The 55,891-nt window shown below is 40.7% G+C and carries 56 protein-coding genes and 1 rRNA gene; 2 read left to right on the top strand and 55 right to left on the bottom strand.

Annotated elements, in window-relative coordinates; translation table 11 throughout:
* Window positions 1-182: 182 nt before the first annotated feature.
* The 45 genes from CR194_RS19875 to metG form a co-directional block, all read right to left on the bottom strand.
* Window positions 183-413: a hypothetical protein gene (locus CR194_RS19875; RefSeq protein ID WP_146035979.1), complete on the bottom strand. Its 231-nt coding sequence runs from the start codon at window positions 411-413 to the stop codon at window positions 183-185.
* A gap of 814 nt (window positions 414-1,227) precedes the next feature.
* Window positions 1,228-2,745, bottom strand: coding sequence for a lysine--tRNA ligase (lysS, locus tag CR194_RS19870; protein ID WP_110612353.1), 1,518 nt, complete (start codon window positions 2,743-2,745; stop codon window positions 1,228-1,230).
* Window positions 2,746-3,006: 261 nt separating this feature from the next.
* Window positions 3,007-3,213: a helix-turn-helix domain-containing protein gene (locus CR194_RS19865; protein WP_110612351.1), complete on the bottom strand. Its 207-nt coding sequence runs from the start codon at window positions 3,211-3,213 to the stop codon at window positions 3,007-3,009.
* Entirely contained in the window at window positions 3,165-3,695 is a 531-nt protein-coding gene (gene folK / locus CR194_RS19860; RefSeq protein ID WP_110612349.1) for a 2-amino-4-hydroxy-6-hydroxymethyldihydropteridine diphosphokinase, read from the bottom strand. The genes CR194_RS19865 and folK overlap by 49 nt, the downstream gene beginning before the upstream one ends.
* 6 nt (window positions 3,696-3,701) lie before the next feature.
* Complete coding sequence (gene folB / locus CR194_RS19855) at window positions 3,702-4,064, bottom strand: dihydroneopterin aldolase (protein ID WP_110612348.1); 363 nt, start codon at window positions 4,062-4,064, stop codon at window positions 3,702-3,704.
* 17 nt (window positions 4,065-4,081) lie between these two features.
* Window positions 4,082-4,933, bottom strand: coding sequence for a dihydropteroate synthase (folP, locus tag CR194_RS19850; protein ID WP_110612345.1), 852 nt, complete (start codon window positions 4,931-4,933; stop codon window positions 4,082-4,084).
* A gap of 30 nt (window positions 4,934-4,963) precedes the next feature.
* Window positions 4,964-5,821, bottom strand: coding sequence for an aminodeoxychorismate lyase (pabC, locus tag CR194_RS19845; RefSeq protein WP_110612343.1), 858 nt, complete (start codon window positions 5,819-5,821; stop codon window positions 4,964-4,966).
* Window positions 5,806-6,402 carry an aminodeoxychorismate/anthranilate synthase component II gene (gene pabA, locus CR194_RS19840; protein ID WP_110612341.1) on the bottom strand — a complete coding sequence of 199 codons (597 nt, stop codon included), beginning with the start codon at window positions 6,400-6,402 and terminating at the stop codon, window positions 5,806-5,808. Before pabA ends, pabC begins: the two co-directional genes overlap by 16 nt.
* Window positions 6,399-7,853 carry an anthranilate synthase component I family protein gene (locus CR194_RS19835; RefSeq protein WP_110612339.1) on the bottom strand — a complete coding sequence of 485 codons (1,455 nt, stop codon included), beginning with the start codon at window positions 7,851-7,853 and terminating at the stop codon, window positions 6,399-6,401. The genes pabA and CR194_RS19835 overlap by 4 nt, the downstream gene beginning before the upstream one ends.
* A 161-nt stretch (window positions 7,854-8,014) precedes the next feature.
* Entirely contained in the window at window positions 8,015-8,947 is a 933-nt protein-coding gene (gene cysK, locus CR194_RS19830) for a cysteine synthase A (protein ID WP_110612337.1), read from the bottom strand.
* A 90-nt stretch (window positions 8,948-9,037) separates the two neighbouring features.
* Window positions 9,038-9,922 carry an Hsp33 family molecular chaperone HslO gene (gene hslO, locus CR194_RS19825; protein ID WP_110612335.1) on the bottom strand — a complete coding sequence of 295 codons (885 nt, stop codon included), beginning with the start codon at window positions 9,920-9,922 and terminating at the stop codon, window positions 9,038-9,040.
* A 144-nt stretch (window positions 9,923-10,066) separates the two neighbouring features.
* Window positions 10,067-10,837, bottom strand: a complete 771-nt coding sequence (locus tag CR194_RS19820; RefSeq protein WP_110612333.1) for a type III pantothenate kinase — start codon at window positions 10,835-10,837, stop codon at window positions 10,067-10,069.
* A 190-nt stretch (window positions 10,838-11,027) separates the two neighbouring features.
* The gene (ftsH, locus tag CR194_RS19815; RefSeq protein WP_110612331.1) at window positions 11,028-13,040 is read right to left on the bottom strand and encodes an ATP-dependent zinc metalloprotease FtsH; all 2,013 of its coding nucleotides are present in this window, start codon (window positions 13,038-13,040) and stop codon (window positions 11,028-11,030) included.
* Between the two features lie 69 nt (window positions 13,041-13,109).
* On the bottom strand, window positions 13,110-13,649 hold the full coding sequence (gene hpt, locus CR194_RS19810; protein WP_110612329.1) for a hypoxanthine phosphoribosyltransferase: 540 nt from the start codon (window positions 13,647-13,649) through the stop codon (window positions 13,110-13,112).
* Window positions 13,650-13,714: 65 nt separating this feature from the next.
* Window positions 13,715-15,109 carry a tRNA lysidine(34) synthetase TilS gene (tilS, locus tag CR194_RS19805; RefSeq protein WP_110612327.1) on the bottom strand — a complete coding sequence of 465 codons (1,395 nt, stop codon included), beginning with the start codon at window positions 15,107-15,109 and terminating at the stop codon, window positions 13,715-13,717.
* Window positions 15,093-15,542 (bottom strand): threonine/serine exporter family protein, encoded by a 450-nt coding sequence (locus CR194_RS19800; protein ID WP_110612325.1) that lies wholly within the window; start codon window positions 15,540-15,542, stop codon window positions 15,093-15,095. Before CR194_RS19800 ends, tilS begins: the two co-directional genes overlap by 17 nt.
* Before the next feature lie 11 nt (window positions 15,543-15,553).
* A complete protein-coding gene (locus tag CR194_RS19795) occupies window positions 15,554-16,312 on the bottom strand; it encodes a threonine/serine exporter family protein (protein ID WP_199228213.1) in 759 nt (252 codons plus the stop codon).
* A gap of 58 nt (window positions 16,313-16,370) precedes the next feature.
* Entirely contained in the window at window positions 16,371-17,351 is a 981-nt protein-coding gene (locus tag CR194_RS19790; protein WP_110612322.1) for a serine/threonine protein kinase, read from the bottom strand.
* Window positions 17,317-18,051 (bottom strand): vWA domain-containing protein, encoded by a 735-nt coding sequence (locus CR194_RS19785; protein WP_110612319.1) that lies wholly within the window; start codon window positions 18,049-18,051, stop codon window positions 17,317-17,319. The genes CR194_RS19790 and CR194_RS19785 overlap by 35 nt, the downstream gene beginning before the upstream one ends.
* Before the next feature lie 95 nt (window positions 18,052-18,146).
* Entirely contained in the window at window positions 18,147-20,624 is a 2,478-nt protein-coding gene (spoIIE, locus tag CR194_RS19780) for a stage II sporulation protein E (RefSeq protein ID WP_110612317.1), read from the bottom strand.
* 318 nt (window positions 20,625-20,942) lie between these two features.
* Entirely contained in the window at window positions 20,943-21,365 is a 423-nt protein-coding gene (locus CR194_RS19770; protein WP_110612313.1) for a S1 domain-containing RNA-binding protein, read from the bottom strand.
* A 75-nt stretch (window positions 21,366-21,440) separates the two neighbouring features.
* Window positions 21,441-21,827, bottom strand: coding sequence for an FtsB family cell division protein (locus CR194_RS19765; RefSeq protein ID WP_110612311.1), 387 nt, complete (start codon window positions 21,825-21,827; stop codon window positions 21,441-21,443).
* Between the two features lie 19 nt (window positions 21,828-21,846).
* The gene (yabQ, locus tag CR194_RS19760) at window positions 21,847-22,428 is read right to left on the bottom strand and encodes a spore cortex biosynthesis protein YabQ (protein ID WP_110612309.1); all 582 of its coding nucleotides are present in this window, start codon (window positions 22,426-22,428) and stop codon (window positions 21,847-21,849) included.
* Complete coding sequence (gene yabP / locus CR194_RS19755) at window positions 22,425-22,712, bottom strand: sporulation protein YabP (RefSeq protein ID WP_408640772.1); 288 nt, start codon at window positions 22,710-22,712, stop codon at window positions 22,425-22,427. Before yabP ends, yabQ begins: the two co-directional genes overlap by 4 nt.
* 89 nt (window positions 22,713-22,801) lie before the next feature.
* The gene (locus CR194_RS19750) at window positions 22,802-23,065 is read right to left on the bottom strand and encodes an RNA-binding S4 domain-containing protein (RefSeq protein ID WP_110612305.1); all 264 of its coding nucleotides are present in this window, start codon (window positions 23,063-23,065) and stop codon (window positions 22,802-22,804) included.
* Window positions 23,052-24,557 (bottom strand): bifunctional methyltransferase/pyrophosphohydrolase YabN, encoded by a 1,506-nt coding sequence (yabN, locus tag CR194_RS19745; protein WP_110612302.1) that lies wholly within the window; start codon window positions 24,555-24,557, stop codon window positions 23,052-23,054. The genes CR194_RS19750 and yabN overlap by 14 nt, the downstream gene beginning before the upstream one ends.
* Entirely contained in the window at window positions 24,550-26,190 is a 1,641-nt protein-coding gene (locus CR194_RS19740; RefSeq protein ID WP_110612301.1) for a putative polysaccharide biosynthesis protein, read from the bottom strand. Before CR194_RS19740 ends, yabN begins: the two co-directional genes overlap by 8 nt.
* A gap of 116 nt (window positions 26,191-26,306) precedes the next feature.
* The gene (gene spoVT / locus CR194_RS19735) at window positions 26,307-26,846 is read right to left on the bottom strand and encodes a stage V sporulation protein T (RefSeq protein WP_110612365.1); all 540 of its coding nucleotides are present in this window, start codon (window positions 26,844-26,846) and stop codon (window positions 26,307-26,309) included.
* 238 nt (window positions 26,847-27,084) lie between these two features.
* Window positions 27,085-30,633 (bottom strand): transcription-repair coupling factor, encoded by a 3,549-nt coding sequence (mfd, locus tag CR194_RS19730; protein WP_110612299.1) that lies wholly within the window; start codon window positions 30,631-30,633, stop codon window positions 27,085-27,087.
* Window positions 30,634-30,939: 306 nt separating this feature from the next.
* The gene (locus CR194_RS19725; protein WP_110612363.1) at window positions 30,940-31,167 is read right to left on the bottom strand and encodes an anti-sigma-F factor Fin family protein; all 228 of its coding nucleotides are present in this window, start codon (window positions 31,165-31,167) and stop codon (window positions 30,940-30,942) included.
* Between the two features lie 101 nt (window positions 31,168-31,268).
* Window positions 31,269-31,829 carry an aminoacyl-tRNA hydrolase gene (gene pth, locus CR194_RS19720; RefSeq protein WP_110612361.1) on the bottom strand — a complete coding sequence of 187 codons (561 nt, stop codon included), beginning with the start codon at window positions 31,827-31,829 and terminating at the stop codon, window positions 31,269-31,271.
* Between the two features lie 213 nt (window positions 31,830-32,042).
* Window positions 32,043-32,708, bottom strand: coding sequence for a 50S ribosomal protein L25/general stress protein Ctc (locus CR194_RS19715; protein WP_110612296.1), 666 nt, complete (start codon window positions 32,706-32,708; stop codon window positions 32,043-32,045).
* A gap of 140 nt (window positions 32,709-32,848) precedes the next feature.
* Window positions 32,849-33,799 (bottom strand): ribose-phosphate diphosphokinase, encoded by a 951-nt coding sequence (locus CR194_RS19710; RefSeq protein ID WP_110612294.1) that lies wholly within the window; start codon window positions 33,797-33,799, stop codon window positions 32,849-32,851.
* 44 nt (window positions 33,800-33,843) lie between these two features.
* The gene (glmU, locus tag CR194_RS19705; RefSeq protein WP_110612293.1) at window positions 33,844-35,205 is read right to left on the bottom strand and encodes a bifunctional UDP-N-acetylglucosamine diphosphorylase/glucosamine-1-phosphate N-acetyltransferase GlmU; all 1,362 of its coding nucleotides are present in this window, start codon (window positions 35,203-35,205) and stop codon (window positions 33,844-33,846) included.
* 219 nt (window positions 35,206-35,424) lie between these two features.
* The gene (gene spoVG, locus CR194_RS19700) at window positions 35,425-35,715 is read right to left on the bottom strand and encodes a septation regulator SpoVG (protein ID WP_110612358.1); all 291 of its coding nucleotides are present in this window, start codon (window positions 35,713-35,715) and stop codon (window positions 35,425-35,427) included.
* Window positions 35,716-36,035: 320 nt separating this feature from the next.
* Window positions 36,036-36,872, bottom strand: coding sequence for a pur operon repressor (gene purR / locus CR194_RS19695; protein ID WP_110612291.1), 837 nt, complete (start codon window positions 36,870-36,872; stop codon window positions 36,036-36,038).
* A 79-nt stretch (window positions 36,873-36,951) separates the two neighbouring features.
* Window positions 36,952-37,812 (bottom strand): 4-(cytidine 5'-diphospho)-2-C-methyl-D-erythritol kinase, encoded by an 861-nt coding sequence (ispE, locus tag CR194_RS19690; RefSeq protein WP_110612289.1) that lies wholly within the window; start codon window positions 37,810-37,812, stop codon window positions 36,952-36,954.
* Between the two features lie 142 nt (window positions 37,813-37,954).
* Complete coding sequence (locus CR194_RS19685; protein WP_110612287.1) at window positions 37,955-38,125, bottom strand: small, acid-soluble spore protein, alpha/beta type; 171 nt, start codon at window positions 38,123-38,125, stop codon at window positions 37,955-37,957.
* A 179-nt stretch (window positions 38,126-38,304) separates the two neighbouring features.
* Window positions 38,305-38,562, bottom strand: a complete 258-nt coding sequence (locus CR194_RS19680; protein ID WP_110612285.1) for a Veg family protein — start codon at window positions 38,560-38,562, stop codon at window positions 38,305-38,307.
* Window positions 38,563-38,732: 170 nt separating this feature from the next.
* Window positions 38,733-39,608: a sporulation peptidase YabG gene (yabG, locus tag CR194_RS19675; RefSeq protein WP_110612283.1), complete on the bottom strand. Its 876-nt coding sequence runs from the start codon at window positions 39,606-39,608 to the stop codon at window positions 38,733-38,735.
* Window positions 39,609-39,657: 49 nt separating this feature from the next.
* Complete coding sequence (gene rsmA, locus CR194_RS19670) at window positions 39,658-40,539, bottom strand: 16S rRNA (adenine(1518)-N(6)/adenine(1519)-N(6))-dimethyltransferase RsmA (protein WP_110612281.1); 882 nt, start codon at window positions 40,537-40,539, stop codon at window positions 39,658-39,660.
* The gene (gene rnmV, locus CR194_RS19665; protein ID WP_110612279.1) at window positions 40,536-41,114 is read right to left on the bottom strand and encodes a ribonuclease M5; all 579 of its coding nucleotides are present in this window, start codon (window positions 41,112-41,114) and stop codon (window positions 40,536-40,538) included. The genes rsmA and rnmV overlap by 4 nt, the downstream gene beginning before the upstream one ends.
* 168 nt (window positions 41,115-41,282) lie before the next feature.
* Window positions 41,283-42,602, bottom strand: coding sequence for a G5 and 3D domain-containing protein (locus tag CR194_RS19660; RefSeq protein ID WP_110612278.1), 1,320 nt, complete (start codon window positions 42,600-42,602; stop codon window positions 41,283-41,285).
* A gap of 219 nt (window positions 42,603-42,821) precedes the next feature.
* Window positions 42,822-43,589 (bottom strand): TatD family hydrolase, encoded by a 768-nt coding sequence (locus tag CR194_RS19655; protein ID WP_110612276.1) that lies wholly within the window; start codon window positions 43,587-43,589, stop codon window positions 42,822-42,824.
* A gap of 74 nt (window positions 43,590-43,663) precedes the next feature.
* On the bottom strand, window positions 43,664-45,670 hold the full coding sequence (metG, locus tag CR194_RS19650) for a methionine--tRNA ligase (protein ID WP_110612274.1): 2,007 nt from the start codon (window positions 45,668-45,670) through the stop codon (window positions 43,664-43,666).
* A 903-nt stretch (window positions 45,671-46,573) separates the two neighbouring features.
* On the opposite strand from metG, the gene CR194_RS19645 reads away from it, so the two are divergent.
* Window positions 46,574-46,861: an AbrB/MazE/SpoVT family DNA-binding domain-containing protein gene (locus tag CR194_RS19645; RefSeq protein WP_110612272.1), complete on the top strand. Its 288-nt coding sequence runs from the start codon at window positions 46,574-46,576 to the stop codon at window positions 46,859-46,861.
* Window positions 46,862-46,992: 131 nt separating this feature from the next.
* Here CR194_RS19645 and rsmI read toward each other — a convergent pair whose 3' ends face one another.
* The 9 genes from rsmI to CR194_RS19600 all read right to left on the bottom strand — a co-directional run bounded on the left by rsmI (window position 46,993) and on the right by CR194_RS19600 (window position 54,268).
* Window positions 46,993-47,883, bottom strand: coding sequence for a 16S rRNA (cytidine(1402)-2'-O)-methyltransferase (rsmI, locus tag CR194_RS19640; RefSeq protein ID WP_110612270.1), 891 nt, complete (start codon window positions 47,881-47,883; stop codon window positions 46,993-46,995).
* Between the two features lie 169 nt (window positions 47,884-48,052).
* The gene (locus CR194_RS19635) at window positions 48,053-48,790 is read right to left on the bottom strand and encodes a tRNA1(Val) (adenine(37)-N6)-methyltransferase (protein ID WP_110612268.1); all 738 of its coding nucleotides are present in this window, start codon (window positions 48,788-48,790) and stop codon (window positions 48,053-48,055) included.
* A 202-nt stretch (window positions 48,791-48,992) separates the two neighbouring features.
* A complete protein-coding gene (yabA, locus tag CR194_RS19630) occupies window positions 48,993-49,322 on the bottom strand; it encodes a DNA replication initiation control protein YabA (protein WP_110612356.1) in 330 nt (109 codons plus the stop codon).
* Between the two features lie 51 nt (window positions 49,323-49,373).
* Window positions 49,374-50,201, bottom strand: coding sequence for a PSP1 domain-containing protein (locus tag CR194_RS19625; protein WP_110612266.1), 828 nt, complete (start codon window positions 50,199-50,201; stop codon window positions 49,374-49,376).
* 1 nt (window position 50,202) lies between these two features.
* Window positions 50,203-51,192 carry a DNA polymerase III subunit delta' gene (holB, locus tag CR194_RS19620; RefSeq protein WP_110612265.1) on the bottom strand — a complete coding sequence of 330 codons (990 nt, stop codon included), beginning with the start codon at window positions 51,190-51,192 and terminating at the stop codon, window positions 50,203-50,205.
* A 69-nt stretch (window positions 51,193-51,261) separates the two neighbouring features.
* On the bottom strand, window positions 51,262-51,591 hold the full coding sequence (locus CR194_RS19615) for a cyclic-di-AMP receptor (protein WP_110612262.1): 330 nt from the start codon (window positions 51,589-51,591) through the stop codon (window positions 51,262-51,264).
* Between the two features lie 95 nt (window positions 51,592-51,686).
* Window positions 51,687-52,325: a dTMP kinase gene (gene tmk, locus CR194_RS19610; protein ID WP_110612260.1), complete on the bottom strand. Its 639-nt coding sequence runs from the start codon at window positions 52,323-52,325 to the stop codon at window positions 51,687-51,689.
* Between the two features lie 3 nt (window positions 52,326-52,328).
* The gene (locus CR194_RS19605; protein ID WP_110612258.1) at window positions 52,329-53,780 is read right to left on the bottom strand and encodes an aminotransferase class I/II-fold pyridoxal phosphate-dependent enzyme; all 1,452 of its coding nucleotides are present in this window, start codon (window positions 53,778-53,780) and stop codon (window positions 52,329-52,331) included.
* A 260-nt stretch (window positions 53,781-54,040) separates the two neighbouring features.
* Complete coding sequence (locus CR194_RS19600; protein WP_110612256.1) at window positions 54,041-54,268, bottom strand: sigma factor G inhibitor Gin; 228 nt, start codon at window positions 54,266-54,268, stop codon at window positions 54,041-54,043.
* 152 nt (window positions 54,269-54,420) lie between these two features.
* Here CR194_RS19600 and CR194_RS19595 point away from each other — a divergent pair, with 152 nt between their 5' ends.
* A complete protein-coding gene (locus tag CR194_RS19595) occupies window positions 54,421-55,017 on the top strand; it encodes a hypothetical protein (RefSeq protein ID WP_110612254.1) in 597 nt (198 codons plus the stop codon).
* Window positions 55,018-55,767: 750 nt separating this feature from the next.
* Here the strand turns inward: CR194_RS19595 and rrf are convergent.
* A 5S ribosomal RNA gene (rrf, locus tag CR194_RS19590) occupies window positions 55,768-55,884 on the bottom strand.
* Window positions 55,885-55,891 lie beyond the last annotated feature (7 nt).

The raw sequence follows: 55,891 nt of genomic DNA, 5'->3' as shown, positions 1-55,891 counted from the left end.
ATTAGGCACGCCGCCAGCGTTCGTCCTGAGCCAGGATCAAACTCTCCGATAAAGTACGATGACTAATCATCAAGTTTGATGTCTCTGACATCAAAAAGTTAAAAATTTGTTTCATTGACGGGATATTTTAAAATATCCCACTTCGCTTGGCTTTTTGTTTAGTTTTCAAAGGTCAACTGATGCTATCGTCCAAGTCCTGAAACCAAAAATACTTTTTTTGATAACACCGCTTGTAACAGCACCGCGTTTGTTTTTGTCGTTTTTGGCGACTCAATAAATATATCACCTTTCTCGTCTTTCGTCAATAACTTTATTGAAAAACTTTTTTCTTGTTTTTCGCTGTCGTTATTAATCGTTTCGGAGCGACGGATAATAATATACCACGATCTACGAATACAATGCAATACTTTCAATAAAAAAATATCACATTTTTTTCTTTGTCCGCCCAAACCCTTAATTATCAAGAAAAACGGAAGACATTTTTTCTATGAATATTCGGATTCTAACCTTAATATATAACTTTTCTATATTGTTAGTGTTGAAACTTCTTTGACCATATAGTTAAAATCCATGCTGCTTTTCCAACATCCCGGTAAACATCAAAAGAGGTTAATTAAGTTTATTTCATGAAGACGTACACGTCTTCATGAAATGTTAGCTATATAAAAGAAGTAATATCTCCTTTATTTAGTTCACTCCCCCATTTTATTCGAGTCTACAAAGTAAAAAAACCTCTCCACTTAAGATAATGAAATACCTTCTTCAATTAGCTTGTATTTTTCTACTATCAACTGATTTATTTTTCGGTTCACCTGCCTTCAACTGAGGCCATGCCAAATAATAAGCTTCTATTTCTATAAAATTTTGACAAGTATTTAACGTGAGGTGGGGTGTCTTAGTCGCAACAGTTTATCCAATCTTTCACTATCTTAGAGCATATCTTTATATCTATTAAGGGTGCTTTACCTTCAAGTACATCCGTGAAGGCAAAGCCAAGCATACTCGTAAGATTTTGCCAGGCGATATCAGTCCAATTCCATTCATTAACCAAAGGCTCTGTTATAAGTGGTGTGTATATTTAGGAATCCGACCGTTCGCGTCCTATGGGTGAAACCTCTTCCTCCTTAAGAGACCACTTGGAGAATAGCGGCTTTTTCAAGCTCAAAAGCATATTTACATAACGAAAATCCTGCACAAAAAATATGTGCAGGATTTGTGAAATAAAATTTAGTTGTCTTCTTGACCTTCACTACGATGGCGCATTTGAGGGAATAACAAAACATCCCGAATGGATGGTGAGTTTGTCAATAACATAACTAGACGATCAATCCCTATACCTAGTCCGCCTGTTGGAGGCATTCCATATTCAAGAGATTCAACGAAATCTTCATCCATCATGTGCGCTTCATCATCACCTTGCTCACGTTCAATGAGTTGCGCTTCAAAGCGTTGGCGCTGATCTATTGGATCATTCAACTCAGTAAAGGCATTGGCATGTTCTCGACCTACGATGAAAAGCTCGAATCGATCTGTAAAGCGAGGGTCTTCATCATTCTTTTTCGCCAATGGAGATATATCTAACGGATGTCCATAGATGAAAGTAGGTTGTATTAACTTCTCTTCAACAAATGTTTCAAAAAACTCGTTAACAACGTGACCAAATTTCATCGTTTGTTTCACATGAACTCCGTGTTTTTCTGCTAATGCTCGGGCATCAGCATCAGACATTTCGGTCCAGAAGTCTACACCTGTGTGCTCTTTGATTGCGTCGACCATATGAACCCTCTTCCATTGAGGTTCTAAATCAACGACTTCTTCACCGTATTGAACACTTGTAGTCCCTAAAACTTCTTTGGCGATGTGAGCCACTAAATTTTCTGTAAGGGCCATGACATCTTTGTAATCGGCATAGGCTTCATATAATTCTATCATTGTAAATTCTGGATTATGTCTTGTTGAGACGCCTTCATTACGGAATACGCGGCCAATCTCATACACCTTCTCTAAACCGCCCACGATTAAGCGTTTCAAGTGAAGTTCGATAGCAATTCGCATATAAAGTGTCATATCTAAAGCGTTATGATGAGTCACGAACGGGCGAGCCGAAGCTCCACCAGGAATAGAGTGCATCATAGGTGTTTCTACTTCTAAGTATCCGTGATCATCTAAATAACGACGCATAGACTGAAGGATTTTACTTCGCAATACAAAAGTATCGCGCACTTCTGGGTTTACAATTAAGTCCAAATAACGCTGACGGTATCGTTGTTCCACGTCCTTTAAGCCATGATACTTATCTGGGAGAGGACGAAGAGACTTTGTCAAAAATTGAAGGTCTTGGGCTTTAACAGAAAGTTCACCTACTTTTGTTTTAAAAACAACACCAGTTAAACCGACAATATCTCCAATGTCGGCACGAGTGAATAAATCATACGTTTCTTCACCCACTTGATCCTTACGAACGTAGATTTGAATTTGCCCGGATAAATCCTGAATATGAGCAAAGCCCGCTTTCCCTTTGCCACGCTTCGTCATCATACGGCCTGCAATTGTAACTGAAATCTCTTTTTCGGCAAGTTCATCTTTCTCTACGCGATCGTAATCAGCTTTGATTTTCTTAGCGTCATGTGATCGTTCAAAACGGGACCCAAAAGGATCAATTCCTAAATCGCGCATGTTATTTAATTTCTCGCGACGCACTTGCAGTTGATCGGTGCCTTCAAATTCTTGAGTCAACTCTACCATCTCCTATTATAAATTTGCTTTCCCATTGCACAACAAAGGTTACTATCTATTAAAAAGTAAGTCTTTTTAAAACGGATCTATATTTAAGAAGAAAACTGCCAGTATGCTACTGGCAGTTTCGGTTTATCACAGAGGTATTATAGGAAAGTTCTCCTTACTTGTCAACTTATTAAGGTTGTGCCGCTTTTCTATCAGCGCCAATCCGACAGGGTTTTTCATCGTGCCGTTTCCTGTTATCAACAACTTCTCTCACCTATTTTATTATTTGATAGATGTTAATTCGTCTAAAGAGACGTCTAAAGCAGAAGTCACTCGCTTTAACAAATCTTCTCCTGGCTTCCGAGTTCCTCGCTCGATTTCTCCTAAGACAGATACAGAGACACCGACACTTCTAGCTAAATCTTCTTGCGTATAGCCTTTTAGTTTTCGAAACGCGCGGATCCTTCTTCCCCAAATGAGTTCTTCCATTTACGAACACCTTCTTTATCGGTTAATTGATCTATATATTCATCAATACTTCGGCCATCATTCAACCGCAGGTGAGGATCTATTTCTTTTAAAGGTATTAGTACGAAACCTCGTTCGAGCATGCGAGGATGCGGGATCCGTAATGATTCCAATAAAATATTTTCGTCGTTAAACAATAGAATGTCAATATCAATTGTCCTCGGACCCCATTTCTCGTTACGTTCGCGTCCACCTTCCTGTTCAATCCTCTGAGTCGTTTCCAACAGTTCGATAGGGGTGAGTGTTGTGTTTACTTTTACGACCATATTTAAAAAAGATGGCTGATCTGTTACACCTACTGGGGCTGTTTCATAAATGGAAGACAAAGAAAGAATAGAAATGGCAGGTTCTTCATCTAACTTCGTAATGGCATCGGCCAAATACTGATCCCTTGCTCCTTGATTGGAGCCTAAAGCAATATAACTAATATGGCGGTTACTCATGTTAAGTCAGTCCCTCTCTCTTCTGATCTCTACAGCTACGTGATCATAATGACCTGGAATAGGAGGATCTGGCTTGGTCACTTTCACAACACATGCTTCAATGACGCTAAACCGATCTAATAATAAATGGGCCAACCGGTCAGTGAGAGTTTCCACTAATTTTACAGGTTCTCCTTCAAGGACTTCTTTTGCTGCTTCATATACTTTCGCATAATTCACTGTTTGTTCCAAGTCGTCGCTTTTTCCTGCTGGTCTTGTATCTAATTCCAGTGTCACATCTGCATAAAATCGCTGACCAAGCCTGTTCTCTTCCGGAAATGCACCGTGGTACCCGTAAAATTTCATCCCTTGCACAAAGACTTTATCCATCTGTTCCATCTCCTCTTCTACATAGGCTGAGTAAGGGGTAACTCCCTCTTGCCGATCATTACATCCATCATCTTAGCCATTCGGCTCATCTCCAACACGTCATGAACTCGCACGATGTCACATCCTTTATCAATGCCGAGACAAACCGTGGCACCTGTCCCTTCCATTCGTTCATCGACAGGGAGCTCTAATGTTTTAGCAATTAAAGATTTTCTAGAGGTACCTAACAATAACGGGTACCCGAGACTAGTGAATTCTTCGAGGTGACGCATCACTTGCACATTATCCTCATAAGACTTAGCAAAGCCTATTCCTGGGTCGAGGATAATTCGCTCATCTTTCACGCCCGCTTTATGACAAAGATCAATGCTTTCTTGTAAATCCTTCTTCATGTCCTCTATTAGGTTATCATACTCTGCCTTTTCCCGATTCTGCATAAGAATAATCGGCACATCGTAATGAGCAGCTACTGATGCCATGTGTGAATCAGCTTTGCAACCCCACACATCGTTTATAATGTTGGCCCCTGCCTGAATCGCTTTTTCGGCTACATTCGCTTTGTACGTATCAATAGAAATAGGGACGTTCACAGCTCCCCTTATTGCTTGAAGGGGCTGAATGACTCGCCTCAGTTCTTCTTCTTCATTCACGGTAGTGGCACCGGGACGAGTAGACTCCCCGCCGATATCGATTATGTGGGCCCCTTGTAATACCATATTTTGCGCCCGTTCCGCAGCCTTGACCGCCCCTTTATAAATCCCACCATCGGAAAAGGAATCCGGCGTCACATTTAAGATTCCCATTATGAATGTTTTTTCTGAAAAATCCAGACGATATTGATCCCATGCCATCAGCATATTCTTCATCATTGATCACCTTTTCTAAGTTGAGTTGAGATGTTAAAGGTCTTTCCTGCTCCATAAGTGATAACAGGCTTGTTCATAGCGTTTGTTCACCCATTGAAAAAATGTACCTTTATTTCCTGGGAAAAGGTGTTCGTCCCACATTTCGAGAGGGACAACCCCTTGAATAGAATTAGTTACGAAAACTTCGTCTGCTAACAACGCCTCTTCCAAGAAAAAACGACCTTCGTGCACCGGAATCCCTTCTGCTTTAGTAAGAGCGAGAAGAAATTGACGAGTAATTCCATTGAGGCAACTACAAGTCAGATCTGGTGTAAACAATTGACCGTCTTTTATCCAAAATAGATTGGAGACGACACCTTCTGAAAGAACATGGTCCTCCGTCAAAAAGATTCCTTCTTTATTCGAATCCTCCCCTAGTTCTCGTTTACCTAACATATTATTTAAATAATGATGTGATTTGAGACGTTCATTTCCTTCTGGGGAGTTTCGTCGAGTCATTAATGTTTGTCCACTTTTCGCTACTGGATTTTTAGTAGGTAAAGGTTTCACATAGACAATGGTATTGGGTTGTTCATATGGAGAAGATGTTAATCCTACGCCCCTCTCACCCGCAGAAACATTCCATCGGAAGTATCCATCTTCCAATCCATTTAAACGAAGAAGTTCTTCAATCACTTTTTTCGTCTCTTCTCTTTTATAAAGTTCAGGTATGATATTTAAGCTAAACGCACTTTCTGATAATCGCTGAAAATGGTCATCCAATAAAAATGGATGACCATGATACGTGCGAAAAGTTTCAAACAGTCCTAATCCATACATAAACCCATGATCAAAAGGAGAAAGCTTCACTTCTTCTTCTTTTAAAAATAAGCCATTTATATAGAGGTACATGTCTTGTCATACTCCTTGTATTGATCCAGGAAATTCCTTAATAGACGTTTCCCCACGTCTGTCATGATCGATTCAGGATGAAACTGGACTCCTTCCACAGGTAACGCTTTATGACGCAGTCCCATGATCTCACCTTGTTCCGTTTCAGCTGAGATCTCAAAACAGTCTGGCAACGTTTCTCGTTTGACAATCAATGAATGATAGCGGGTAGCTACAAATGGATTGATGATATCTTGAAAGATAGATCGGCTATCGTGTAATACTTCAGACGTTTTTCCGTGCATTAAGCGCTCAGCACGAACCACGTCACCACCAAATACTTGCGCGATGGACTGATGTCCTAAACAAACACCGAAAATCGGTATTTTACCTGCAAAAAATTTGATCGCATCCATACTAATCCCGGCTTCATTCGGGCTACAAGGTCCTGGTGAGATCATTAAATAGTCAGGTGACATCTTATCAATCTCTTCAATGGTTATTTGATCATTTCTGCGGATCACTAAATCTTGTCCCATCTCTCCTAAATATTGCACTAAATTGTACGTAAAAGAATCGTAGTTATCAATCATTAAAATCATTCTTCATTCCTCCTCAGCTCTTCTTCGCTCATCTCTTTTGCTTTCCACAAAGCTTTCGCCTTCTTTAATGATTCTTTATATTCTGCTTTCGGGTCTGAGTCAATAACAATTCCAGCCCCTGCCTGCACATGACACATTCCGTCTTTTACAATCATGGTCCTTATCGTAATATTTAGTTCCATATCTCCTTGGAAACCAATCCAGCCTAAAGATCCTGTGTATGCGCCTCTTCTCACTGGTTCTAATTCTTCAATGATTTCCATCGTTCGAATTTTCGGAGCACCAGTAATCGTACCCCCTGGAAATGTGGCCGCTATCACATCAAGAGCATCATAATCAGCAGCTTTTATTCCCTTCACATTTGAAACGATATGCATCACATGGGAATATTTCTCAATGACCATCAGTTCATCTACTTCCACCGATCCATACTGACAAACTCGCCCTAAATCATTACGCTCTAAATCTACAAGCATAATGTGCTCGGCGCGTTCTTTTTCATTATTTAACAATGTATCAGCAAGAGCTTGATCTTCTTGTTCATTTTTCCCTCTTGAACGGGTACCCGCTATAGGTCGCGTACTCACTTCTTCTCCTTGTACTTTTACAAGCAATTCAGGAGACGCGCTCACATACTGTAATTCAGGTGTATGGAAATAACCCATATAAGGAGACGGATTGATCTTTCTTAAACAGTCATAAATATGGATTGGCTCCGTCATAGCTTCACGCGATTCCCGCACTGAGAGGTTAACTTGGAAGACATCTCCATCACGGATATATTGTTTCGTTTTCTCCACGGCCTCTTTAAACACATCTTCCTGGAAAGAACGGGAAAAATGAGAAGGTTTTTTTATTGATACATCAGCCGTGCGATTCTTTTTGTTTGTATCATTAAGTCGAGATTGTTCTCCTTCACGCCATCGATCCATCATATTTTTTAAGACGTCCTCTCCATCACTCGCTTGATCAGGAGGGACTAGGGCGATAAACCAAATCTTCTCTTCTCTATGGTCAATGACATACACCTCATCAAAAGCCAATAAATACACATCATCTGTATTTAAATCATCGTCAGCCTCATTTGGAAGCCTTTCAATCTCTCGAATAAGATCATAGCTCAGTTGACCTATTAAACCTCCTTGAAATTCGGGAAGATCTTTATTTGAATCCACTTTATAAGACGATAACCAAGTTCTTAGTGAAGATAACAAAGGTCCTTCGAAATAATCTGTACTTTCACTTGTTCTCACAATCAACCGCTGATTTTTCCCTTTAATGACAGCCCAAGGCGATAAACCAATGATAGAGTAGCGACCTCCACGGCCACTCTCCAACAAAACATGATGTTCTATTTCTTTTGATAAATGTGAATATGTCTTAAACCAATCGGTGGTGATATCTTGAAGATTCACTTGTTTCCCAATCGGTCTTCGTTTAGTTATTATCATTATTATGCCCACCTCACGCTGCCTAAAACGATTCATTTCTTCCACTTATTATACGGTGCATCGTTCATAGGCGCAACGTTAACAAAATTGCGTGACATTACATATCCTCACCCTAAGTATGTATGAAATAGAAAAAAAGAGCCAATCGGCTCTTTTTTCTATTATTCTTCTTCATCAAATTGATACAGTGGAGTACTTAAATAACGTTCTCCGTTACTTGGAATAACCGCAACCACTTTTTTTCCTTTACCAAGCCGCTTTGCCACATCCAATGCTGCATAAATGGCTGCACCGGAAGAAATACCACCTAATATCCCTTCTTCACGGGCAGCACGGCGAGCGTATTCAAATGACTGTTCTGTAGAGACAGTCATCACTTCATCATATAGGTCTGTATTTAATATTTCTGGAACAAATCCTGCACCAATCCCTTGAATTTTGTGCGGGCCTTTTTTCCCTCCTGATAAAATCGGTGAATCAGAAGGCTCTAGCGCTATTAGCTTCATGTCAGGAAACTTTTGTTTCAACACTTCACCAGCACCGGTAATCGTTCCACCTGTACCGATCCCTGAAACAAAAGCATCTAACTGATCGCCAACTTGTTCTAGCAATTCTTTCCCTGTCGTTTCACGGTGTACTTTAGGGTTCGCCTGATTCTCAAATTGTTGGGGCATAAAATACCCTTTTTCTCTTTGCAGTTCACGGGCTTTTTGAATGGCACCGCCCATTCCATCAGGTCCTGGAGTTAAAACAAGTTCAGCTCCATACGCTCGCAACAAGTTCCGTCTTTCTAAACTCATTGTTTCAGGCATAACAAGTAGAGATCTATACCCTTTTGCAGCAGCAACCATGGCTAAGCCAATTCCTGTATTCCCACTAGTAGGTTCAACGATTGTGTCACCTGGCTTCAACGTTCCTTTTTGTTCCGCATCTTCAATCATTGATAACGCAATCCGATCTTTCACACTGCTACCTGGGTTCATAAATTCCAACTTTAAATATACATCAGCATGTTCATCCGTCACCAGTCTTTGCAGTTTCACTAAGGGAGTCTCACCAATTAATTCAGTAATGGAATTCACAACTTTTGCCATGTTCAATCTCCTCCTTAAAACCAAGTAATTTCATTGGATTAATATAAATTAATCATACCAATTACTGGATCCATCGTCAAGAAAAAATCTTTATGCTTGTAATTTGTCTGATAATAAACTCTCTAGTTCTGCTTTCGAGAACAAGTACGTTTCATTACAAAAATGACACGTCGTTTCTGCTCCCTCATCTTCATCAATCATCGCACGGAGATCTTCTTCCTGAAGTCCAAAGATCGCATTAGCCATACGTTCTTTAGAACAATGACATTGGAAGGACGTTTCTATTGTTTCTAACACCTGATAATTCTCTTTACCAGTAAGTTGCTCAACAATCTGTTCAGGGCTAAATCCATCTTTAATCAGTTTAGAAATAGGAGGGAGAGCATTTAAACGTTGCTCAATGTCATCGATCGTTTCATCTTTCACTCCTGGCATCATTTGCAGGATAAACCCTCCTGCACCTTCTACTTCATCTCCTTTACCGATGACCACACCCAGTCCCACGGATGACGGTGTTTGTTCCGAAGAGGCAAAATAATAAGTAAAGTCTTCTCCCAATTCTCCTGAAACAATAGGAACGCTTCCAGTAAAATAATCCTTCATGCCCAAGTCCTTGACAACAGACAAGGACCCTTCATTACCAACTACTGAGGAGACGTTTAGCTTTCCGTTTTCTTTCCGCTCAGGGTCGAGGTTCGCTCGCGAAACATACCCCCGCGCTGTTCCATCTGCATTGGCATCAACGATAATTGGACATGCCGGACCGTTTCCTTCTATTTTTATTGTTAATTTTTCATCCCCTTTAAGCATAGCTCCCATCATGGTTCCTGCAGATAAAGCACGACCAAGGGCAGCTGTAACCGTTCTCCATGTACCTTGTCTCTCGGCTGCCTCTCGCACCATTTCTGTCGATTGGATTGCATATATCCTTACTGTACCTTCATAAGCGAGTGCTTTAATTAAATAATCCTTCATAATATCCTTACTCCTTTTTTAAATAGATAGCTATTCTGAAAACAGACATTGATTAACTTGTTATAAACATCTTCTTAAAGGAAAGATTAACGACGCTTTAATATAATATCACCCTTCTGGATGTTGAGAGCAGTCTCGTTTTTGTTAACCTCTCTGATTCCTTTCGTAAATGAGCTGTAACCCTTTTAACGTAAGCCACTCATCTACATGGTCAATCATGTTTGTTTCTTGATAAATAATATTCGCCATTTCTCCTGTGGCTACCACCGTCGGGTTAGAATTCATTTCTTTTTTTATCCGCCAGATCATGCCTTCAATCTGGCTGAGAAATCCATATAGGTAGCCTGATTGCATCGCATGAATCGTATTTTTACCTATAACACTTTTCGCTTTCACTGTTTCTATTTTCGGTAGCTTTGATGCATGCTGATAAAGTGCCTCCATGGATATATCCATCCCTGGTGCAATGGCTCCACCAACGTATTCTTTATGTTCGTTAATATAACAAAATGTAGTGGCCGTTCCTAAATCTACAATAATTAAAGGGCTATCATAGTCGTTAATTCCGGCTACAGCATTCACAATTCTGTCCGAACCTACCTCCCGAGGGTTGTCATACTTAATATTTAGTCCTGTTTTAGTCCCAGGTCCAATAAACAGAGGGGTGAATTGAAAGTACTTTTCACAGACATTTTTCATACATTGATCAATTGTAGGAAAGACAGAAGATATGATTCCACCTGAAACTTTTTCCAGGCTTAATCCTTCAAATTGAAATAAATGATGAAGTAACACGCCGTACTCATCGACCGTTTTATGTGGATCTGTTTGAACCGTCCAATCGTATTGCAATTCCCCTTGACCATATACCCCAATCGCTAATTTTGTATTCCCAACGTCCATCACAAGATTCACTTTATTCGCCACCTTTTCTCCCTTTTACCTAAAATGATCTAAGGACTTTAAAGTTTAGAGTAAAAAAAGTGTCCCAGCAAATAGTCAAACACTACCACAACCATATATTAATGAATCATTTTAACTAAAACGATTCTAATATTGATTGCAGAAGTAGTGTACAGACTCATGCGGGACACCCTCAATTTATTTACTCATCTTTTTTTCGATCTTTTTCTTTCTCATCTTCTTTTTCATCTTCTGAACCAGAACTCAAGAAATCTTCCATCGCATCTCGTTCTTCTTGCTTGCTTTGGATGTTCACTTTCACATCTTCATCCTCAGAGTTCCCATCATCCTCACCATTTAATTTCTTTGTGAAATGGTGATCGTCAGGCAGTTTCCCTTCATCAATGAGAGATTTAATTTGTTCAGCATCCAACGTTTCGTGTTCAAGCAATGTCTCTGCCACAAGCTCAAGGCTTGCTTTGTTTTTCAGAAGAATTTGCTTACAGCGTTCGTAAGATTCTTTCAAAATTCGCTGAACTTCCATATCAATTTCGTAAGCAATAGCTTCACTGAAGTTTTGTTCGCTGTTCATGTCTCTACCAAGGAACACTTCACCTTGAGTGTTACCAAACTGAACAGGTCCTAATTTATCGCTCATCCCATATTCCATAACCATTTTACGAGCAATACCCGTAGCACGTTGGAAATCGTTGTGAGCGCCAGTGCTTACTTCATTGAACATGACTTCCTCAGCTACACGTCCACCAAGGAGTCCAACGATCTTGTCCAGAAGTTCAGGCTTCGTCATAAAGTAACGATCTTCCTTAGGAAGCATCATGGCATATCCGCCAGCTTGGCCACGAGGAACTATTGTCACCTTGTGAACCATGTCGGCACTTTCCAATTTCACTCCGACAACGGTATGACCTGCTTCATGGTGAGCTACAATTTGACGCTCTTTTTCTGAAATGACTCGACTCTTCTTAGAAGGTCCTGCAATCGTTCGATCAATCGCTTCTTCTACAGAAGCCATGTCGATTTTCTTTCTATCTGTTCGGGCAGCTACAAGAGCCGCTTCATTCAATAAGTTCTCTAAATCTGCACCTGAGAATCCAGGTGTGCGTTGAGCGATCGCCTTTAAGTTTACATTGTCTTCAAGAGGCTTGTTTTTCGCATGAACTTCAAGAACCGCTTCTCGACCTTTTACATCAGGACGCCCAACCATAATCTGGCGGTCAAAACGACCAGGACGAAGCAATGCGGGGTCTAGTATATCTGCACGGTTTGTAGCAGCAATGAGGATAATTCCTTCATTTACTCCGAAGCCGTCCATCTCAACAAGTAATTGGTTTAACGTTTGCTCACGCTCATCGTGTCCGCCACCTACGCCTGCTCCACGACGGCGACCAACTGCATCTATCTCATCAATAAAGATGATACAAGGCGCATTCTTTTTCGCATTTTCAAACAAATCACGCACTCGGGATGCACCGACACCAACAAACATCTCTACGAAATCCGAACCACTAATAGAGAAGAACGGAACGCCAGCTTCTCCAGCTACAGCTCGAGCAATTAATGTTTTACCGGTACCTGGTGGTCCAACGAGAAGAACCCCTTTAGGAATTCTTGCACCGATTTCCGCGAATTTGCGAGGTTCTTTAAGGAATTCAACAACCTCTACCAATTCTTGCTTCTCTTCATCGGCCCCTGCTACATCTTTGAAACGGGCTTTCTTCTTATCTTCGCTCACGAGCTTCGCTTTACTCTTACCGAAATTCATGACACGACTTCCGCCACCTTGAGCTTGGCTCAATAGGAAGAAGAATAAAATAAAGATAATCACAAATGGAATAATGGCTGTAAAGAAGTTCACCCATCCACTTGGTTCCTCTGCTTGTTCAATAACTAATTCATCAATACCCGCTTCACCTGTAGAGAAGACGACTTGCTCTAAAAACACTTGTAGATCGGGAACATTTACTGTGAAATATTCATCCTCTTCTGCTCCTCTAAGTTGTCCACGAGCGGCATATACATCTAATTTAGGTTGAATCGATAAAGATTCAATATTATCATTTTGCAATTCTTCTCTGAATTCATTTAATGAGATTTCTGTCGTCTCATCTGGGTCAGCCTGAAAAATGCTGACAATCCCTACGATAACTAAGAAAATCAATAAATAAAATATCGTATTACGAAATATCCGATTCATCCTGAACCTCCTCCCACGTCAAATACACTTCAATTATAGTATCATACAAATGTCTCAAATCACAATCAATTAACTTTGATAAATTTCAGGTTTTAAAATACCGACGTACGGGAGGTTCCGATAGCGTTCCATGTAGTCTAATCCGTATCCTACAACAAACTCGTCCGGTACAACAAATCCTGCAATATCCGGGTAAAGATCCACCGTTCTTCCCTCCGGTTTATCTAATAAAGTGACAATTTTAACTGATTTCGCTTTGCGGTATTCGAAAAGCTTGACTAAGTAGCTTAACGTATTCCCACTATCGATAATATCTTCGAGGATCAAGACCTCTCTGCCTTCAACGGAAGTGTTTAAATCTTTTACAATCTTCACTTCGCCTGAGGACACTAATTCGTTGCCATAACTGGAAACATCCATTAAGTCAAACTCGATATGCGTATCAATTTTTTGAATTAAGTCTCCCATGAATGGCAAGGACCCTTTGAGAATTCCTATAACTAACGGGAAGCGTCCTTCATATTCTTCCGTTAATTGCGCTCCTAATTCATCAATTTTCTTTTGAATTTCTTCCTCTGAAATCAAAATTTCCTGAATATCATCTCTCATAATTGTTTCGTAAGCCTCCTAAGAACATATGGTTAGTTTAAAAAGGTACATCTGATTTCTTTCATCTATGTATAGATGTCGTATGTCATCTGCACAACTCGAGTAGACGTTTCTGTTACGGTCGCAACTTTCGAACGTGTTAAAAACGGAACCCATAATATTGTACCATGACTATCGGTGACAATGGGCCAAAGATCACGATCTCTTTTCGGAACTTTATGATCTATAAACACATTTTTAATCTTTTTCGTTCCGTCTCCCCCTAGATAGGACATACGATCTCCTGGTCTCCTTGATCTTACGACAAAAGGGAGCTTCACTTGATCAATATCAATGGAGACACTCCATTTATTACCTTCCCGTTGATTATAAGCGGCCTCAACAACGGACAATGTTCCTAACGGTAAATCCACTTTACTGGGAATGTCCAACTGCTGTTCAGCAATGGTGTCTAATTGATTTTCCTTTTGTGAAGCACGTGTTAAGAAAAAGAGTTTATCGTAGGACTTTTCGACTGTGAGCCCATCAGGTAAGTGAAGGAGCGCAGAGGCGTGATTTTTTGTTAACAGCTCTTGGATGGAAGCAATATGATGACGGTCCATTCGCATCTTTTTTTTCGATAGATAATTTAATATTAGATGAATGGTTCTTCTTTGTAAAGCATTGGGTATTTCCCGAAACAGACGAGCATTTATTGATATTTCTCCTAACTTTCTGCCCTCCATGAGTCTCGAAAGCCAAGTTTCCGCTTCAGTTTGCATCCATTGCTCTTCTTCTGACCAAACTTCAGACTGCCACTGGAAGATTTCATGTGCTTTCGGATTTTCATGTTTAATAAACGGAAGGAGTTCATGGCGAACGCGGTTCCTTTGGTAGTGATCGCTCTCGTTTGAAGGATCTTCCCGAAATGGAACACCATACTCTTGGCAGAAACGAAGTAAGTCTTTCTTTTCAATACATAAAAACGGTCGAACGATATACCCTCCAGCAAAGGGGCGCTTGATCGGCATTCCTTTTCTACCGGAAAGACTTCCGCGAATTTGTCTCATAAGCATGGTTTCGATTTGATCGTCTCCATGGTGTGCCAACACTAGCTTATTGGCTTTCAGTGTTTTCATGAGGGTGGCGAACCACTCGTACCTGCAAAGGCGTGCTGCTTCTTGTGTGGTTAGTTGATCCTGCTTTTGACGGTGGATTACATCCGGTTCATGAAGGTAAAAAGGGAGTTCAATTTCTTCACAATAACTCCTGACAAATTGAGCGTCTTGTTTTGACTCCTCTCCTCTTAGGCCGTGGTCCACGTGAGCAACAGTTAAGGTGAAGTTTGACTCCTGCTGTTTCTGTTGGAAAAACTTCAACATGGCCATACTGTCGACACCTCCTGAAACAGCTAACAGCAAGTGATCTCCCTCTTGAATAAGATCATGTTTATCTAAAAAAGCATCAATGACCTGTTTCATACCGGTTACCTATTCCTTTCCCAAAGGAGAAGATGGATAATGCCAAAACTAGTCCTGCAGCAATGGCTCCTGCCTGCAGCATCGTTTCTACACCGTATTCCAAACCTTGAAGATAGTCTCCATCTACAAATGAAAGCATTGTAAAGTAGGCTCTACTTCCGGGCACTAACGGTAATATGCCCGGAATAGACAAAGTTGTAACCGGAATACGAATTTTTTTTGCTAATAAATGAGCAATCGTTGCCGCAGTCAATGATGCGATAACGGTAGCAAAAACCGTTGAGGTGCCCATGTTAATTCCCGTTTGGAGAACAAACCACGTAATGACCCCGATCCCTCCCCCTAAAAGAAGGGCTCGTTTAGGAACACTGAAAATAACACCAAATCCAATAATCGCACAAAATGTAATAATTAACTCAATGAAAAGGTCCATCGTGAGCCCCCTTATAGAAAAAATGAAATCGATAGCGCGATGCCACTAGCAATAGAAAGAGAGGTTAGCAAAGCCTCAACACCACGGCTCATCCCAGCTAATAAGTCTCCTGACAACAGGTCCCGCACAGCATTAGTCAAAGGTACGCCAGGGACAAGAGGCATGAGTGAACCAATGATTATTTGGTCTAAACTTAAACCTAACCCGATAAAAACAAGAAAGATGGCTACAGATCCTCCAACGAACGCCGCTGCAAGTTCTGCAGCGAAACGTACCTTTAAGTATCGTTCGAACTCTACGAGCGTCACGCTGGCCATGACAGCGGCAATATAGGCAGGCAATAAGTCTTGCAGCCCACCTCCAAATAAGTATGAAAAACCGCTTCCCGCTACCCCTGCTGCTAGATGAATCAACCATATCGGATAATGGATCGGTGCTTTATGAATCTTTTTTAGTCTCGCATCAGCTTCTTCAACGGTCAATTCTCCAGCTGTAAATTCTCTGGATACTTGGTTTACTTCAGTTACTTTATTTAAATCTTGCATTCGGTCATCCACTCGGACCATTTGCATTAAATCTTCTTTTCCTTTTTTTTCTTCGAACGAAAGGAATATACCGGTTGTTGTTGCAAAGCAATGAACATTTGTAAACCCTGCAGCACGCGCCATTCTCTCTAATGTTTCTTCCACGCGATACGTCTCAGCTCCATATGTGAGCATGATTTCACCTGCTAACAGGCAAATATCCATGACTTCATCAGCCGCTTTCATCATCCTCTTCGCCTCCTATCTCTATGGCGATCTTCTATTTGCATACAATGGGAATCATTTATCCCAACAAGTATAGAATATATAGGAAAAGAAGAAAAGAGGAAAAAACCGCAGTCTCTAACGTACCTTTATATTTTCTTTCCATTCTCACGTTTGAAACCCTTTTATGAGCTCTTTTTTTATGAGTTGGCTTCATTCTTACATGCATTTTTTCAGGAGTGGAAACTGTAAGTTTTTTTTTCATCACTTTCATTAAATCTACTTTCATTTGCGACGCATCATCATAACGATGTTCAATTGCTTTAACAATCACATCTCTATATGGAGATAAAGACGGTTGATGCTTTAGTTTATCTAGCAACTCTTTCTTTCCACCATTTATTCTTTGAAATCGCTTAGGATAGCCAACATTCATGATCAGCATCGCCACGGCAAAGAGGTCATACGAAGGTTCTGCTTTTCGATCTCCCAATCCCCAGTAACCACGATCAAAAAATTCTGTATATTCTTTAATCGATCGGCCCATTTTTGTCATTCCGCCGACATCAATCCACCTCAGTGAAGGTGTTTTTTGTGTAACAATTAAATTTTCTGGCTTCAGATCACCAAATACCCAGCCAGATTCATGAAGAGCGGATAGATCAGTCAGTAATTGAATTAAAAAGAGCGCCATCCATTCCTTCCCTCTTTTATTGATGAAAGAAAGAAAAGGCTCCCCATCTATATATTCCATCACATAAAACGACGTTGATCCGTGGGCCCCCTCCAAGTCATCCATATCTACAAAGAAAGGTCCAAGGGAAACCCCTCGGACCTTGGAAATCTGCCTTAGAGCCCTGACTTCCGATGAAACCGACATAGATTCCCGCGCCACTTTCATCGCCACAGGCTGCCCTGTTCTATTTGCTAAATATACTTTTCCTATCGCTCCTTCTCCTAACAATCGAACGATCTGGTATTGATTGCCGTGCCAACGCCCCTTAATCATCTGGCCCGGGCGAAAATTACATGCCTGATTCTTCGAAGTAGGCTGTCTCATCTCCTGTAAACCCTCTCTTCATTCGCTTCGAGTGCACACGAATGGCCTCCATAATTGCGGGTCCTGTAGGTGTGACTCCTGAAGATGATAATTTCTTAAAGGCTCCTTTTAATGAATCCATTTCAGGAGTCCACGATAACAATCTCTCTACTTCCTCTCTTTTCCCGGGAAATGAATAAAGACAGAAATGGTTCTCACCTGAACGAGAGCGAAGACTTAATGACAGATCTAACAGAGCTTCCTGCACACGGGGAATTTTATTCTTCATACTAGCACTCGTATCTACGAGAATAAGAATATCAAGATTCGCTGTTTCTCCTAATTCGTCAACGACTTCCATTAGTTCTTCTCTTTTCTCTGGTTCGAGATCTTCCACTTGGCGATTTGCTCCTAGAATCTGCTGAATCTCTCGATTAACTACCCCGTAGATCGTTTGCGTCATCGCTTTTCTAGTAACCATTTGCACAGTGTGAGACAAGTGTTTTGCATAAACCACATCACTCATTCCACCGCCCGCTTTTGCGATTTGCTCCACTTCCGTCATCCCTCGTTCATCCTCGTCGCCTTCGTCCATAATTCCAATGACATTCACAGAAAATCCTTCTTCTTTCGCCAGCCCAGCCATGGCCACGGGATCTTCTCCTGCGTTCGAACATCCGTCTGTAATTAATAAAATTTGTCTAATTGTCGCTTTATTCATTCTGCTCTCTCCAATCTTGTACTTTAGAAAGTTCGCACTCTCATAAAGGTGTTTCTACTATCTTTTACAAGATTGAGAGGTGTTATACGTTCCCTTTATGCCCAATTTCTTGATGTGGAGGCAATCGTCGCCCATTTTGGTACGAAGTGATCTATTTTCGCAACCAAAACCGTCATATCATCGTGTATTTCTCCGTTGCATTCGCGAATCATTTTTTCCATTAGCAAATCTGCTACTTGTTGTGGATCAGAGGTTTTCATTTCTCTAATCATTCTCTTCAACCAAATATCAGTGTTCTCTACATGTTGGGGAGCCTCGTAGATCCCATCACTCATTAAGATCAATAAGTCCCCTGCTTTTAACTGTTCAGATACCACATCTACATCTACTTCTTGAATCATTCCAATAGGTAAGTTCCCCGCCTCCACGGATATGACTTGTGTTCCCCGCTTAATAAAGCTGGGGGTCGATCCAACTTTTAGAAACTTAGCCATGCCGTCCTGTAAATCAATGATCGCTAAATCAAGTGTAGAAAAAACTTCTTCACTAGACCTAAGAGATAAAACTGAATTAATCGATTTAATGGCAACCGTTTCATCAATACCTGATTTCAATATACGTTTTAGCAAATCGATTGTTTCTTGACTCTCAATATGTGCTCTTCTCCCGTTACCCATGCCATCACTAATTGCCATGGCGTATTTCCCTTCACCCAGTTCCATGGTAGAGAAACTATCACCTGAGACCCACTTTCCTCCTTTCGCCGTATGAGCAACCCCTTGATCAATGAAAAAGGCTTTTGTCGATCCAAATAACACTTTTGCCTCCGTGCTAGAAGGCGATATGGGTTCAGACTGTTTGACGACAATCGCTTCATTTAAAATATTTGACAGTAAAGGCGCTACCACTTTTTCCGCTTCATTGTAGCGGTTAGACGGTAAAATCATTTCTACGTCCACATTGCCAGGGTCCAGTCCATAAATATCCACCAGGTCTACATTGATTCCCACATCATTTAATGCTTCTTTCATTTCTTCTTCTTGCAATTCATGGACTTTCTTTTCCCGCTGAATGTCACGAGCGAAATCACCCATGACTTGAGATACCCCAATAAGTTGATCTGCCACTAAACGTCTGCTTTCCACCAGTTGAGCCCTTATTCGTCTCTCTACTTCCCGCTCCTTTAGCTTTTCTTGAATCATATGAATGACTCTTTCATCTGTAAGACAGTGTTTTTTCCAACCTGATAACAGAGAGCGGTTCTTTACTTCCCCTCTGCTCTCGCATTCTTTCATGATCTGTTCCATATAACCGTAAGTATTCTCAAAATCCCTAGACCAGCATTGTGTTTTTCTTACACACATTTGACACGTATTTTCTGTTACACCACTTAAAAATAGATCCACTTCTCGTTCCTTTTCCGTATCTTCATCTTTTTTATCATGAAACGAAAAGCTGTGAGAGAGACTAAGGAACAATTCAGAAAACTGCTCTACCTTTCCCGCTGTCATATCCCTTATTTTACGCAAATATTTCTGCTGTTCCTGAGCATGCTCGGCTGTTCCAGGTATGTAACTGGCCAGCCTTTCCGTCCATCGTTTCGGTGTAAGGAAGAACAAAGCGATCGCCGCTACACTCTCATATATAGTTAGCGGTAACGAAGATTGGTTATCAGCATACATAGCCATTAATAAACTAGCCACCAACAAACCAGCAGCAACAGATACCTTTTTTCCTTCTTTTAATAGCCCTCCTAGTAACCCAGCAAAGGCAAGTAAACTCATGGAAAACAAATTCGCTACCGTGGCTAACGAAAGAATCAGCCCCATAATCACCCCTACAGTTGCCCCCACCGTCGCTCCTCCTACAAAGGCAAACACCAATACAATGTACCGGGCGATCACGTGCTCAATAGATAACTGATAAATCAACCAGCCGACCGTCCCCGTTAGCAGTGACCCTAGCAAAATCACAAGGCAAACCACTTCTTCATGTTTTAAGCTCATATGTTTACGTCTCTCTAGGAACAAGGGAACACTTTGGAAAAAAATCAAAGTAATTACCGTAGCTAGTGCTCCTTCTACTGTTGCAGTTAGTAGATGATACAAGGAATACTCCCCCGGCAACGAAAGGCTGATAAAACGAGTGATTGCTACCGCTAAAAACACCGTTACTGGTAAAAACATTTCTTTTTTATCCAGTTTTTGCATTACGCTTTGCAATAATAAATAGACGAGTATGGCTATCGTTGTATGTCCGGCGTAAGTAAACGACAAACTGGTGGAACCTGCAATAAGAGCAAAGGCTGCAGGCAATGTCAAACTTCTTTTCCACTTGAAAATAACGGCTAGAAATGGAATCGTAAACGGTAAGAGTTGCAAAAGGATCACTGCTCGTCCTAATAAGAAACCGATCGCAAGCACCATCAACAAACTTTGCCATGCCCCTAACTTTTTCTTCACCTGCACATTTTCCACTTTTGGCTTCCCCCTGAACCACCCCCAAGTGTTTACCACGCCAACAGAAGAAACAGCTTGTCCATTCATTTTCGTCACTCCACTTCGGTCGATCATATTCTCCACCACTCCTGTCCAAAGTTCGTCTTCCTATTAAAACATGATTTATACGAAGAATTTGTCAAAGAAATGGAGTGAACAAAAAAAACTCTTCGACCAATATCTACGGCAAACGTCCGTGAATCAGAATATAATACAGAAAGATGAAAATGCTGGTGTTGAAAGGATAGGAGTGAATATTATTTTGACAATAAAAAGTATCCTTGACCAAATCTTTATTGGCACAAACAAAAAGTCGCCCTTCGGAACATCGTTCATAGACGATGTTCCGAAGGGCGACTCACAATTCAATCTATATAAGTTTTAGCAGTAAGGTTATCCCCGTTTGGAGTTACGTCCCCCACGTTTCGATTCGGTATTCCGTTTCAATGAGGAAAGACGTTCTTCACTATCCTTCAAGAAGCGGTTCATTTTATCTTCGAATGAAATCGGACGTTGATCCCGCTGTTTCGATTTCGGTGACTTTCGCGGCGGCCGTCGATCAGAAGGGGGAGACTTCGGCTGATCTTTCGCTTTACGAATGGAAAGGCCAATTTTACCGTCTTTCTCCACATTCATGACCTTTACAGTCACTTCATCTCCAACACTTAAAAACTCGTTAATCTCTTTCACATAACTGTCCGCAACTTCACTAATATGGACCAGTCCCGTGGCTCCACCTGGCAATTCAACAAAAGCTCCAAAATTCGTTATTCCAGTCACTTTCCCTTGATACTTACTGCCTACTTCAATGGACATGTAAAAAATGCTCCTCCTTCATGGACCTTAAAAAATATCATTTTTTTACATTATACCGATTGCCCAAGATCTCTGTCAATCACTGTTCGTTCCAGATCGTGGAAGTTGAAAAAGGGTTTCACCCGGCTTTGTGAGGAAATAATCTCTTCTAGCCAATTCAGCAATATATTCTGGGTCATGTAGCCATTCTATTTCCTGAGTCATCCTTTGCTCTTCTTGCTGCATGGTTGTCAGTTCATCTTCTAATTGCTGGTTTTGTTGTTGTTGGTTTTGGATTGAAGCATGTTGCTGAAAAAGAGTAACGCCAGCAAATAGCATGAAGATAGCGAGGAAGAATCCAAACACGGTCAATCGGCGAAGTAAACCTTTACGTCGTCTTTTTCTTTGCTCATCTAACAACGCTTGTTTTTCCATGTATTCAGACGATAGTCGCCGAATCTTAGCTTTATTGCCCTGTTCCATTCTTGTCACCTCTCCTCACTTATTTTTTCTTTTTAGAAAGAAAGCGCTGTCGAACACTTTTGATCTGGTTCCTCAACCTTTTTCTATGTTTTATAAAAGGTTGTCCACATTTTATATCGGTATATCTTACCACCATTAATATAGGTCTAAAAACCCATATCAGTAAAGTGGATACAATTTTCCATATTGCTATTGTTAACATCATACCTAAACGACCTAGCAGTTTCAATAATCCTTTTGTTGGATTTATAAGAAATATATAGATACAACGTACAATGAAGTGAATGATATGATGAATGATTCGTAAGCAACTCTCTAATATTCGACGATATGTTGTTTCAAATAAAGCCCGATAAAGGGCATAGCCAAGCATCACTGCCAGCAATAAATAAACTCGAACTTCTCCGTGATTGATGTGGAGTAAGATCCCAAAGTAAATGAGCGCTTGTGCCACCCAAAATAGAAAGTCATTGACGATCCTTGTTTTTCGAAAAGATGTTCTCTTTCCAAGAATCCGTTCGTACGTATCCAAGGAAGTAGCTAACCCAACACCCATCGCTATACTTGCCAGTAAAGAAGTCAATTGAACATCTAAACTCACTTAAATAACTTCCCAAACAAGCCTTTTGATTTCTCGCCATGATGTTGATCTAAGTAAACAAGGTCATCTATTCTACCTTGAATAGATACTTTTCCTTCTTCCACATCTAAGTTTTTCATTTGCAGGTTATGACCACGGATTGATAAAAAACCCATATCAGTTTCCAACAGAAATTCCTCACTATCAAAGCTTTCGACTTGTTTGACTCCTGTCAGATCCAAGTTCTTCCGCGAACCAAGTACAAGTTGATGATCCCGGTTTTTTCCTGTTGATCCTGGTTGCATATATTCGTATGATCGATCCATCCCCATCCTCCTTCATACCCTCTTTACCGTAAATGTATGCAAGGGAAGGGGAAATAGAACAAGCCTTTCTAGTCGTTATTTACGCGTTCCTCTTTCAGAATCGTATAAAACGTCGCTGCATCTTCTTTTTTTGCTTTCTCTTCGATTCGGTCAATTTGCAGTTTAATATGCTTTTGACCAAACATTACGTCTAATTCGTCGCCGATTTTCACATCTGTCCCTGCCTTAGCTTTTTGACCGTTCACCTGGACTCTCCCTTGATCAGCTACCTCTTTTGCCATCGTCCGCCGTTTAATCAAACGGGAAACTTTTAAATATTTATCTAGTCGCATCTCCATTTCCTCCCTTTTCTTCTTGTTGCTTTGCTTTCTCCCATAGAGCATCTAATTGTTCTAAGGATTGTTCATCAAGAACTTCTCCTTGTTTATCAATCTCTTGCTCGATGAAGCGGAACCTTCGTGAAAATTTACCATTTGTTTGTCTTAAGGCTTCTTCCGGATCGATCTTATGGAAACGAGCTAGGTTCACAAATGCAAATAACACATCTCCAAATTCTTCGACAGCCGCTTTATAAGATCCTTCTTTTATCTCATGTACCCATTCCGCCAACTCTTCTTCAAGTTTCTTCCACATGGGTGCTTCTTCTCCCCAATCAAAACCAACTTTCGCAGCTTTCTTTTGGAGCTTGTAAGCTTTAAGTAAATTAGGCAGTGATGCTGGAATACCATCTAATATAGAAAAATTCCCTTCGTCATTTCTACCTGCGTCTATTTTTTCTTGCTTTTTAATGTCTTCCCAATTAGAGAGGACCTCTTCTGTACTATCGGCGGTCGTATCGCCAAATACGTGAGGGTGTCTGCGAACCATTTTTTCTGTGATCCGCTCGATCACATCTTCCATGTTAAAGTATCCGTTATCTTCGCCGATTTGAGCATGAAGAAGGACTTGTAACAACACATCGCCTAATTCTTCAACGAGATGTTCGTCATCCTCTTCATCAATCGCTTCTAATAACTCGTATGTTTCTTCAACCAAATACCTCTTTAGTGATTCATGCGTTTGTTTCTTGTCCCACGGACATCCATTGGGGCCACGAAGCACTTTGATGACTTGGCGTAGTTTGGTAAAGTCCCGATATAATATAGTTTCTTGCTTCACTGGTGGAAGATACACGGCAGTTAAATTACTTAACGAAGTGACTCGATCAAGATCATAGAGAGGAATATGAACGATTGACTGTTGTTTACTTCCAGCTGCGGTTACTACAGCTACTTCATAGTCAGCAGGTAAACGTTCCATTAACATCAACTTCACTTTTGAAGCGCTTAGCTGATCGTACACTTGACCGATAATCACATGTTGAGTAAGAACCAGTTCTTCTGGCTTCACTGTTAAACCGTCCACAAGTTGAAACCCTTCAATAGGATCTATTTCTAGCGCACCGAACATCGCATCTAAAAAGCTCTGACCGCCTTCCAGTTCAATGTTCACCTCTCCTTTTAGTTTAAGTAAGCTTTGCACAGTAGCTTCTGCTACCATCGGATGCCCTGGAACCACATAAATAATAGACTGTTTACTATCTACTTGGCGAAGCAGTTCAGTGACAATTTGCTCATATACATCTTCGAATTTGTCATGAGCTTCGTATACATGGTCGAAACTATGAAAGACCACTCCTTCTTTCTTTAATTCTTCGATCACCGGGTGACCTTCTGTCCGCACGAAGATTTCCTGACCACCATTTAGTAACGCTCGATAGACGCCCAAAGGCATCTGCGCCAAATCCCCTGCACCTAAACCGAGGATACGGATCGTTTTATTCATGATCATTGCCTCCTTGAATATCTGATTCTTTTTTTTCATAAGGGAATAGCCGTCCAATCTTCGGCAAACTCTCCCATTCTTCTTGTTCAAATAAACGCAGCTTATAAATAAACCAAATAAACATGACAGCACCTATACAAGCGCCTGACAAGGAAATGAACGTATCACTCCCTCTTCCTCCAGTAACTATGAAGCCAATCCCATACTGATATACGAATACAATAAGGGTCATCCCGCCTATGCTTGCAATCCACCTCCACCAAAAACGAAAGGGCTCAAGCTTCCATAGAGAGAACCGAACGAGTATGACAAGCGAAAGAACCGCCATGACAACAAATGGAACAGATGAACTAATTGCCGCACCATATATATTTATCTCTGGAATGAAGAGCACATTCAATAGCCCTTTCAACATCAAACCTCCAGCTAAAACGAGTACAGAAACGAGTGCTTTGTCAATGGCGTATAGTAGGGCCGCACACGTCATAAATATAGCGCCGAACAAAACAATGAGGGCCATCACTTGCAAAGATAACGTTCCTTGTCTATCCATAAACATCATAGAATTTAAATAGGGCATGATGGCGATCATCCCTGCGGTTGCCGCCCCGCCAAACACGATACACATTTTTATCGATCGGGCGATTTCAGTTTGCACTTCAATCATTCGCTTTTCCTTGTAAGCCCGTGTAATATGGGGTATCGCCGCATAAGAAAACACGGTAGTGACGACTGCACCGAATTGAATGAGTGGCCACCCTCTATCATAAACCCCTTTAGCAGCGGCAGCTTCTCTCACGGTCCAGTCGTTGAATTCTAAGAGTCTAAGTATAGTGAATGAATCGACCAATTGAAAGATCACCAGGGCCATAGCACTGACCGATACGAATGTGCCTGTTATAAATAACGCCCTAAGGTCTTCTTTCCAGCTAGTGGGAAGCGTCCAATGAATACAAAAGCCAGAGACCGGATGCTTGGTGTGATTCTTCTTCCAAACGAAACCGAGAAGCGTTATTGCAGCCAGTCCCCCCAGCAATGCCCCGATCCCAGCAGAAGTTCCAGCTGCATAAGGATTTTGGCTCTGCATCGCCACCCATGCAACGCCTAGAATAACGACCACTCTGATCGTTTGTTCGACAACCTGGGAAAGGGCTGTGGGGGTAGCCATTCCCAATCCTTGATAAATTCCTCTGCTCATAGCTAAGAAAGGAATGAGAAAAAAAGGTACCCCCATCCACCGAATCGCAGCTGTCAATTGTGGATCGCCCATCAATGTAGCAATAGTCTCCGCAGCACCAATAACAAGAATACCGAGCGTCCCTTGCACCACCAGTAAACATATAAAAATAAATAATAGCCTTTGAGATAGCGTCTTCCTATAAGACAGACCGATTTTCGAATCATGTCCTGCCACTAATTTAGCAATTACCAGAGGAAAACCGTAAGTCCCTAAAACAAACACCACTCCATAGATAGGATAAACTTGTTGGTAGACATAAAAACCTGTATCACCAGTAATATTTTGATAAGGTATTTTGTATAAGGCACTTAGGCCTTTTACAACAAGGGCAGCTAACGATAAATATAATGCCCCCTTCACCCAAGATTGCTTTTTCACTTGACCATCATCCATGGAAAGAAGACCTCGCTATTCCTAATAATTCCTTGTCATTATAGCACATAAACAAGAGAATATTGAAAGCGGCACTTGCATCATATGCAAGTGCCGCTTTCAGCTAACCGATTGATTTATTGCTCCATTTGTCTAGCTAAGAACCCTGCTGCGGTCTCAGATAGTTTCTGTTCCACTTCTCCAATCTTTCCGCTCCCTTTACTCACTAACACCACTGCACCAATAGGGTCCCCGTTAGCAATAATCGGTGCTATACAATACCCGTCAAGGGATTCATTCATATCCCCTTGAATCACATAATCTCCTGGTGAAGATTGCACGTCGGTGCTTCGACCATCCATCGATTTTTCAATTAAATCACTAATTGGTTTATTATGGTAGTCCTTCTTTGATCCGCCCGCTACTGCGATATACGTATCTCTATCTGCAATAAGGACAATATGATTCAAACTATCATATAACGCTTCAGCATACTCTTTTGCAAAATCACCAAGCTCCGAAATAGGTGAGTATTTCTTTAAAATGACTTCCCCGTCCCGGTCTACAAATATTTCTAGTGGATCGCCTTCACGAATCCGGAGTGTTCTTCTTATTTCTTTTGGGATAACTACACGACCTAAATCATCAATACGACGAACGATGCCCGTTGCTTTCATCACATACATTGCCTCGCTTTCTTTGGTGTAATCTCAAGATGCCTTCATGTAAGCTTTGAATGAATCAGAAACTTGTCCTTATTATCCGATAAATAAAAAGAACTATTCACCAATTTAAGAATAAAATTGTTAAATTACCTTGTTCACACAAAAACAGCACCTATTATGAAGATCATAGGTGCTGGTATAAGTTCTAATATGGTCGTTTTTTCTAGAATATGACATACATCAATGACATTTATGCGTTGGCTACTTCATCTTTTTGAACTTCATCCAGTTTCGACAGGACTTGTTCTAAAATTTTCATGTATTTACTGTCATCAATGGATTTCGTTTTCAAGTGAATCACAATTTGACTTCCAGCCATGGATAAGTGTAATTTAGGTGAAATTTTGTTCACAAGTGTAAACAGTTTCGAACCGTCAATCCTGCTCGTCGTTTCTTCACTTAAGACCACTTTACACTGTTGATTTTTCTCTGAAATAGAATCTATTTTCTCCTGTTTAGATAACAGTTTGATTTTAGATACTGAGAAGAGGTATCCCACTTCTGATGGATATTCCCCAAAGCGATCGATCATTTCATTTTGCAAATCTAATAAGTCCCGTTGAGACTCCAATGATTTAAACCGTTTGTACATATCGATTTTTTGCTTTGAGTCTGGAATGTAAGATTCAGGAATATACGCATCTACCTTTACATCCAGTTCAATCTCCGGCTCTTTCGGCTTTTTCGGTTCATGTTTTTCGGTAGATTCTTTTCGCTCATCAATTGCTTCTTTAAGCATTTGAGAATACAAATCGAACCCGACCGAAGCAATAAAACCATGTTGCTCTGCACCAAGAAGGTTCCCTGCCCCTCGGATCGATAAGTCACGCATGGCTATTTTAAAGCCTGACCCTAGTTCGGTAAATTCTTTGATTGATTGCAGGCGCTTCTCTGCCACTTCAGTGAGTACCTTGTCCCTTTGGTGAGTGAAATATGCATAAGCTACCCGGTTGGATCGCCCAACACGACCTCGCAATTGATAAAGTTGAGAAAGCCCCATCCGATCGGCGTTATTGATAATAAGTGTATTAACGTTTGGGATGTCTACGCCCGTTTCAATAATAGTTGTCGTCACTAGTACCTCTGTATTTCCCTCGAGGAAATCTAGCATTACCGTTTCAAGTTCCGTTTCAGTCATCCGTCCGTGAGCGAATTGGACGTTCGCTTCAGGTACAAGCATAGAGATTTTGTCGGCCATGGACTCAATATCTTCTACTCTGTTGTACAAAAAGTAAACTTGTCCACCTCTTGCCAATTCCCTTTCGATCGCCTCTCTTACTAGAGATTCATTGTACTCTACTACGTAAGTTTGTACAGGAAAACGATTTTCTGGTGGTGTTTCAATAACGGACAGATCTCTCACACCAAGCATGGACATATGCAATGTTCTTGGGATTGGCGTAGCCGTCAACGTCAAGACGTCAACGTTCGCTTTCAATTGTTTGATTTTCTCCTTATGCGTTACTCCAAAACGTTGTTCTTCATCAACAATTAACAGCCCTAAGTCTTTGAACACAATATCTTTTGAAAGAAGCCGATGAGTGCCGACTACGATATCACACGTTCCCTTTTTCAATCCTTCTCCCGTTTGTTTCAGTTCTTTCCTTGTTCTGAAACGGCTTAATAGCCCAATATTTATCGCGAAATCTTGGAACCGCTCCCGAATCGTTTCATAATGCTGTTGAGCTAATATCGTAGTAGGAACAAGAATAGCGACTTGTTTGCCGTCCATGATCGCTTTAAAAGCCGCCCGCAATGCAACTTCTGTTTTACCATAGCCTACATCTCCGCAAAGAAGACGGTCCATCGGTCGTTCTCGTTCCATATCTTTTTTAATTTCTTCGATAGATTGTAGTTGATCATCCGTTTCCTGGTAAGGAAAAGATGCTTCAAATTCCTGTTGCTCCGGGCCATCTTGTGAAAAGGCGTGTCCTTTACTCCGCTCCCGCTCAGCGGAAACTTTAATTAAATCTTCGGCAATATCTTGTACAGAAGATTTCACTTTTTTCTTCACTTTTTTCCAATCGCTTCCACCTAGAGCGTACAGCTTTGGATTCGCGTCCTCTGAGCCGATATACTTTTGAACTTGGTCAATCTGCTCCACTGGAACATAAAGTTTGTCATTTCCTGCGTATGAAATATGCATATAATCTTTATGAATGTCGCCTACTTTCAGCGTATCAATACCTAAGTATTTTCCAATCCCGTGATTCACATGAACGACCCAGTCGCCTACTTTTAATTCTGAATAACTTTTAATTCGTTCCGCATTAGACAATTTTTGTTTTCGTTTCGGTTTTCTCGTTTTCTTTGTGAACACTTCTTCTTCTGTGATCACAATCATCCGCTGTAAAGGAAGTTCGAATCCTGTCATGAATGAACCGACAGAAATTTGTGCTTGGCCTTTGACCGGTGGAAGCTCACTGCCAACAATGGCCGCTTCAATCTCGTAGTCTTCTAAAACACTTTTCATTCTTTCCGCCCTGTCTTTATCTGCACAGATAAATGAAATAGAATAGCCAGCTTCTTTCCAACGGGTAACTTCATTTTTCAGCAGGTTGAGCTGTCCGTGGAAATTTTGCATCGTTTTACTTTGGATATTCACGATATTCTGTGGGTTCGTTGAGGGAACATGTCGCAAAAACAAACTCAAAAATAGTTTAGGTGCCGCTGTTTCTTGAAGAATATGATCCCATGATTGAGACATTTGTAGATCAGCAACCGCAGCTCCTTGAGAAAGCATCGTCGTCTGCCAGTCTGCCTCTTCTCTCTCTAAGTTTTGAACGACTTCCTGCACACGACTCACTTCATCAACAAAAATAGCCCCACCTTCAGGCATATAATCAATTAAGGTATGGTTTTTTTCATAATACATAGACATATACTTGTACATACCATCGAACATCACACCTTGTTTAAGCCAATCAATTTCAGTTCCTGCTTGTTCGGCAAGTTTTTCCTTCACGACAGGATCCTTCATCTTTTTCAAACTAGCCGCCAACTGACTTTCCAACTTTTCAGCTCCCCGCTGGAAATCTTCGTCGTTGAGCAAAATCTCTTTTGCTGGACCAATGGTTACTTGTTCTTCTTGTGAAATAGACCGCTGTGTTTCCACATCAAAGAAACGGATCGAATCAACCTCTGTATCAAATAACTCGATACGTATTGGATGTTCTTCCGTTAAGGGATAAATATCAACAATTCCACCCCTAATACTTAGTTGACCTGGAGCTGAGACCATCTCTACGCGCTGATAGCCCATTGAAATGCATTCTGTCAGCATCGAGGTAAGCTCCATCTCTTCCCCTACTCGAAAAAGAAACTGTCTTTCTTTCCACATCGAAGGAGGCGGTAGAAGTCTTCTTACTCCTGCCACTGGAGCAATAATGATCGCATTATGATTTGCTCCCCATTGATTAAGCGCCTCAAGTCGTTGTCCCCTCATTTCCGGACTCGCCACTGCTACTTCAGAGGAAATTAATTCATTGACCGGATATAAAAAGACGTTTTCTCCTCCAACAATGGTAGAGAGGTCATCAAATAGTTTTTGAGCTTGAAATAAATTGTGCGTGACGACTAATTGCGATTTTTCTGTTTTTTTGTAGATGGCTGCCAATATCAAAGATCTTGCCGATCCCGTTAATCCTGACACCATTTGTTCAGATAAGTTAGCCTCTAAACCAGCTACAATACTTGATACATCATCACCATCGTATATCGTATTTATTAATCCTTCCAAGGTTTTCCCCACCTTCTTCTGACTTATCCTAGGTTTAACCGAAAAGGAATCGTCGAAATCATCTATTCTTGCTTGTTTAGTAATCAACCGATGGTACGTTTCCAATCTAAATACAAGATACTATTCATAACCAAGGGCTCTTTTGAAAATCACTCTTGAGGTATGCTTACAAAAGAATTGGTTCAATTCTTTTGTAAGCATACCTTTTATGTTCATTATACGCGAATGAACAGATGAAGTTCACTGCTCTTCAAGTACTAGAAAAATGCTTTGGCAGCACTTGCCAAAGCTTGTCGAACCTGCTTTTTAATGGAGAAAGGACTCTTGCTCATGGTAATTCGGATATTCTATGAGCGTTTGTTCACAATCTTCACAAATGGTTCGGATATGAACATGACCTTCTTTGTCATATTCAATCATTTCTTGTTTTTCCTGTTCTGTCAATTGCTGAAGCCCTAGTTGTCGACTATCCACTGCTGAATCAATCAAGCCCACTTTACTATTGCAATGCCGGCAATAATAATGCACAGCCATGTCTTCACCTTCCTTCACCGAAACCTGTATCCTATCCATATAGTATGAACAAGCTGTGGGTGAAGTATTCAAAGTCGTGATGACACATTAAACGACAGAAACTATTGATTAAAGTCATTCATCACTTTAAGAAAATCTTTTTCTGTCCATGCTAGAACAGCATTGGAAGCTTTATCTAAAGACTCGTCCACACGCTGACGATGTTCTGGCGGGAAGCTCCCTAAGACATAATCTGGAACAGCTATTCCAGGGTCTGGTCGTCCAATCCCTATACGAATGCGGTTAAACTGATCGGTTCCCAATTGCTGAATAATCGATCTCATTCCATTGTGCCCACCGTGACTGCCTTTTTGACGAAGTCGTATTTTGCCAGGAGGTAAGTCCAAATCATCATAAACGACCAGTAAATCTTCAGGATCCATTTTGAAATAATTCATAAGCGGAACAATCGATTCACCTGATAAGTTCATATAAGTGAGAGGCTTTAACAAGAATATTTTGTCTGCTCCAACTCTAGTAAATCCATAAGCACCTTTGAATTTGGCTTGGTCTAATTCGATATTAAGTTGTTGCTGACATTTGTCAATCACTTCAAACCCCACATTGTGCCTTGTTCTTTCATATTTTTTTCCTGGGTTACCTAAACCGACGACGAGCTTCATAGGTGCGTTCTCTCCTTCTGGTTGATCCGCCCTTCGTTGGAAAAGCTTTTTTATAATCGACATGGATCTCTCCCTGTTAAATCTGACATCTTCAATTATACTTGATATTCAATAGAAAGTTAACGCTTGATTGAAAAAGGTAAACGGATGAAAAATCGACAGAATTTAAAACCTTAAAGGGGTATAACCTGAATGGTTATACCCCTATTTTGCTTATTCGTCTTCTTTAGCTTTCTCTTCGTCTGAACCGCTCTTTTCAGCCTCTGCATCTGGATCCCCATCAACCAATTCAGGTTCTGCGTCTTCGTCAACTGCAGGCTCTTCCGGCTCTTCATCTGGAGGAACAATGGCAACAACTACTTCTTCAGGGTCGTTGTTAAACTCAAATTTCGCTCCACTTTTAAGATCTTTTACTTGTAGTGAATCATTAACATCTAGTTCTGATACATCTACCTCAATGGAGTCAGGTAGGTCTGCAGGTAGCGCACGAACAGAAAGTTCATAAACCGCTTGCTGTAGAACACCGCCGTCTTTTACTCCTACAGATTCTCCTGTCGTTTGTACCGGAACGTCTGCGTCCATTTCAGCTTTCATATCTGCTGCATAGAAGTCAACATGAACCACTTGGTTTTTAATCGAGTCATACTGCATATCATAAATCATCACGTCTGTTTTAGCACCATCTATATCAATCTTGAAAACGCCTGTTTTCCCTTCTTCACGAAGAGTTTTAATAAACGCAATTTCTTCAACTGCTATTGGCTTGTTACCAAATGCTTTTCCGTATACTACAGCGGGAATATTTCCTGCTGCTCTTATTTTAGATAATCTTGAACCTCTCAAATCTTCTCTCACTGCTGCTTGTAATACTGTAGCCATATCTAATCACCTCATCATTTTTTAGGTTCTTTCCTTGTTGTTCCCTACTAGACAGTGGTTGAAACCTGTTTTTTAAAAACAATTTTTTAACGATGGATCAGAGAAGTACTCGATAGCCTTGAAAGTGAATGTAAAGGGTCTTAATCAAATAAGCGGCTAACAGAACGTTCTTCATGGACGTGAACGATCGCTTTAGCTAACAACGGGCCTACAGAAAGCTGTGTAATATTATCAATCATTTTCTCTTCCGGAAGTGGGATCGAGTTCGTTACAACGAGTTCCTTGATTTTGGAATTTTTGATTCGTTCGATAGCTGGGCCTGATAGAACAGGGTGCGTGCTGCATGCATAAACTTCTTTTGCACCATTTTCAATCATAGCATTAGCGGCTAACGTCATTGTTCCAGCCGTATCAATGATATCATCAATAATGATCGCTGTTTTCCCTTCAATATTACCAATAATGTTCATTACTTCAGCAGTATTTGGCTTAGGACGGCGCTTGTCAATAATCGCGATTGGCGCTTTGAGACGGTCGGCCATTTTACGAGCTCGTACTACACCGCCGTGGTCAGGAGAAACAATAACGATGTCGCCTAGATCCTTTTGTTCGAAATAGTTAGCTAAGATCGGCACACCAACAAGTTGGTCAACTGGAATATCGAAGAACCCTTGAATCTGAGTGGCATGAAGGTCCAAGGTAATGACACGAGTAGCTCCGGCTGTTTCCAAAAGATTGGCAATCAACTTAGCAGTGATCGGTTCACGTGAACGGGCTTTTCGGTCTTGTCTGGCATATCCATAATAAGGAAGAACTACGTTGATGTTATTAGCTGAAGCGCGTTTCAATGCATCAATCATAATCAACAGTTCCATAATGTGTTCGTTGGCCGGGGAACAAGTAGATTGGATGATATAAATGTCACAACCACGAATGCTTTCCTCAATATTTATTTGGATCTCTCCATCACTAAATCTCGTTACGGAGCTTTGCCCGATTTCTAACCCAATTTCCTTTGCTATTTCATGGGCTAACTCTGGATTTGAGTTAAGTGTAAACACCTTTAAATTCTTATCGCTATACTGAGCCATCGTTATGAAAACCTCCATTAAAGTTTACTTTCTTCGATAAATGATCAAGCTTTGTTAATATAGTTCTCTTTTGTTGTCTGACGCTCGCGAGCGATGGCTAAGGAATCTTGAGGAACATTATCTGTTATCGTTGATCCTGCCGCAACATATGAGCCTTTACCAACCGTTACAGGTGCAATCAAATTGGAATTACAACCAATAAATGCGCCGTCTTCAACTTTAGTTAAAAATTTATTTTTTCCATCATAATTAACTGTGATCGAACCACAGCCCACATTGACCTTCTCACCAATTTCAGCATCGCCGAGATAACTTAAGTGAGATGCTTTGCTGCCTTCACCCATGGACATTTTCTTCAACTCTACAAAGTTACCTACTCGAACGTTGTCAGCCAGCTTCGTTTCAGGTCGAAGGTGTGAATACGGTCCAATAGAAACAGCATTTCCAACTTCACTAAAATGTACAACAGATTGTTTCACAGTTGTCTCATTCCCTATTTGACTGTCAAGAATTTCCGTATGAGGACCGATTTGACAACGCTCACCAATAGAGGTCGTGCCAGAAAGAATCGTACCTGGGTAAAGGATGGTATCTTTACCAATCGTCGTATCCGGTGAAATATACGTTTGATCAGGGTCAATAATGGAGACACCTTCACGCATCCACTGTTCGTTAATGCGCTTCTTCATCCATTTTTCAGCCTGAGATAGGGCTACACGGTCATTCACTCCCATCGTTTCATGGAAATATTCTGTTTGATAAGCAGAGACCGTTTCTCCATCTTTTTGCAAAATTTCAATAACATCAGGTAAATAGTATTCACCTTGCACATTATCATTTCCGATTCGTTTTAGTGTGTCAAAAAGAACTTCATTGTCAAAACAATATGTTCCTGTGTTAATTTCCTTCACTTGCTTTTCAATGTCCGTCGCATCCTTATGCTCAACAATCTTTTCGACCCTCTGTTGAGAGTTGCGAAGTACGCGTCCATATCCTGTAGGGTCTTCTGCATTAGCAGTTAATACAGTGGCTTTCGCATTGGTGGATTCATGATGTTCAAGAAGAGCATCCATTGTACTTTTCGTAAGTAATGGTGTATCTCCACATACGACCATGGTGATCCCTTGTTTATTTACAAGAGCTTGTTCAGCTTGCATCACAGCATGGGCAGTACCTAGCTGTTCTTCTTGAAGAGCATACTTTACTCGGTCACCAAGCTGATCTTTCACTTTTTCAGCTCCATGGCCGACAATGGTTACCATTTCATCGATCTGACATTGTTTAAGCTGATCTACGATGTGTTGAACCATCGGCTTTCCACAGACTGGATGAAGAACCTTATAAAGGTCAGATTTCATCCTCGTCCCTTTTCCTGCAGCTAATACAACTGCAAATCGCTTTTTCATTAGATAACCTCCAAGGCCTGTTTTTCCATTACGAATATATCTCATATTCACGTTTATTTCAAGACAGATAAAGAATTATTCCTAGCATATCTGTCATGCCTAAAGGAAGTAATGGAAGAAGTTAGTCCTTTTAATCTCGTATATATCGTTAGTTCTTTCACAACCATGACAAAACAAAAGCACCTACGAATGGCTGTAGGTGCCAGGTGCCGCTAGGAATTATGATGCTCCGGCTTCTTCATATGTTTCTTCTTTATCACCAACACGTTCATATTCTGCTAAAACAGCTTCTTGAATTTTTTCCCGTGTTTTTGAAGATATCGGATGAGCAATGTCCCTGAATTCCCCATCTGGTGTTCGTTTACTTGGCATTGCTACAAACATACCGTTATTGCCGTCGATGACCCGAATGTCATGAACAACAAATTCATCATCGATGGTAATAGATGCGATTGCAAGCATACGACCCTCCGTATTAACCCGGCGAAGTCTCACATCTGTTACTTCCATATCTGCCACCACCTTTTCCCCATGAAATTGTTTCCTTTTAATTGGATTCGCTACAACTTGGAATAATCCTTCTTTTTTGTTAAAAAAACCTCTAAAAAATGTCAGATCATTTTCAAAGCGTTTATTTTTGTTCATAGTGTGAGGATAGTCACTTGAACATGACGTTATACATAAAAAAAGAAGACCCTATTAAATCCTTTTCGTATTATGGAAGCCTTTGTGCTCAAAGTAGCTATTCTAAAAGGTCGATGCATAAAATCTAAGACCTATCTACCGCTTACGCACAAAAAAACACCGCTACCAGAGTGGCAGCGATGTTATTATTTCCGATCGCCAAATGAGCTATTGAAGATATTCCCTCGCTCAACTTGAATGGCTTTGTTCTTTACATCTACTTGAGAAAGCTTTGTTAATGACGTGTAGTCACTAACTAACTTCTCTTCTTCATGAACCGCTTCTGTTAGAACCCCAACTCCAGCCACCGTAGACTGAAATTCTTCCACTAGGTCCATCATTCCACGAATGGTCCCGCCCGCTTTCATAAAATCATCTACAATCAATACATGAGAGTGCGGTTTCAAACTTCGCCTCGCTAAAGACATGGTTTGGATTCGTTTCGTAGACCCAGATACATAATTAATACTCACAATGGACCCTTCAGTGATCCTCTGTTCATGTCTGACGATGCAAACAGGTACATGTAAATGAGCAGCAACTGCATAAGCTAACGGAATCCCTTTTGTGGCCATGGTCATAACCGCATCAATTTTCTCTGCGCGATAATAAGAAGCGAAGATCCTGCCTAATTGCTGGGTAAGAGACGGATCCCCTATAATATCCATCATAAATAAATAGCCACCAGGTAACAATCTGCTAGGGTCTTGAAGTTGAGTACACAAACGGTCAATGAGTTGTTCCGCTTCATCAAGATCTACCGTAGGTACGAACGTCACTCCGCCAGAAGCACCTGCAGAGGTCTCTAACGTTCCCAAACGCTTTGTTTCTAACACTTCTTTCACAATCCCGATATCTTCACTGATCGACGATTTAGCCGATTCATAACGGTCAGAAAAAAACGTTAGCGGGATGAGTTGATGTGGATGAGCTAATAAATATTGGGTCATATCCACTAAACGACCACTCCGCCGATATTTCATAAAATACCTCCATTAAATCCGAATAATATACAGGTAATATATCATTTTTATACGGATTTAACAAGAACGTCCTCGTGTACTATGAATGTCGATTTCCTAAAAGCCGAACGACAAAAACGTGATCCATAAAACCTTTCAAGCCATTATACAACCTATATGCCTTCGCTTCGCTTTTAGTCAGAGAGAAAACAGTCGGACCACTGCCGCTCATCACCGTACCTTCAGCCCCAAATTGGATAAGTCTTTCTTTAATATTACTTACCTCTGGCGCCAATTCAAATGTAGCCGGCTCCATAACGTTTTCAAGCCTTTGACAAATACCTTTGAAATTTTGGTTATCAATTGCTTCAATCATCCCTTTTGTATCAGGATGAGTCATCATTTGTAAATCAAGACGCTGATAAATATCCTTTGTTGACACACCTTGAGGAGGTTTTGCCAGCACAACCCAGCAAGGAGGTGGTGCTGGAAGAAAGGTCAACTTTTCTCCTCTTCCTCTTGCAACCGCAGTTCCACCATGCACACAAAATGGGACGTCGGATCCGATGCTCAAGCCAATCTCAGCTAGTTCATCTATGGAGATCCCTAACGACCACAGTTCATTTAAGCCTCTTAACACAGCAGCAGCATCAGTACTTCCTCCAGCTAACCCTGCAGACACAGGAATTTGCTTATCAATATATATTGACACACCCGTTTTAATATTAAACTGCTCTTTAAGAATCTTTGCAGCCTGATAAGCTAAGTTATTCTTATCACTCGGCACATGTCCGACGTTTATATCTATTTGAATGAGGTCTTCTTCTAAAAGAGTAAGTTGAATACGATCAGCTAAATCCACCGTGGTCATTATCATTTCCACATCATGGTATCCATCATCTCTTTTCCCGATCACATCAAGGGTTAAATTAATTTTTGCTGGTGCTTTTACAACTTTCATCCTGCCATCACCACTTCTTCCGTTCCAATCTATTTACGTTATTTTACCATTTGTTTTCAATCCATACTACCTTGATTTACTCCATATGAAAAGACCAGAGTCCATGACCCTGGTCCATTAATGCCGCAATGACCTTCGTTGTCTAGCTTTTCAGTCGTTCTTCCGCCAGTTCAATGGCACGTTTCACCATGTTTCCAGCGTCTCGTGACTTAATACCGCCCCAGCCTTCCTGTTTGACGGTATCATAAAAGCCGAGCTCTTTTGCCAGTTCTTCTTTAAACTGATCTGACATAACCCCTCGTCGTCTGCTCATCGGCAACCTCTCCTTTATAACCATTGCGACACTCTTAGCTTGCCCGAGAGTAGCAAAATTAGATTAGAAATAACTGGTCACCAAAGCTTTAGTTATAGAACAAAAAAAGACGATTACTCAAAAATAATCTAAGCTGATATGCTAAGTTAGATTATTTTTAAGTAACCGCCGTGATGATGTTATGCTTCTTCTGCCATTGGCTCTTCCGGCATGGTCAATTTCACCGTTTCTGTCAAAACGTCTGTGTAGCTATAAGAAAGTCTCTCTACGGAATGTTCATTCCGATCTAATTTCACTGTAAAAACAGCTGGATAAATTCCTTCAAGGAGTCCCGAACGTTCTATCATTTTCTTTCGTCCGCCGTTCGCTTGAACCGTTACTTTCTTTCCTACATTGGCTTCTAGAACTTTTTTGATTTCCAATAATGTTTTCGCCATCCACCACACCTCACTTAAAAAATAGTATAGCACAGATATGGACAAAAGTCAAAATAAACTAAAATTATAACAATGCTCATTATCCGTGTCAATACATTTTTCATTATTTTTCACATTCTTTAGCATGACCCATTTCTTGCTTTATTATGTGAAAGTTGTAGAGATTGGGGTTATTCTGTCGCCTGTTGTTTTTCGTAAAAAGGTGCACCACGTCTCAATGTTCCTATCGCTTCCAACCCGCCCAAACCTTTTTGACCTGATAACGTCGTTTTCAATATATCCCACATGCTGATCCTCTCTCTAAAAGGAGTCATGCTTACTTTCGAAACAACATAAACAGGATCAAGAGCATGAATATTTACTCGTTCAGGCGAACTGGCAAAGTTCGCTCCTGCTTTTAAAATTGACTGAAAGTGAGACTGACAAGCGCCAGCAAATATCATGAGATGATCCATATAAGGTACGACTTTCCTGGCTTCTCTCACAGCCTCTGCGAAATATTTTGAATTCCTGTATGCTTTCAAGTCTGATTCCGGCCCTCGTGATTTACTATATGCGTCATGACCCGTAATAACTAGTAAGTCGGGCCTGACCATTTCAATTAGGGAAGCTACTTGATCAGGCATTTCCTTCTCAGGCAAATACACGCCATAAACTGGAACTCCTAATCGATCATATACACTTGTACATTTCTTTAAATATAATGGATCGCCATCGAGGTGGAGAACCTTTCCAGGAACTTCAAAATAGGCGTTTTTTTTGGTGTATCCCGAGGTCATTTCATAATCTGTTTTTTCTCTAACCAATTTTCTATCCTGACGAAACAAATGATAGCAACTCTCTTCCTGTTGCTTCTGCTTCTTTTTCCGTAACTTGCGATCATCTTCTTTAATGACAATGAGATCGTCTAATGGCGCATCTGCCACAAGCCTTACTTCTTCTCCAAGAAGTTCCGCTTCATTCCCATGAACTCGATGCACTCGAAACAACACATCACAATCATAAGAAGCACGCCCCACGATTTGACCAACTTTGATCTCCGCCATACAAAAACGCCTCCTTCTAAGCTACATTATGCTAGAAAGAGGCCTGATGCTACTTATGATTCATTTCATTGTGAAATTCATTGCAAATACTTGCGAATTCTTCCATGGACAGAGCCTCAGCTCTCCGTTTTGGATCAATATCCATTGATAATAACTTAGCGGCAACTTGTGATTTATCCAATGTTTCCTCAAAAAACTTCGCCAGGTTATTGAGTAATGTTTTTCTTCTTTGAACAAATGACGCCTGAACTACCTGAAAGAAAAACTGTTCGCTTTTCACATTAACTGGAGGTGAGCTCCTTCTTGTCAGCCTTAAGATGGCTGAATCCACGTTCGGCTGAGGAACAAACACAGTTTTTGGGACAGTGAACACTGTTTCAGCTTCTGCGTAATATTGAGCGGCTATAGAAAGAGAGCCATATGCTTTTGACCCTGGGCCTGCTGCGATTCGTTCTGCCACTTCTTTTTGTAACATGACGACCATCACTCTGACCGGTAGTTTTTCTTCTAGTAATTTCATTAAAATGGGTGTTGTCACGTAATATGGAAGGTTAGCCACTACCGCCACATCTTGGCCAGGGCGGAAGAACGCCTCCATTTCTTTTTGTACATCTGCCTTTAACACATCTTGGTGAATCACTTTTACCGTAGGATAAGGTGACAAGGTATCTTTTAATATCGGAATCAGTCTTTGATCTATTTCAAACGCCAGCACCCTCTCCGCAATTTTTGCAGACTGCTCTGTTAAAGCGCCAATCCCTGGGCCGATTTCGATCACACCCGACTCTTCTGTTAGTCCCGCTGCCATCACAATCTTTGACAAGACGTTCGGGTCAATCAAAAAGTTCTGACCTAAGCTCTTCTTGAACGAAAAGCCAAATTTATCTAATATTTCCTTTGTTCGTTTCGGTGTTGCAATATCTTTAGTCATATTTGGCGTAACTCCTTTTCTACTTTGGCGGCCGCACGCTGAAACTCTTCTTTCGTCACACGGAATTGTTTCAGTCGTTTATAAAGTTGTTTACCATTAGTATAGCCAATATTCAGTTCGTCTCCTAAGCGCGCACGTCTGTTTCTGGCAAGATCCCCTGCAATGAAGCCTGCTTTAAGTAAGTCTTCTTTCATAATCTCTTCCTTACCTTCCTCCTCTTCTGAAAAGGAAGACTGTGCTGCCAATAAGGAAGCAAAGAGCTCTTCACTATTCGCATGTTCAATTCCAATTTTTTTCTTGCGGTGATCAATCGCTGCTTCTCGCCGTAAAAAAGCATGTTTGCAACCGGGAACTCTTTGGTCAATTTTTTTGCGTATTTTTTCACCTGGATAGTCCGGGTCTGTAAATACAATGACTCCTCGTCTGTCCAGTGCAAGACGAATTTTATTCAGTGTGCTATCAGAAATGGCTGACCCATTTGTTTCGATCGTATCACAGGCGAAAGAACGTTTGAGTGCATTCGTATCATTCTTACCTTCTACTACAATCATTTCGGTTATTTTATAGCGTTCCATTTATCTATCCTTTCTTTTCCATTCATTAAACCATCCCATTTTAGTCATAAACCTCAAATTAAAAAAACATCTTGTATATATTGAAACATTTCAAGTTGTTGGTTTGTCTAATATTATAGAGAAAAACAACAAAAAAGCACAGGGACAATCTCCCCTGTGCAATTTAAATTAGTCCAAAACCCTTATTTCAACGGACTTTCGTCCAAAGGATTGGACCTTGTCTTTATCAGGAATAAAAATATCAATTTTACGGCCTTTAATTGCCCCACCTGTATCTCCAGCAATATATGTGCCATGCCCCTTCACTTCCACTCGTGAACCGAGGGGGATAACACTTGGATCAACAGCAATCACTTTAGCATTAGGATTAGCACGTAAGTCTATCCCTGCCGCTGTCACTCCCGAACAGCCGTTGCAATAGGCTGTATAAGCAGTTGCCTTGAAAGTTTGCCACGATCCTCCTGAACTTGAGTTAGTCGAACTTGACGAATTGGAGGCATCACTTGTAGATGTGCTCGTGGACTTAGAAGAGTTAGCTGAACTTGACGAGTCGGAGGAGTTCGAAGTAGACGTACCTGTCGAGCTTGACGATGACGACGATCCCCTTGACACGGTTTCAGTAGGTGCTTTCGTTCCTACAGCAACAATCATGTCTTTACTCTCTTGAACAATTTCTTCTTTCAAGAGCTCTCGCGACACTTCTTCTCCATCTTCTAAAACGACTTCATAGTGTCTTTCAACTTTACCTTCTTTTCCTTGATTCTTTATTTTTTCAGACCCTTGTTTTAAGCTGGAATCTTTTTGAGTCACTGTGGCAAAATCCATTTTTTCTTCCACAACATCGGTGACCTTTTGCACGCGGATCACGCGAACTTCCGATCCCTCAAGGAGCTCTTCCTCTTCGGACGGTTCTACGCGATCCAGTTCATCTAACGTGACATTCTCTTTTTCTAAAAAGTCAGCGACCGTTGTCGAAGTGGTCCATAATGTTTCTTCTACACCGTCACTTTTAAGCGCAACCTGAAAAGCTGATTCAAAAGTCACGTTCATCTCAGCTGTTAAATCCGATTTTAGAGAAGGTTCGATGAAATCATGGTCATTTACTTCCACTTCAAGCTCTTCAAAGAGCTCTCTAACAGTGTCAACTGTCGTCCAAACACTTTGCTCTTCACCTTCAAAGTTTACGATTACTTCCTTAGCTTCCTTATAAACAATATTTAACGAATCAATGATTTCAGTATTTTGAGATGGTTCCACATAGTCGTGTTTTCCCATGTCAATTTCTTGTTCTTCCAACAACTCTCCAACAGTTGATGCGTGCGTAAATACAGATGTAATATCATCTTCCGCTTCCACAGTCACTTCAGCTTTTGTTACTTCGTAAATCGCAACCGCCAAAATACTCATCAATGTTAGGAGACCAACGCTGGATACGGCTAGCTTTCTCCACGAAAAATCCGTAGAAAGCTGCTTCATCCAATGGATCATGGTTGAATCCCTCCTTCATGAGACCGAATTATACTCCGCCCTTACCCCCTTGTCAACAAAATAATTAAGAACTATTTCCTAGTTATTATGAAACCCTATGATGTAAAAGAAAAGAAATATTTATCGACAGCGGGAGGTATGATTCAGAGGTATGATGTAGAAATTCGGACAAACTTAGAGGGTTGGACAGGATTCTTTTTGTTTCGCTATCAGTTCTTGTCAGCTAATTCCGAAAAGTTTTTTTGCATTGGTTGTCGTTTGGTTGGCTACTTCTTCATAGCTGATTCCCTTAAGTTCAGAAAGTTGTTCAGCCACTAGCTTCACGTAGGCTGGTTCATTGCGTTTGCCTCGATATGGGTGAGGGGCCAAGAAAGGCGCGTCGGTCTCAATCAATAACCTGTCTATCGGGATTTCTTTTGCCACTTCTTTTGGACGCTTGGCATTTTTAAATGTAACAGGCCCGCCAAAAGAGATATGAAAATTCATTTTCAAACACTCTTGCGCAATTTCCACACTTCCACCAAAGCAGTGCATGATCCCACCTATATCTTCTGCCTTTTCTTCTTTTAATATATCAACAATATCTTGATGTGCCTCTCTATCGTGGATAATAATCGGTAAATTGACTCGCTTAGCTAAATGAATTTGCTTTCGGAATGCCTCTTTTTGCACGTCTTTAGGTGATTTATCCCAGTGGTAATCAAGACCTGTTTCTCCGATAGCTACTACTTTTGGGTGAGCTGCCAATTCTTCGATCCATGCTAAGTATTCCTCTGTAAGGTCTATAGCATCAACAGGATGCCACCCCACAGCAGCATATAAAAAATCGTACTCTTCTATTAAAGATAGTGCTTTGTTTATTGTTTTTTCATCAAAGCCAACGACGACCATATTCTCTACGCCTACTTCTTTGGCTCGGGTTATTACTTCTTCCACGTCGTCTTCAAATTGATCAGCATTTAAGTGCACATGTGTATCAAACAACATGATCAGCATTCCTCCTTATATGAATTTAGAGAAACGCCCTTCCTACTATAAGGAAAAGGCGTTTCTCAAAGTTGTTACTTTACTTGGGAACCGTTTGGCAAATCTTTTGCCACAGTTGCTAAGGTCAGTTCTTTGTCATTTGATCCAGCTAAAATCATTCCTTGCGATAACTCTCCCCGCAGTTTAACTGGTTTCAAGTTTGTCACACAAATCACTTTTTTACCAACGAGTTCATCAGGCTGATAGTGCTTAGCTATCCCCGACACAACTTGACGTTTTTCATAACCTAAATCCAATTGGATCTTCAATAATTTGTCGGCTTTCTTTACTTTTTCTGCACTGATCACTTCAGCAACACGCAAATCAACTTTTGAGAAGTCGTCTATTGTAATCTCTTCCACTTCTGGAATGTCCATCTCTGTTTCTTTCTTTTGATCAAGATGATCTCCTTCAGTTGCAGGTGTCCCACCCATCATTTTCACAATTTCAGCGACTTCTTCATTTACGTCTAGGCGCGGAAAGACAGGTTCCCCTTTTTTCACAACCTTCGTCCCCCCAGGAATTTGTCCGAAGGTTTTTAGAGAGTCCCAAGAAGTCAGCTCTTGTTCTATGCCTAGTTGATTCCAGATTTTCGTTGGTGTTTCTGTCAAAAACGGCTGTAACATAATAGAAATTTGTCGAAGGGATTCTGAAAGATGGTGCATCACAGAACCTAATTGATCTTTTGCTTCTTCGTCTTTAGCCAAAATCCAAGGTTGTGTTTCATCAATATATTTGTTCGTCCGGCTTATCAACTGACCGATAGCCGTAAGTGCTACGGAAAATTCCATGTCTTCCATCGCTTTTTCCACTTTGTCTACAGTTGCTTCAACAAGTTCTACGAGAGTTTCATCGTAAGGTGTAGCATCCTTCTCATAGCTCGGAATATTTCCTTCAAAGTATTTGTTAATCATCGCTACTGTTCGGTTTAGTAAATTTCCTAAGTCATTAGCCAAGTCATAATTCACTCGATCGACGAAGCCTTCCGGTGTGAAAACACCATCAGAACCGAATGGCACTTCACGTAATAAATAGTAGCGTAAAGCATCTAAGCCATAACGGTCAATGAGAGGAACAGGATCGACGACATTGCCTTTTGATTTGGACATCTTTCCATCTTTCATTAACAGCCAGCCGTGACCGAAGACTTTTTTCGGCAAGGGCAAGTCCAACGCCATTAACATAATTGGCCAATAAATTGTATGGAATCGAATAATTTCTTTCCCAACAAGGTGAACGTCTGCTGGCCAGTACTTCTGATAATTGGTCTCATCTTCACTACCGTATCCTAGCGCAGTAATATAATTTGACAGGGCATCGATCCAAACATAAACGACATGCTTTGGATCTTTATTTACTTTCACACCCCAGTCAAAAGAAGTTCTTGAAACGGCAAGATCTTCAAGCCCCGGCTTAATGAAATTGTTTACCATTTCATTTTTACGGGATTCCGGTTGAATAAATTCAGGGTTGTCTTCATAAAACTTCAGAAGACGATCCGCATATTTGCCCATTCTGAAAAAATAAGATTCCTCACGCACTTTTTCAACAGGATGGCCACTATCTGGACTTTTGCCGCCAATGATGTTTCCTTCATTATCATATTCCTTGTCATCAAGTTGAGTGGCTGTGTAAAACGTTTCATCAGAAATAGAATACCAGCCTTCGTATTCACCAAGGTAAATATCGCCCTGCTCCAGCAGCTGATCAAAAATCTTCGCAACTACTTTTTTATGACGAATTTCAGTGGTACGAATAAAATCATCATAAGAAATATCGAGCTTCTTCCACAAATCCTGAATGCCTGTGACAATCTCATCCACAAACTGTTGAGGACTAACCCCTTTATCCATCGCCTTTTGTTCAATCTTTTGACCATGCTCATCTGTACCTGTTAGATACCTCACGTCAAATCCTCGAAGTCGTTTGTACCTTGCCATAGCATCTCCAGCAACGGTTGTGTAGGCATGACCGATGTGCAGTTTATCACTAGGATAATAAATCGGTGTCGTAATATAAAATGATTTCTTCTCTCTTGCCATTGTTTGGCCTCCTTAATACATCGTTAATCTTCAATCATCATACAAAAAAACTCCCGTCCTCAACATATGGGACGAGAGTTAACCTCACGTGGTACCACCCAGATTCGTTAACAATACCTGCGTGTATTGTTAACCTCTAAGACGCTGCCCAAATAAATCACAAATCGATGTTAGCAGCAACCTGTGTAACGTCCAGCTACGTGTTCCTCTTACTTCCATAAGGTGAAAGCTCGAAAAACAGTTCCTCTCAGGACCATATTCAAAAGGTCTGCTTATACCGGGTTTCAGCTAGACCGGCTCTCTGTTCATAAGCTTGGCTTTCTACTCATCCTATCATCGGAATCGATATATTCAATGTTAGATGATAACGACCATCTTCAACTCTAAAATATACATACTGACACCACTTATGTCAAGAAGGGAATGCTACCTAGAGGAGGAAGTGATCTATTCATCCCTTTATTATACAAAGTTCGATTGATTAATTAAAAGAAATATCTGTAATCTTGTTACATTATTACCCATTTAGGGTAATCTATACGTACACCCTGTTTCACATGTGTTAGATGATAGAAAATAAAGGAGGCGAGACGACGTTAATAAAATTCTTACCTTTCTTAATCTAGCAGGAGAAGATTTTGTCTAATTTTGTCGAATGGTAGGTTTTTGTCGAATAATCTTTATGTTGACACTAGTATATGGTTTGATTTACCATATTCCATTTAACGTCGTCATATCAGCATCCAACAAGTATTAACGTAATAACTTTGATTTTAATCATTTTTTTAATTGACTTCTTTTGGAAGACTTGGTATTCTGAGTTTAAGAGAAAATTGTCGAATATTGACGCTATTCATTCTGTCAAACTGACAAATAAATATAATTTTGAGAGGAGAACATATTATGAAATCTACTGGTATTGTTCGTAAGGTTGATGAATTAGGACGAGTGGTGATTCCAATTGAATTACGTCGCACATTGGATATCGCAGAAAAAGATGCTTTAGAAATTTATGTAGATGACGATCGCATCATTTTAAAGAAGTACAAGCCTAACATGACTTGTCAAATTACTGGCGAGGTATCTGATGATAACTTATCTATCGGAGGCGGCAAAATCATTTTGAGCCCAATGGGAGCAAAAGAAATTGTTAAAGAACTTGAAGATTATATTTCTAAGCAAGAAAAATAATCTTACTATCATTCAATAACCTAGTTCAGGTTCCATCCTGAACTAGGTTTTTTCTATTATTACCCGTCTGTCCATGCTTTTTTAAAATTAAAAACCGATTCCCTTTAATACTTACCAGGATCAATCGTTCCTTATTCGTTCACGTGAAAGGCTTGATAAACATCTCTTTTTGGCATTTTCCGTTCTTTAGCTACTTGTTTAATCGCTTCTTTAGAAGGTTGTCCTTTATCTATATAAGCTTTCACATGACCCTCTAATGTCAGTTCTTCCCACCAGTGCACATCTTCTAGAGCCAATCGTTCGTCTTCGCTTGCTCCTTCGACGATAAGAACGCATTCTCCCTTCACTCCTTGTTCATCTACCCAAGCATGAAGTTCATGAACCGTTCCTCTGAGAATCGTTTCATATTGCTTCGTTAACTCTCGGCAAAGAGCTGCCTGACGATTACCAAGCTCATCTTCCAATGCTTTTAACATCTCTTTCAATCGGTGAGGCGCTTCATAAAAAATTAAAGTAGATGGTGTTCCTCGCCACAGTTCCAATTGGTCACGGCGCTGTTTTTTATGCCGAGCCAGAAAACCGACAAAAGTAAAACTATCCGTAGATAACCCTGAAGTGACGAGTGCAGTAACGGCCGCGTTGGCACCTGGTAATGAGATCACAGTCAATCCTTCTTCTGTAAATCGCTTGACTAAATCCGCTCCAGGATCGGAAATCGCCGGCATGCCGGCATCACTCACTAACGCCACTGTTTCCCCTCGTTTCACCCTATTCACCAGTTCTTGTTCCCGTTCTTGTTTGTTATGCTCATGATAGCTAATCAAAGGTGTCTCAATCTCAAATACGTGACACAACTTCTTCGTATGTCGTGTATCCTCAGCTGCGATCACATCGGCTACTTTTAACGTTTCAACCGCACGAAAAGTTATATCTTGTAAATTCCCGATTGGAGTTGGCACGAGGTAAAGAGCTCCTCCTTGCAGTTCAGTTTGTTTCGGAAAACTTCGTTGTTCCTTGATCATGACTCTTTCCCCTCCATTATGTCCCTCACATTTGTTTTTGATCAAAAAGCATTCACTTTATTTCCAATTCTGTCTTTATGAATTTCCAGCCTATACTTGACGTCAGTTGTACATCCTGTGTACTAGGTAACCCCTCTTTATTGAGGTATTTACGGGAAAAATGGATGAACTAACTCTCATAGTGTTTCTTAAACTCCTTTATATAAGACTGATCATCATCATAAACGACCCAAGGAGGCAATGTTTTCAAACCTGGATTTCCTTCTCGAACAGCCTCTATCAGGACCATATTGGCCTCTTTATCCTTTTTCGGATGAACATACTGAATTCGCTTAGGTTCTAAACGAAATGCTTTCATCGCTGCGAAAATCTCAACGACTCGCTCTGGACGATGAACCATGGCTAGCTTGCCTTTTTGTTTGACTAATCTAGAGGCCACTCGGATGACATCTTCTAATGTACACGCTATTTCGTGGCGAGCTAGCGAGACATGGGTATTGATATTCTTCCCTTTTTCAGCTGTCACAGGAAAATAAGGAGGGTTGCACGTCACCACGTCATAACTTTCCCATTGTACTTTCCCGTCAAGCTCTAATAAATTTGCCTCTATCACACGCACCTGATCATCTATTTGATTCTCAACCATCGTTTTTACTGCAAGGTTGCTTAGTAAGGGCTGGATTTCTACCGCTTCGATCTTCGCTTTTGTTCGCAATGTCATCATGAGCGACACCGCACCATTTCCTGCACAAAGATCAATAATTTTTCCTTTCTCTGACGGGAGACGGACAAATTTCGCAAGGAGAACCGCATCCATTGAATAGGAGAATACATCATTACGTTGAAAAATCGTCCTTTTTCCTCCCGGCATATAGTCCAATCGCTCTTCTTTTATTTGACTGGTCATAGATGTTCTCCTTTGATGTGTATTCTTTGTTATTAAGGTGGAGATCAACTCTAGCTCACGAAATTTTCATTAGGGGGAGCCTAATTAAAAAAGCCGGGCTTTAGAAGATCTTTCAAGGTTAGTCCTTTAATCACGATTCAAATCTATCCTTTTTTATTTTGTAAAAAAGCCTTTCCGCAGAGCGGAAAGACTTCGCCGGTTCTCATTTTTTGTTTAAAAACGAAAGGCAAAACAGACAATCCCCTTCTTTACGAATGCTGCCATAATGTAAATTACAAATATGAAATCCTTCTTCGTAAAGTCGAGCAAGGTTATCATACCCTTCTCCAAAACCAGCCTGAATTCGATCTTGTACTTCTTCTCCATTTGAGGAGGAATCGTCTTGATTCGTTTGTTGTTCTGCTTCTCTTGTCATCCTGTCGCGTAAATGGTTATTTTCCATTTGCAAATGAGTGTTCTCTTCTAGCAGCAAAGCTAACTGATCCTTCAGCTCACCTAGTTCGTGATGAAGGCCACCGATTCGCTCTTCCATTTGACTCACGCGGGTAAAAATTTCATTTTTATTCACGATTCCCACACCTCATTATTTCGTGGTTTCCGTGGCGATCGCCCCTTGTTCGAGGAGTTCATCAAGAGTAAACTCAATCACCTGTGAAGATTCAAAAACCTCAATTTGAACGAGTCGCTCGAGCATATTTAAACCGACGACTTTCCCTCTTCCATAACTTGTCTCAATTTTTTGGTTTACGTCTGGCAATTCTTTTTTTGCTGACTCATACATATCATTTTCATATTTAAGACAGCACATTAAACGGCCGCACAAACCAGAAATTTTTGTTGGATTAAGAGATAAGTTTTGGTCCTTAGCCATTTTAATCGACACAGGCTCGAAATCCCCTAGGAACGTGGAGCAGCAAAGCATCCGACCGCATGGACCGATACCACCAAGCATTTTTGCTTCATCACGCACACCGATTTGTCTTAATTCAATTCTTGTGCGAAATACCGAAGCTAAATCTTTCACCAACTCACGGAAATCAATACGACCATCCGCAGTAAAATAAAACAGCACTTTATTTCGGTCAAACGTGTACTCAACGTCAACCAATTTCATCTCTAAATTGTGCTCAGAGATTTTAGCAAGACAAACATCGAACGCTTTCTGAGACTCTTTCTTATTCTCTTCAACGATCATCTTGTCTTTTTCAGTGGCCAAGCGGAGAACATTTTTCAGCGGTAATACCACGTCATTCTCGTCCACTTCTTTAGCTCCGATGACCACCTTGCCGAACTCCACCCCGCGGGCTGTTTCCACAATGACATAATCATCGAGCTTTATATCAAATTTATCCGGAGAAAAATAATATATTTTTCCGGCTTTTTTAAATCGAACACCTACAACTTGATGCACGTTATCCCTCCTGTAACCTGAGGAGCAGTTGCTCCATTAATAGCTGGGGAGCGGTATTTGCATCCAATCGACGCTTCGCATCCATCACCGCCTGGAGGTTATTCCCCAGCTTTCCTTGCGACAGCTTCAAAGCTTGATCTTGAAGCTTGTCCTCTTGATCTATATAAACAATTTGATCCGTTTGTTCAACCTGCATCCGAATCACATCTCTATACCACAGCATCAGTAAATCAATCCCTGTCTGGACTTCTTTTTTCTCCTTGAAAAAAGGTACCCACTCTTCCTGCAGCGTAATGAACGCGTATCTTGGACGCAAAGATAGATCGTCTATTAATTGTATCACTTTGTTTCTCGCTTGTGCAATCCAATCATCCTGGCAAAGTTGGAGAGCTTCTTCCAAATCAGAGGTCATTCTTGATACGACACGGGCATCCTTCTCCTGTATTCCTTGTTCAACTATTTTTTTAATTAGAAGATCTGCCGGCAGTGGGGAGAATGACAACGTTTGTGAGCGTGAAATGATCGTTTTTAATAGCCGTTGAACTTGCGTAGTTACTAGCACTGCAAGAGCCTCCCCTTCAGGCTCTTCTAAAAACTTCAAAAGACTGTTCGCTGCCGCATCGGTCATTTTCTCCGATTCTTCTACGATGTATACTTTCTTTTTTGATTCCACACCGCGTAGACTGAACTCTTTTTTTAACAGGCGAATTTGATCGACTTTGATTGATGCTCCGTCTGTTTCTATCATATGGACATCGGGATGATTACCCGAATCAATTCGTTTACATTCACTACAGCTATGACAAGGTTCAACACCCTGTTTATAATCACAGAAAAAGGATTGGGCTAAAAGCAAAGCTGCTTCTTTTTTTCCAGTACCCCGTCCGCCTTCAAAGACATATGCATGAGCGAGACGGTCTTTCGTAAGACTGTTCGTCAGCATTTTCGTAATTGTTGGTTGTGTCTGCGCTAATTGTTCCCATGTTCTCATCGGCGATACTCCTCAGCTATCAGTAAAATAAATACGTTTATCCACCGAAGCCTTTAACAAAGATTTTTATTAAAATTTCTCAAATTGTTCTACCGGAAGGATAAATACAGTAGCGCCTCCTACTTGCACTTCAACAGGATAGGGTACATACGAATCGGCATTACCACCCATAGGAGAGATTGGTGCCACAAGTTGCTCCCTAGATTGACAGTTCTCTTTTATGATTTCTAGAACTTGATCTACCTCTTTATCTTTTACACCAATCATAAATGTGGTATTTCCAGCTTTTAAAAAACCGCCTGTACTTGCCAATTTGGTGGCTTGAAACTCATTTTCCACTAACGCATCAGACAACCGGTTGCTATCTTTATCCTGGACAACTGCCATGATTAATTTCATTGCTTACTGGCCTCCTCGTGTGGAACCTTTTTATACGAAAATAAACTATGCTCAAATACGTTTATATATTGTATTATAACAAGAATAAAATGTTCTTACGTTGTTTTTTTCTTCATGACGACTCTAATTTCCTGCAACGTATTCTCTATTACTTGCTCTAACCTTTCAGACGCATTGATCGTATGAATCCGCTCAGGTTCTTTTTGCTGAAGATCGTGGTACGCCTTCCTAACTTGATGATGAAACGAAAGAGACTCCTGGTCTAGCCGGTTAAACTCACGTCCTTTGTGCTCAGCAATCCTTGAAAGCCCTTTTTCCGGCGCAATGTCAAAGTAAAGTGTCAAGCTAGGCATCATTCCTTCAGTGGCAAACAAATTCAATTGCAGGACTTCATCTACCCCAATGCCACGAGCTACCCCTTGATAGACGAGACTACTGTCAATAAATCGGTCACACAAGACGATCCCTCCTTGGTTTAGTTGAGGGATAACTGTCTCTATTAAATGCTGCCTTCTCGCAGCTGCATAAAGCAGTGCCTCTGTCCGTATGTCCATTTCTGTGTGAGCAGGATCTAGAATAATCTCTCTCACTTTTTCGGCGATCACACTGCCACCAGGCTCTCTCGTGGCTATCACAGATAGCCCTTCTTGTTCTAACTGTTCTTTAACACGATGAAGTACCGTTGTTTTGCCGGCTCCTTCCCCACCTTCAAATGTTATAAATAAACCACTCACATGTCATTCTCCTCTATCTCTAAATATCGTCATTCCCTGCTCAATCCAACCTCTCCCCGTTTGAAAAGAGGCTTCTGTTTCAATTAATTGAGTTAGCTTAATTAATTGATCTTCTCTAATTCTTTCCCCTTTTACTATCAGAGGAATACCTGGTGGATATGGAGTAATCGTTTCTGCTGCAATCTCTCCTTCACTTTGTTTCCAAGGAATAACCTTTGTTTCCAACTCGTGACTATCTGACATGGATAGCGCCAATTCTGAAACAGGGGATGCTAATTCAACGCCTTCCCTAAATCCCTGACCGACTTCTTGTTCATTTAAAGTAAGAATTTCGCTAAGCATAGCAATAATAGGTTCTTTATCTATCCCAATTTTAGTGAAAGGAAGAGTTAATAACAAGTGCTGAGGCGACGCAAGCTCAGGAAAAGCAAACCGTTGTTCAAGACGTTGTTTCCACTTATAGGCAGCCTGTTTATGCTCTGTAACGAATACCCATTTTAAAGGGTCTTGAACATAATTCCCTATTTTTTGATTCGCTTGTCTCCAACCCGGGCCTTTTTTCAATTGACCTTTTAACGCTGAGATATCTTCCGTCAAGCGTGTCCAATCCTGTTCCATGAAAGAAGCAAGATAAGCTCTTGCTACATCTAAAGACGCCATTAATGGGTAAGAAGGACTGCTCGACTGGAGCATTCGCAAGAAAGTCTTAAGTTTCTCTTCATTCACCTGGTGAGTATTAATATGTATAAACGAAGCCATTGTCATGGCAGGTAGAGTCTTATGAGCGGACTGGACGACCAAATCAGCTCCAGCCATCAAAGCACTTTGTGGCCACGACGCTTCCTCATGTATGAAATGAGCACCATGAGCCTCATCAACACATACGACCATACCTGATGCATGTGCGACCCTCACATGTTGATTTAACAGCTGACCATAGCCTTCATAAGTCGGATTTGTTAAAAAGACAGCTTTTGCCTCTGGAAATTGATGGAGTCCCAACTTTAGAGTACTCAATGGAACACCTAAAGCTAAGCCCGTTTCTTCGTCCTTTTCCGGTTTAAGAAATACTGGCCGTAACCCGGCTAACTCCAATCCATGAAAAATAGATTGATGTGAATTCCTTTGAACGAGGACAACATCTCCCCGGTCTGCTACGGTCATCAACATAGCTAAATTTCCAACAGTAGATCCTCCAACTAAGAAGTGAGTAGACTTTGTTTGATAAAGTTCAGCAGTGAGTTGCTGGGCTTCATGGATCACTCCATTCGCGTCATGCAGGTCATCTAAACCTGCAATCTCCGTTTGGTCTATCGATAATATTTGTTCAAAAACAGGTTTTGCTTTGCTGAAAAAAACATTCCCGTTCTTATGCCCTGGTACGTGAAAAGACCATGGGGATGTTTGCTGATGTTCTGTCAACTTTGAAAAAAGTGGTGTGCGACTTTGATTCATAGTGATCCAACTTTCATATCATTAAGTACTTCACTCATTATAACGAAAAATAGAGGGATTTTCCTTATTAATAAGTGTACCCTAAAATAAGCGTCGATGACTTGTTACTTTATCTTGTTATGAGGAAAATCAACGCTTCGTTTCCGCGGACGGATTCGGGTACCCTCTTCAAGCAAGTGAGTGCTTCTTCTATCCAAAATATACTCCTGAGTTTCCAAATAAGCTTCCTATCAATCTCTTATCAATAAAAAAAAGAAGGTTCAACGGGGAACCTCCTCATCAATCCGTTCACATAGTTCATTTCTTACTTTTTTTAGACGGTCTATATAGATAGCGTAACGACGTTCTCCAACTTCCGCCTGAACTATATTTCTCTCACACTCGTCACAAATAAATGCTCCAGCCAAATGAATTCCTTTATCTTTTGGAGCAGAACAAATCAAGCAATCTTTTGATCGAATAATATTTTCATTTAATAGTTGTTTCATAATATCTTCAGCACCTCCCTTAACAGTATAGCCCGACGATGAATACTTTAATCCTTGCAATCGATGAAAACTGGTGCTTTACTATATGCAGAGCATTTCGTCCTTGTTCTCAGCAAATACCACCACATTTCGAGATTAGAAAGGGGTTACTCATGAAACTTGTTGTTCTGATGCTTTTACTTCTATATACATTCTTTATTGCTCCTGGCGCCGGAAGCCAAGAAGACCTCTTGTTTCAACAACTAGTTACCGGTCAATTTAACGAAGTTGATCCTCTCGTAGTCACGGTGTTTTCCATGCTAGGGGTCTATCCAATCATCTTTGCTATGCTGCTCATTCCAAAAGATCACTATCGCTGGGCTGCTTGGCCTTTTGTACTATTCTCATTTGTCCTCGGTGCATTCAGCTTATTGACTTATTTTATTTTTCGAAAAAACAAAACTTATGATAAACCACGGGGACCAAAATTACTCCATAAATCATTGGTCCATCCCATTTCAGTTAGTATTGTCCTCATCATCGCCGTTTCTTTATATGTAAACGGATCTGGTGGAAGCCTCACAGCATATCAGCAGGCTTTTATGAGCTCTCACCTTGTAAGTGTTATGACGATCGACCTTTTCGTTCTCATCTGGCTTTCTTATGACGTCTTAAAGAATGAATGGAATCTTCGTTTCTCTTGGCTGGCCTTTATTCCGGCTATTGGACCATTAGTATTATTATTAAAGCACAAGAACCTTCAACAATAACGTCTAAACCACTTTTTATAAAGTATAAAAATAAAAGCTTTTACCTATCTTATCCAGTCCAGGGGTAAGATAGGAATTTCTTAAAAGAACCGTTTGAGGTTTGATAGTATCCTTAAATTAGGTAAGAGAGTCATGACGCCCCCAGCCATATTGTCCCTTTCAAAATCAGTTCTTACCCGACTAATTAGAAAGAGGACAACTTCTCAACTTGCAAACCCTATTATCCCCACCTGCCATTGGGAATACGATAAAATTCCCGCAATCAAAACCATGGTACTTGAGCTACATACTAGATTACGAGGCGAGAGAAAGCATTTCTAACGTATAGGACCCAACTTACTTTGCTTTTGCCGAAAACTAACATTGTTTCACTGGAGAAAATTGAATCATTTGCATGAGAATTGTTACATTAGTAACGGCTCCCTACAAAATTATTTTACCCTCAGCATCGAATCATAGTTTTGCATAGTCGGAAGAGGAATACTATCAGACTAGGGATGAAATATAATTAAATGTAAGTTCAGAACTCACTAAATTGGTCAAAGATTTTTACAAGTGGACAAGAGAAGATTTATAGTTTCAAAAGGTGCAGGCTTATCTACCATCCATTTGCCAATAATTTTGGGGCGTTTTTAAAAAGCATTATATGCGTTTGCTCCATAAAAAGAAAATTAGAGATTTCACCTGGACTCAATATCCGAATGGGACACAAAAAAGAGGTACTCTCGAATGAGAATACCTCTTTTGATTGCCCAGCGACGTCCTACTTTCACAGGGGGAGATCCCCCAACTATCATCGGCGCTGGAGAGCTTAACTTCCGTGTTCGGCATGGGAACGGGTGTGACCTCTCCGCGATCGTCACTGGACATATGA

The organism is Salipaludibacillus keqinensis, from assembly GCF_003226325.1.
Classification (GTDB): Bacteria; Bacillota; Bacilli; order Bacillales; family Salisediminibacteriaceae; genus Salipaludibacillus; species Salipaludibacillus keqinensis.
The sequence above is the reverse complement of the archived record's forward strand: the minus strand, read 5'-3'. Positions and strand labels throughout refer to the sequence as shown.

Bases quoted from the DNA above. Each gene is read 5' to 3' on its own strand.
- lysS (WP_110612353.1), bottom strand. From the start codon at position 2,745: ATGGTAGAGTTGACTCAAGAATTTGAAGGCACCGATCAACTGCAAGTG.
- CR194_RS19865 (WP_110612351.1), bottom strand. From the start codon at position 3,213: ATGGAAGAACTCATTTGGGGAAGAAGGATCCGCGCGTTTCGAAAACTA.
- folK (WP_110612349.1), bottom strand. From the start codon at position 3,695: ATGAGTAACCGCCATATTAGTTATATTGCTTTAGGCTCCAATCAAGGA.
- folB (WP_110612348.1), bottom strand. From the start codon at position 4,064: ATGGATAAAGTCTTTGTGCAAGGGATGAAATTTTACGGGTACCACGGT.
- folP (WP_110612345.1), bottom strand. From the start codon at position 4,933: ATGATGAAGAATATGCTGATGGCATGGGATCAATATCGTCTGGATTTT.
- pabC (WP_110612343.1), bottom strand. From the start codon at position 5,821: ATGTACCTCTATATAAATGGCTTATTTTTAAAAGAAGAAGAAGTGAAG.
- pabA (WP_110612341.1), bottom strand. From the start codon at position 6,402: ATGATTTTAATGATTGATAACTACGATTCTTTTACGTACAATTTAGTG.
- CR194_RS19835 (WP_110612339.1), bottom strand. From the start codon at position 7,853: ATGATAATAACTAAACGAAGACCGATTGGGAAACAAGTGAATCTTCAA.
- cysK (WP_110612337.1), bottom strand. From the start codon at position 8,947: ATGGCAAAAGTTGTGAATTCCATTACTGAATTAATTGGTGAGACTCCC.
- hslO (WP_110612335.1), bottom strand. From the start codon at position 9,922: ATGAAGGATTATTTAATTAAAGCACTCGCTTATGAAGGTACAGTAAGG.
- ftsH (WP_110612331.1), bottom strand. From the start codon at position 13,040: ATGAATCGGATATTTCGTAATACGATATTTTATTTATTGATTTTCTTA.
- hpt (WP_110612329.1), bottom strand. From the start codon at position 13,649: ATGAGAGATGATATTCAGGAAATTTTGATTTCAGAGGAAGAAATTCAA.
- tilS (WP_110612327.1), bottom strand. From the start codon at position 15,109: ATGAAACAGGTCATTGATGCTTTTTTAGATAAACATGATCTTATTCAA.
- CR194_RS19800 (WP_110612325.1), bottom strand. From the start codon at position 15,542: ATGGACCTTTTCATTGAGTTAATTATTACATTTTGTGCGATTATTGGA.
- CR194_RS19795 (WP_199228213.1), bottom strand. From the start codon at position 16,312: ATGAAAGCGGCTGATGAAGTCATGGATATTTGCCTGTTAGCAGGTGAA.
- CR194_RS19790 (WP_110612322.1), bottom strand. From the start codon at position 17,351: ATGAGACAGCCTACTTCGAAGAATCAGGCATGTAATTTTCGCCCGGGC.
- CR194_RS19785 (WP_110612319.1), bottom strand. From the start codon at position 18,051: ATGAATAAAGCGACAATTAGACAAATTTTATTAATTACAGACGGATGT.
- spoIIE (WP_110612317.1), bottom strand. From the start codon at position 20,624: ATGATCGACCGAAGTGGAGTGACGAAAATGAATGGACAAGCTGTTTCT.
- CR194_RS19770 (WP_110612313.1), bottom strand. From the start codon at position 21,365: ATGTCCATTGAAGTAGGCAGTAAGTATCAAGGGAAAGTGACTGGAATA.
- CR194_RS19765 (WP_110612311.1), bottom strand. From the start codon at position 21,827: ATGGAACAGGGCAATAAAGCTAAGATTCGGCGACTATCGTCTGAATAC.
- yabP (WP_408640772.1), bottom strand. From the start codon at position 22,712: ATGCAACCAGGATCAACAGGAAAAAACCGGGATCATCAACTTGTACTT.
- CR194_RS19750 (WP_110612305.1), bottom strand. From the start codon at position 23,065: ATGCGACTAGATAAATATTTAAAAGTTTCCCGTTTGATTAAACGGCGG.
- yabN (WP_110612302.1), bottom strand. From the start codon at position 24,557: ATGAATAAAACGATCCGTATCCTCGGTTTAGGTGCAGGGGATTTGGCG.
- CR194_RS19740 (WP_110612301.1), bottom strand. From the start codon at position 26,190: ATGGATGATGGTCAAGTGAAAAAGCAATCTTGGGTGAAGGGGGCATTA.
- spoVT (WP_110612365.1), bottom strand. From the start codon at position 26,846: ATGAAAGCAACGGGCATCGTTCGTCGTATTGATGATTTAGGTCGTGTA.
- CR194_RS19725 (WP_110612363.1), bottom strand. From the start codon at position 31,167: ATGGCTGTGCATTATTATTGCCGGCATTGCAATAGTAAAGTGGGCTTG.
- pth (WP_110612361.1), bottom strand. From the start codon at position 31,829: ATGAAGCTCGTCGTCGGTTTAGGTAACCCAGGAAAAAAATATGAAAGA.
- CR194_RS19715 (WP_110612296.1), bottom strand. From the start codon at position 32,708: ATGGCTACAGTATTACAAGCAGCAGTGAGAGAAGATTTGAGAGGTTCA.
- CR194_RS19710 (WP_110612294.1), bottom strand. From the start codon at position 33,799: ATGGCTCAGTATAGCGATAAGAATTTAAAGGTGTTTACACTTAACTCA.
- glmU (WP_110612293.1), bottom strand. From the start codon at position 35,205: ATGAAAAAGCGATTTGCAGTTGTATTAGCTGCAGGAAAAGGGACGAGG.
- spoVG (WP_110612358.1), bottom strand. From the start codon at position 35,715: ATGGAAGTAACAGATGTGAGACTTCGCCGGGTTAATACGGAGGGTCGT.
- purR (WP_110612291.1), bottom strand. From the start codon at position 36,872: ATGAAATATCGGCGGAGTGGTCGTTTAGTGGATATGACCCAATATTTA.
- ispE (WP_110612289.1), bottom strand. From the start codon at position 37,812: ATGAAAGTTGTAAAAGCACCAGCAAAAATTAATTTAACCCTTGATGTG.
- CR194_RS19685 (WP_110612287.1), bottom strand. From the start codon at position 38,125: ATGAGCAGACGACGAGGGGTTATGTCAGATCAGTTTAAAGAAGAACTG.
- CR194_RS19680 (WP_110612285.1), bottom strand. From the start codon at position 38,562: ATGGCGAAAACATTATTGGAAATCAAAAAAGTTCTAGAAGCCAATGTA.
- yabG (WP_110612283.1), bottom strand. From the start codon at position 39,608: ATGGCGGAGATCAAAGTTGGTCAAATCGTGGGGCGTGCTTCTTATGAT.
- rsmA (WP_110612281.1), bottom strand. From the start codon at position 40,539: ATGACTAAAGATATTGCAACACCGAAACGAACAAAGGAAATATTAGAT.
- rnmV (WP_110612279.1), bottom strand. From the start codon at position 41,114: ATGGAACGCTATAAAATAACCGAAATGATTGTAGTAGAAGGTAAGAAT.
- CR194_RS19660 (WP_110612278.1), bottom strand. From the start codon at position 42,602: ATGATCCATTGGATGAAGCAGCTTTCTACGGATTTTTCGTGGAGAAAG.
- CR194_RS19655 (WP_110612276.1), bottom strand. From the start codon at position 43,589: ATGTTGTTTGATACACATGTGCACTTAAATGCTGATCAATTTGAAGAC.
- metG (WP_110612274.1), bottom strand. From the start codon at position 45,670: ATGGCAAGAGAGAAGAAATCATTTTATATTACGACACCGATTTATTAT.
- CR194_RS19645 (WP_110612272.1), top strand. From the start codon at position 46,574: ATGAAATCTACTGGTATTGTTCGTAAGGTTGATGAATTAGGACGAGTG.
- rsmI (WP_110612270.1), bottom strand. From the start codon at position 47,883: ATGATCAAGGAACAACGAAGTTTTCCGAAACAAACTGAACTGCAAGGA.
- CR194_RS19635 (WP_110612268.1), bottom strand. From the start codon at position 48,790: ATGACCAGTCAAATAAAAGAAGAGCGATTGGACTATATGCCGGGAGGA.
- yabA (WP_110612356.1), bottom strand. From the start codon at position 49,322: ATGGAAGAGCGAATCGGTGGCCTTCATCACGAACTAGGTGAGCTGAAG.
- holB (WP_110612265.1), bottom strand. From the start codon at position 51,192: ATGAGAACATGGGAACAATTAGCGCAGACACAACCAACAATTACGAAA.
- CR194_RS19615 (WP_110612262.1), bottom strand. From the start codon at position 51,591: ATGAAATTAATCATGGCAGTTGTCCAGGATAAAGATAGCAACCGGTTG.
- CR194_RS19605 (WP_110612258.1), bottom strand. From the start codon at position 53,780: ATGAATCAAAGTCGCACACCACTTTTTTCAAAGTTGACAGAACATCAG.
- CR194_RS19600 (WP_110612256.1), bottom strand. From the start codon at position 54,268: ATGAAACAACTATTAAATGAAAATATTATTCGATCAAAAGATTGCTTG.
- CR194_RS19595 (WP_110612254.1), top strand. From the start codon at position 54,421: ATGAAACTTGTTGTTCTGATGCTTTTACTTCTATATACATTCTTTATT.